Source organism: Rubellimicrobium roseum, assembly GCF_006152145.1.
Lineage (GTDB): Bacteria > Pseudomonadota > Alphaproteobacteria > Rhodobacterales > Rhodobacteraceae > Rubellimicrobium > Rubellimicrobium roseum.
Window position 1 is genome coordinate 1 of sequence record NZ_VDFV01000016.1, and the last position, 55,138, is coordinate 55,138.

Consider the following 55,138-nt stretch of genomic DNA (forward strand, 5'->3'; position numbering starts at 1 on the left):
GGCTGAGCCCCCACCCATGACCCGCGGGGCATACATCTCAGCCACCGGCCACGCACTCCTGCTGAGCTGGCTCCTGATGGGGTGGGGACTCGACAGCGAGCCGCTGCCCTTCGAGGTCACCCCCGTGCGGGCGGTGTCCGGTGAGGACTACGCGGCCCTGGTGGCGCGGACCTCGCCCCAGGCCGCGACGGAGCCACCCCCGGCGCCCGAGCCGCCGGCCGAGGCCGCCCCTGCGGTGCCCGAGGTCCGTCCCGCGCCGCGTCCGCCGGAGCCAGAGCCGGAGCCCGAACCAGCCCCGGCGCCGCCCGCACCCGAGCCCCCGTTGCCAGAGCCCGAACCCGAACCCGAGCCGGCACCGCCGCCTCCGCCGGAGCCGCCCGCGCCACCGCCGTCGAGCGCGGTTCAGGCTGCTTCGCGCCCCGTGCCGCGGCCTGCGCCGCGCGTGGCGCCCGAAGCCGCGCCGCCCCCGCCGCCCGAGGCCGAGGTCGCGCCCGAGCCGCAGGACGCCGCCCAGGCCGAGCCCGCCCCGGAGGCGGAGCCCGTCGAGGAGCCTCAAGACGCCGCCGCCCCCGAGGAGGCCGCGCCCGAGATCGTCACCGAGGCCGAGGAGCCTTCGGGCGCCGTCGAGGTCGCGTCGCGCCCCCGCACCCGCCCGAGCCGGGCCGAGCCGGAGCCGGAACCCGAGGAGACCGAGGTCGCCGAAGCCGAGCCGGCCGAGGAGCCCGCACCGGAGGAGCCGAGCGAGGCCGCCGAAGAGGAGGCGACCGAATCGGAGCCGGAGGACGAGCCGTCCGAGGACACATCGGAGGAGCCGGCCGAGGAGGAGCCCGCCGCCGAGGAAGTAGCCGCCGTCGAGGAACCGGTCGAGGAGCCTGCCGAAGAGGCGGCCGATACGGCGTCGGTCGATGACGCTCTGGCCGCCGCGCTGGCGGAGTCGGCGAGCGCCGGCGAGGAGGCGGCCGATCCCGGCCCGCCCATGACCGGCGCCGAGCGCGACGCCTTCCGCGTGGCCGTCCAGTCCTGCTGGGTCGTGGACCCCGGCAGCCAGGCCGGCCGCGTCTCGGTGACCGTGGCGTTCCAGCTGGGCCGCGACGGCCGGGTGGCCGGGAACATCGACCTCCTGACCCACACAGCCGAAAGCGCCGAGGCCGCCAACAGCGCTTACGAGTCGGCCCGTCGCGCCATTCTGCGCTGCCAGAACGACGGCTTCCCGCTGCCGTCCGAGAAGTACGAGCAATGGAAGATGGTCGAGATGACCTTCGACCCCACGCAGATGGTGATCCGCTGATGCGCCATCCGCTGTCCCTAGGTTCGCGCCCCGCCCGCACGGGCCCGCGCCGCCCCGCCCCCGAGACGAGGACCCCGTCATGAACCGCATCATCCTGGCCCTCTGGGCGGCGCTCGCCGCCGGCCTGGCGCTGGCCCATCCGGTCCACGCCCAGCAGGGACCGCTCTCCATCACCATCACCGAAGGGGTGATCGAGCCCATTCCCTTCGCCATCCCCGCCTTCACAGTGGAGACACCCGGGGCCGAGGGGCTGGCGCGCGACATCGCCGGCGTGATCTCGGCGGATCTCGTGGGGACGGGGCTTTTCCGCGAGATCCCGCCCGCGGCCTTCATCAACCCGAGCCTGCCCTTCAACAGCGCGCCCACCTACACCGACTGGACGGCGATCAACGCCCAGGCGCTGGTCACCGGAGCGGTGGCGGTGCAGGGCGACCAGCTCGTGGTGAAGTTCCGCCTGTACGACATCTTCTCGGGTGCCGAGCTGGGCGAGGGGCTCCAGTTCGCGGGCACCGTCGCCGGGTGGCGGCGGATGGGGCACAAGGTGGCCGACGCCGTCTATTCCCGCATCACCGGCGAGGGCGGCTACTTCGACAGCCGCGTAGTCTTCGTTTCCGAATCGGGGCCCAAGGGCGCGCGCGCCAAGCGGCTTGGCATCATGGACTACGACGGCGCGGGCGTGCAGTACCTGACGCAGTCGGGGCTTCTGTTCGCGCCGCGCTTCTCGCCCGACGGCAGCCGGGTGCTCTACACCTCCTACGAATCGGGCGTGCCGGCGATCTACCTCCTCGACGTGGCCTCCGTCGCTCAGCAGCGCATCCCGACCGAGGCCGGGGAGATGACCTTCTCGCCCCGCTTCTCGCCGGACGGGCGGCAGGTGATCTATTCGCTCACCAATGGCGGCAACACCGACATCTACCTGACGGGTCTGGGCGGCGGCTCGACGCGGCTGACCTCGGCGCCTTCCATCGAGACGGCGCCTTCGTTCAGCCCGGACGGCAGTCAGATCGTCTTCGAATCGGACCGCTCGGGCACCCAGCAGCTTTATGTGATGAGCGCGGGCGGCGGCGAGCCCACGCGCATCTCCTTCGGCGAGGGGCGCTACTCGACCCCCGTTTGGAGCCCGCGCGGCGACCTGATCGCCTTCACCAAGCAGAACGCCGGGCGCTTCCACATCGGGGTCATGCGCACCGACGGCTCGGAGGAGCGGCTGCTGACCGCGAGCTTCCTCGACGAGGGCCCGACCTGGGCCCCGAACGGCCGCGTGCTGATGTTCACCCGCGAGACGCAGGGCGCCGAGGGCGCGCCGTCGGTCTGGTCCGTGGACGTGTCGGGGCGCAACCTGCGGCAGGTGCCCACGGGCGGCATGGCCTCGGACCCGAGCTGGGGGCCGCTCCAGCCCTGAGGCAACGGTGGCGTGAACGACCGGCCCGCGCGCTTTCCAAGGCGCGCGGCATGTGATGAGATGAAGGGAAAGGGGGACAGTCCCATGACGAGATGGATGGTGGCGGCGCTGCTTGTGGCCTCGGTGGGGCTGAGCGCCTGCACGCGGCCGGACCGCTTCGGAGGCGGCGCGGGCGGGCCCGGGGGCGCGGGCGGCTTCGGCGGCGCGGGCGGGGCGGCGGGGCTTCCCGGCGCGGGCCTGCCGGGCGTGGGCACCGGCGGCCTGGGTGGCGCGGGCGGCGCGGGCGATCCGGCCTCGCCCCAGTACTTCAGCCAGGCGATCGGGGACCGGGTCTTCTTCCAGGTGGACCAGTCGACGCTGACGCCCCAGGCAATCCAGACGCTGGACGGACAGGCCCAGTGGCTGCTCTCCAACGCCTCCTACCTCGCCGTGATCGAAGGCCACGCGGACGAGCAGGGGACGCGCGAGTACAACGTGGCGCTGGGCGCGCGGCGCGCCAACGCGGTGCGGGAATACCTGGTTTCGCGCGGGGTGCCGGGCGAGCGGCTGCGGACTATCTCCTACGGCAAGGAACGGCCCGTGGCGGTCTGCTCGGAGGAGAGCTGCTACACGCAGAACCGCCGGGCGGTGACGGTCATCTCCATCGGTAGCCTGAGCTGATGCGGCGCGCGGCCTTTCTCCTGGTGGCGCTCTGGCCGGGCCTCGCCTGGGGGCAGGCCGACCCGCAGACGCTCGCCGACATCCGGGCGCAGATCGCCGCCCTGTCCGGCGAGATCGAGGGGTTGCGCGGGGAGCTGACCGCTTCCGGGCAGCTCACGACCGGCGTGGCGGGGAACACCCCGCTCGAACGGCTCAACGCCATCGAGTCGGAGCTCCAGCGGCTGACCTCCAAGACCGAGGAGCTGGAGTTCCGCATCAACCGCATCACCACGGACGGCACCAACCGACTGGGTGATCTCGAATTCCGGGTCTGCGAGATCGAGGAAGGCTGCGACCTGGGCGCGCTCGGCGACACGCCGTCGCTCGGGGGGGTGGACAACGCCACCGTGGTGCCTGCCCCGGCGCCCTCCGCCCCTGCGGCGCCCTCCACCGGCCCGGACCTGGCCGTCAACGAACAGGCCGATGTCGAGCGGGCGGAGGGGGCGCTCGCCGGAGGTGACTTTCGCGGCGCCGCCGACCAGTTTGCGGCCTTTGTCGCGGCCTACCCGGGCAGTCCCCTCACCGCCCGCGCGCAACTAGGGCGGGGCCGCGCTCTCGATGGCCTGGGCGAGGTGTCAAACGCGGCGCGGGCCTATCTCGACAGCTTCTCGGCCGACCCGGACGGCGAGGTGGCGGCGGACGCTCTGCTGGGGCTCGGGCGCAACCTCGGGAAGCTGGGGCAGGGGCCCGACGCCTGCGTGACCCTGGGCGAGATCGGGACGCGCTTCCCGTCTTCGCCGCTCGTGCTCGAGGCGCAGGCGGAGATGCGGGCGCTCGGCTGCGAGTGAACGCCGCATGATGCCGGAGGCTGCGGTCAGCCGCGTCCTGGCCGCGCTCGGTCCGGATAGGCCCGTCGTCGTGGCGGTGTCGGGCGGCGGCGACAGCATGGCGCTGCTGCACCTCGTGGCGGAACAGGCCGTCGGACGGGTCCGGGCCGTCACCGTGGACCATGGCCTGCGGCCCGAGGCGGCGGCCGAGGCCGAGGCCGTGGCGCTGGCTTGCGCCGCCTTGGACGTGCCCCATGCGGTGCTGCGCTGGGACGGCGCGGGACGGGGCAATCTTCAGGAGCGCGCGCGCGAGGCGCGGCGGCGGCTGATCGGCGCCTGGGCCTGCCGGCAGGGTGCAAGCGCGGTGCTTCTGGGCCATACGGCAGATGACCAGGCCGAGACGGTGCTCTTGCGGCTGGCGCGCGGGTCGGGGGTGGACGGGCTCGCGGGGATGCCCGAGGCCTTTGACGCGGAAGGCGCCGCCTGGCGGCGGCCGCTCCTGGGCATCACGCGCGGGGCTTTGCGGGACTGGCTGCGCGCGCGCGGCATCGGCTGGGCCGAGGACCCGTCGAACGCCGACCCGCGCTTTGACCGGGCGCGGGCGCGGGCGATGATGGAGGCGCTGGAAGGGCTCGGGCTCACGCGCGAGCGGCTCCTGCGGACGGCGGGGCACATGGGCCGCGCGCGCGCAACGCTGGCCGCGCAGGCCCGAACCCTTGCCGCGGAGCGGGTGCGGGAGGAGGGGCGGGACCTGCTGGTGCCGCTCGATCTCCTGGCCCGCATCGATGCCGACGAGACCGCGGGGCGGCTGTTGGCGGCGGCGCTGATGTGGGTGGGCGGAAGTCCCCTTCGCCCGCGCTGGGAGGCGCTGCGGCGGCTGGCGGCCGTCGTGGCGGCCGGGCGCGGGGCGACCCTGGCGGGCTGCCGGGTGCGGCGCGAAAGTGGCTGGGCGCGAGTCTCGCCCGAGGCACGCAACGCCGCAGCGCCCGTGCGCGGACCGGGCGAGAGTTTCGCCGAAGGCGGTGCCCTGGGCTGACGGCGTGGCCCCGCGACATTCCGCCCGCGCGAATCCGCTCGCGCCGGCGTGTCTGCCGGGGCTTTCGCATTGAACCCGCCCCCGCAGCCCTTATCTTTGGGAACAAGCAGCGCGGGTGCATCTTGGCCCGTGCAGAGAGGAGTCCGCACGTGGGCAACGCGCGCAACATCGCCTTCTGGGTCGTCCTGTTCCTTCTGGTTCTGGCGCTCTTCAATCTTTTCAGCGGCGGCCAGACCACCATGGCCTCGAACGCCCGCTCCTATTCCGACTTCGTGGCGGCCGTGGAGAGCGGCCAAGTGGCTCAGGCCACCATCGACGGGGAAGAGGTGCGCTACCGTGGCGCCGACGGGCGGGACTACACCACCGTCCTGCCGCCCGACGCGGAGGTGACGAACCTTCTGCTGAACTCGGGCGTGCCGGTGTCGGCGCGGTCGCAGCAGCAGTCGGGCTTCACCGCCTTCATCCTGTCGCTGCTGCCGTTCCTCCTCCTGATCGGTGTCTGGATCTACTTCATGAACCGGATGCAGGGCGGCGGACGTGGCGGTGCCATGGGCTTTGGCAAGTCGCGCGCCAAGCTCCTCACCGAGAAGCACGGGCGGGTGACCTTCGACGACGTGGCCGGCATTGACGAGGCCAAGGAGGAGCTCGAGGAGATCGTCGAGTTCCTGCGCAACCCGCAGAAGTTCTCGCGCCTGGGCGGCAAGATCCCCAAGGGGGCGCTGCTCGTCGGTCCCCCGGGTACCGGTAAGACGCTGCTTGCGCGCGCCATCGCGGGCGAGGCGGGCGTGCCGTTCTTCACCATCTCGGGCTCGGACTTCGTGGAGATGTTCGTGGGCGTCGGCGCCAGCCGCGTGCGCGACATGTTCGAGCAGGCCAAGAAGAACGCCCCCTGCATCGTGTTCATCGACGAGATCGACGCCGTGGGCCGGTCGCGTGGCGTGGGCTACGGCGGCGGCAACGACGAGCGCGAGCAGACGCTGAACCAGCTTCTGGTCGAGATGGACGGCTTTGAGGCCAACGAAGGGATCATCATCGTCGCGGCGACCAACCGCCCCGACGTGCTCGACCCCGCGTTGCTGCGCCCCGGCCGCTTCGACCGGCAGGTGCAGGTGCCGAACCCCGACATCAAGGGCCGCGAGAAGATCTTGGGCGTCCATGCCCGCAAGGTGCCGCTGGGGCCGGACGTGGACCTGCGCATCATCGCGCGCGGCACGCCGGGCTTCTCGGGCGCGGACCTCGCCAACCTCGTGAACGAGGCGGCGCTGATGGCCGCGCGCGTGGGGCGGCGGTTCGTCACGATGATCGACTTCGAATCGGCCAAGGACAAGGTGATGATGGGCGCCGAGCGCCGCTCCATGGTCATGTCCGAGGACGAGAAGAAGCTCACCGCCTATCACGAGGCCGGTCACGCCATCGTTGGCCTGAACGTCCCGCAGCACGACCCGATCCACAAGGCCACCATCATCCCGCGCGGCCGGGCGCTGGGCCTCGTGCTGTCGCTGCCCGAGCGCGACCAGCTTTCGGTCAGCTACACGAAGTACCGCTCCAAGATCGCCATGGCGATGGGTGGGCGCGTGGCCGAGGAACTGGTCTTCGGGCCGGAGCAGGTGACCTCGGGCGCGACCTCGGACATCCAGCAGGTGTCCAAGATCGCCCGCGCGATGGTGACCCAGTTCGGCATGTCGGACCGCATCGGCTACATCGACTACGCCAACGAGCAGCAGAGCTATCTCGGGTCCTACGGCGGCGGCACGAATCACTCGGCCGAGACGCAGAAGGCCATCGACGAGGAGGTCCGCCGTCTGATCGACGAGGGCTACAACGAGGCCAAGCGCATCCTGACCGAGAAGCGCGACGATCTGGAGCGGCTGGCGCAGGGCCTGCTGGAATACGAGACGCTGACCGGGTCCGAGATCACCCGCGTCATTGGTGGCGAGCCGCTGAACCGCGGTGAGGACGCCTCGCCGCCGCCGTCCTCGGGCGGGGCTTCGGTCACGGCGATCCCCAAGACGCCGCGCCCGCGTCCGCCGCGCGCGGAACCCGAGCCCGAGCCGACGGCCTGAGCGCGTGACGGAACGGCATACCGACTGGGACCCCGGGACCTATCGACGGTTCCGGGGTCTTCGTTTGCGGCCCGCGCTGGACCTTCTCCTGCAGATCGGGGACCCGCCCGAGGGGACGGTCGTGGACCTGGGCTGCGGGGAGGGCGCGGTGGCGGGTCCCCTGCGCGCGCGCTTCCCCGGTCGCAACATCCTGGGCGTCGACTCCTCGCCCGCGATGCTGGCCCATGCGCATGGCTATGACGCGACGCGGCTGTGCGACATCGCCCACTGGCAGCCCGATGCGGCGCCGGCCGTCATCTTCTCCAACGCCGCGCTGCACTGGCTGCCGCATCACGAGGCGCTGTTCCCGCGGCTCGTGGCCGACCTGACCGACGGCGGGGTGCTGGCCGTGCAGATGCCGCGCCAGTTCCATGCGCCGTCGCATCGGTTGCTGCGCGACCTGGCACAGGAGATGTTCCCCGACCGGTTCTTGTTCGACGACTGGATCGCCCCCGTCGCGCCGCCGGGCGCCTATGGGCGGCTGCTCGCGCCGTTGGGCGAGGTCGACCTGTGGGAGACGGAGTATCTCCAGACCCTGGCCCCCGTGGCCGAGGGGCATCCCGTGCGGGCCTTCACGCAATCAACCGCGCTCCGGCCCTTCGCCGCGCGAATGGGGGACGGGGAGTTGCACGAGTTTCTGGAGGCCTATGACGAGGCGCTGACGATCGCCTATCCGGCCGAGGCCGATGGGACGGTGCTGTTCCCGTTCCGCCGCCTGTTCCTGGTGCTGACGAAGGAGGGCCCAGCTTAGAGGAGCACGTCGCCCCGGTCGAGCTGGTCGATGCCGAGCACCCGGAGGGCGAAGTCGACCGCCCGGTCGCCGTCGAAATCGATCAGGACGAGGACGCCGCTGGTCAGGTCGAAGACCCGGGCCTCGTCCCCCGCGCCGGTGAAGGACCGGCTGCCCCGCCAGGACAGATGGAGGGCCGACAGGTCCACGTGATCGCCGTCCGCGAAGTCGCGGATGACGTCCCTCTGATCCGCCACGCCCGAATCCGACCGTCGCGTGAAGACGAACCGGTCCTGCCCTCGGCCGCCCCAAAGGTCGTCCCGGCCGCCGCCGCCGGCCAGCACGTCGTTGCCTGCGCCACCCCTCAGGTCGTTGGAGCGGCCGTTCCCGGCAAGACGGTCGGCGAAGCGGCTGCCCAGCGCGTCCTCGATGATCGTGAAGTCGCCGAGCCAGACCTGCCCCTGCGCCAGGAACGAGGCCGCCTTGGCGCCCATGTGGTTCCAGCGGCCGTCGTCCAGCGACAGGGTGACCGCGGCCGTGGCGCCGCGCGCGTCGATCCGGTCATGTCCTCCGCCGTCCCAGATCACCTTGTCCTGCCCGAAGACGTAGGTGTCGTCGCCGCGACGGAGCCGGGCAGGGCCGTAGATGCTTTGGAGCGCGATCACGTCGTAGACCATCAGGTTCTGCGGGTCGGTGCTCCAGTCATAGGACATGATGGTGTTGGCATGGCGGTCCTCGCTGTCGGGCAGGAGATGGTCGCCCTCGAACGGATGCTTGAGGCCCAGCGTGTGGCACAGTTCGTGCAGGATGACCGACAGGCTGCCCACGCCGGTGTGGATGTCGAGCCAAAGGTCGCCAATGCCGAGGCTGTCCGGGTCGCCCCGGAACGTGAACGGACAGTTGGCGAATCCGGCCGTGTTGCCGGTCATGTCGAAGGAGCCGACGAGGAGATGGGGGGCGGACGTCTCGGACAGTTCCACGTAGCGGACGTTCGCGACCGAGGCGATCAGGTCCATGGCCCGTTCGACATGGCCGCGCTGGTTATCGGTCAGGATTCGGAAGCTGTGATGAGGGTCGCCGTGGCCCGTCCAGGCCGAATCAGGCACCCGATTCATAAAGCATAGGTGATCGTGGCCGGCTCGCCGTCCCGGGAGTTGGCGAAGGGGCGCCAGTCGCCGAGGGAGTTCTCGGAGCGGAGGGCCTCGACGAAGTAGGCGGCCATCGCGATCTCCTGTTGCCGGCTGTCGTCGCGGTTGTGACAGCGGACCGCGCCGCCCGCAACGGGCGCAACCGCTGACGGATGGGTTGAGCACGGCGATGGCGCCTGCCATCACGGCCCCGAAGGAGATCTGCCATGCCCGCCCTTGTTCCCACCGATCACATCGGCACCATCGTCTGGCTCGGCCGCGTCGCGCGCCCGGTGGGGCCCGACCTGCTGATCCATGGCGAGGCCCTGGCCGAGATGCCGCTGACCTTTGCAGGCTTCGCGGGCGAGGTGCACGCCGGGCTCACGCGGCCCTCCTGCTCGCGCGTGACGGCGCAGCATCCCCGGGGGACCGAGATCCGCAACACGCGGCAGGTCAGCCTCGTGAGCGCGGAGGAACTGACGGCCATCGCGGCCGAGCTGGGCCTGGAGGTGGTCGATCCAGCCTGGCTGGGGGCGTCGGTGGTGGTCGAGGGGCTTTCGGACTTCACCCATCTGCCGCCGTCGAGCCGCCTGCAGGCGGAGAGCGGGGCCACGCTGGTCGTGGATATGGAGAACCTGCCCTGCATCGAGCCGGCCAAGACCATCGAGACGGCGCGGCCCGGGCATGGCAAGGCCTTCAAGGCGGCGGCCCGCGGACGTCGCGGGATCACCGCCTGGGTCGAGCGCGAGGGCGTCCTGCGCCTGGGCGAGCGGATGCGGCTGCATGTGCCGGCGCAGCGGCCCTGGGCGCCAAACGGTGCCGTTCGGGAAACCCGATGACGGGAGTTTCCGATGCGAAACCCCTTTTCCTGCGCCCCGACGATTTGACGGGATAACCTGTCGCAATCGCGATTCTGAGAGCATCATTGACGGGCTACGACTGCCTCCGACAGCCAGGGGAACTGCCGTGAGCCACAAGACCGACATCGAGATCGCCCGCGAGGCCAAGAAACGCCCGATCCTGGAGATCGGGGCCAAGCTGGGCATCCCGTCCGAAAGCCTGCTGCCCTATGGGCACGACAAGGCCAAGATCAGCCAGGATTTCATCAACTCCGTGCAGGACCGCCCGGATGGCAAGCTGATCCTGGTGACCGCCATCAACCCGACGCCCGCCGGCGAAGGCAAGACGACGACCACCGTGGGCCTGGGCGACGGGCTCAACCGCATCGGCAAGAAGGCGGTGGTCTGCATCCGCGAGGCGTCTCTTGGCCCGAACTTCGGGATGAAGGGCGGCGCAGCGGGCGGCGGCTACGCCCAGGTCGTGCCGATGGAGGAGATGAATCTCCACTTCACCGGCGACTTCCACGCGATCACCAGCGCCCACAACCTGCTGTCGGCGATGATCGACAACCACATCTACTGGGGCAACAGCCTCGACATCGACCAGCGCCGGATCGTCTGGCGCCGCGTCATGGACATGAACGACCGCGCGCTGCGCGACATGGTGGTGAGCCTTGGCGGGGTGGCTAACGGCTTCCCGCGCCAGACCGGCTTTGACATCACCGTGGCCTCGGAGGTCATGGCCATCCTCTGCCTCGCGAAGGACCTGAAGGACCTTGAAAAGCGCCTGGGCGACATCGTCGTGGCCTACCGCCGCGACAAGACTCCCGTGTACTGCCGCGACCTCAAGGCCGACGGCGCGATGGCCGTGCTGCTCAAGGACGCGATCCAGCCCAACCTCGTGCAGACGCTGGAGAACAACCCGGCCTTCGTGCATGGCGGGCCCTTCGCCAACATCGCCCATGGCTGCAACTCGGTCATCGCGACGACGACCGCGCTGAAGCTGGGCGAGTACGTGGTGACGGAAGCCGGCTTCGGCGCGGACCTGGGCGCCGAAAAGTTCTTCGACATCAAGTGCCGCAAGGCGGGGCTCAAGCCCTCGGCGGCGGTGATCGTGGCGACCGTGCGCGCCATGAAGATGAACGGCGGCGTGGCCAAGGCCGACCTGGGCTCCGAGAACGTGGAGGCGGTGCGCAAGGGCTGCCCGAACCTCGGCCGTCACATCGCCAACGTGAAGGGCTTTGGCGTGCCGGTGGTGGTGGCGATCAACCACTTCTACTCGGACACCGACGCCGAGATCGAGGCGGTGAAGGCCTATGTGGCCGAGCAGGGCGCCGAGGCGATCCTGTGCAAGCACTGGGCGCAGGGCTCGGCCGGGATCGAGGATCTTGCCCGCAAGGTCGTGCAACTGGCCGAGGGCGGCTCCGCGAACTTCGCGCCGCTCTATGCCGACGAGATGCCGCTCTTCCAGAAGGTCGAGACCATCGCCAAGCGCATCTACCACGCCGACGAGGTGATCGCGGACAAGTCGATCCGTGACCAGCTCAAGGCTTGGGAGGCTGCGGGCTACGGGCACCTGCCGATCTGCATGGCCAAGACGCAGTACTCGTTCACGACCGATCCGAACGTCCGCGGCGCACCCACCGGTCACACGGTGCCGGTGCGCGAGGTGCGGCTCTCGGCCGGCGCGGGCTTCATCGTCGTCATCTGCGGGGAGATCATGACCATGCCGGGCCTGCCCAAGGTCCCCTCGGCCGAGGTCATCCGCCTCAACGAGGCCGGGCAGATCGAAGGCCTGTTCTGATTGACCTTTCGGGTCCGGCCCCCGATGTGGTGGGCCGGAACCGGAGGACCCGAGCATGAAGCGACCCCAGGACTGCGAGACGATGGCCGACATCCGGGCCGAGATCGACCGGGTGGACAGGCTGCTCGTGGCGCTCTTCGCCGAGCGGACGGCCTACATCGACCGAGCCGCGGAGATCAAGGGACCGCTCAAGCTGCCCGCGCGGATCACGCCGCGCGTGGAGGAGGTGGTGGCCAACGTGCGGCGCGAAGCGGCCGTCCATGGGCTGCCGCCCGACCTGATCGAGAAGCTCTGGCGGCGCCTGATCGACTGGTCGATCGCCCGGGAGGAAGGGGTTCTGGGCCCCGAATGGGGGCAGGAGGAAGCGAGATGACGACGCAAGCGATGCCGGCGGAGACGACGGCCCGGGTGATCGACGGCAAGGCCTTCGCGGCCAAGATCCGAGGCCGCGTGGCCGAGCACGTGGCGCGACTCAAGGCCGAGCACGGGATCACGCCGGGCCTCGCGGTGGTGCTGGTGGGCGAGGACCCGGCGTCCTCGGTCTATGTCCGCTCCAAGGGCAAGCAGACCCTGGAGGCCGGCATGAACAGCTTCGAGCACAAGCTGCCGCCCGAAACCTCGGAGGAGGAGCTGCTGGCGCTGGTCGCGCGGCTCAACGCCGATCCGGCGGTGCACGGCATCCTCGTGCAGCTTCCGCTGCCCAAGCACCTGAATTCGGACCTCGTCATCAATTCCATCGACCCCGCCAAAGACGTGGACGGGTTCCACATCTCGAACGTGGGGCTGCTGGGGACCGGGCAGAAGGCGATGGTGCCCTGCACGCCGCTGGGATGCCTGCTGCTGCTGCGCGACCTGCACGGGTCGCTGTCGGGGATGAACGCGGTGGTGATCGGGCGGTCGAACATCGTGGGCAAGCCGATGGCGCAGCTTCTGCTCGGCGACAGCGCGACGGTGACCATCGCGCACAGCCGGACGAAGGATCTGCCGGAGGTCGTGCGGCGCGCGGACATCGTTGTGGCGGCCGTGGGCCGGCCCGAGATGATTCAGGGCGACTGGATCAGGCCTGGCGCCACCGTGATCGACGTGGGCATCAACCGGACGGCCGGACCGAATGGCAAGGACGTGCTGGTGGGCGATGTGGATTACGCCAGCGCCGCCCAGGTGGCGGGCGCGATCACGCCGGTGCCGGGCGGGGTGGGGCCCATGACCATCGCCTGCCTCTTGGCCAACACCGTCACGGCCTGTTGCCGGGCCAATGGATTGCCGGAGCCCGAGGGGCTGGCGGCCTGATCCCGATCGGCAGGGACGGCGGTCGGGCGGGGGCAAGCTCCGCCCGTCGGTGTTCGCGGGCTCAGGCTGTCGCGGGCTCCAGCGTGTCGATGCGGGCGTAGGTCGTCTCCATGCCGTCGGTCATGCCGGTGGCGATCATCGCCTCCATGGCCTCGGGCGTGTCCGCCCGCATGACCACCGTGAGGAGCGTGCCATCCCCGTCCGGGGCGAAGGTCGTCTCGATGTGGTTGTCGGGCGTGGGGTCGGGAAGGTGCATCCGCTCCACGTGGACGATGCGGCCGGGGCGGCTGCCCTGCGGGGGCTCCACCACCTCGTAGGTGCCGGTGACGTGGAAGCCCGCACCTTCGTCGTTGGCCCATTCCCAACGCAGCTCCCCGCCGGGCCGGGCGTCGTTGATGCAGACGGGCATCCGCCATCCGTCGAACCCGTAGCACCAGCGCTGGATGAGCGCGGGCTCGACATGCGCCGCGAAGACCCGCTCGGGTGGGGCCCTGAAGCGGCGCGTGATCGTGAGGGTGGTGGGCGAGGTGCGATCGACGGTGAGCGGCATGATCAGTCCTCCTGTGGGGGGGTGGCCTCGGCGAGCAGGTCGTCGAGGCGGGTGTAGTTGCGGTCCAGGTTGGCGCGCAGCTCGGACAGCCAGGCGTCGAGGGGCGCGAGGCCCTGGGGCGCGAGGCGGCAGGGACGTCGCGTGCCCTCCCGCCCGCGGGTGATGAGGCCAGCCTTCTCCAGCACCTTGAGATGGTGGGACACGGCGGGCTGGCTCATGTCGAAGGGGGCGGCCAGTTCCATGACCGTGGCCTCTCCCCGTGAGAGCCGCGCTAGGATGGCCCGACGGGTCGGGTCGGCGAGGGCGAGGAAGGCTTGGTCGAGCGGCGGCATCGCGACTCCCTACATGTGACCATGTTTATATAGAAGGCGTTTTATGTAAAGACCGGACATCACCTTGGCTTGACCGCATGTGGGCGGTCGGCTGGATGCGGCCGGGACCGAGGAGCTGGACGGGTCGGCCTCAGACCCGCTGCCCGACGCGTTGAGCCCCCGGAAGGGGAACAGGGATAGCGCGCGAGCCCGTCAGGATCGCGAGCGCCCGGTCGGCGAGCAGTGACCGGAGGGCCGGGTCGCGGGCGTCGAGGCCGCCCGTGTAGGTGCCGTAGGCGGGCAGGACCAGACGGCTCGCGTCCAGAAGGAAGCAGGGCCGCCGGTCGCCGAAGCCGGGCAGGCCGAACTTGGGATGGTAATGGCCCGAGACCTCGCCCGGCGCGGCGCCGGGCTCGGCGATGTGGCGGAAGGTGAGGCCCGCGACCGTCAGGCTTGCATGGCCCTCGCCATCCTGGGCGTTCGGGCCGGCGTCGTGGTTGCCCTCGATCCAGATCCAGCGGCGGCCGTCCTGCAAGGCGACGAGGCGGGCGCGGTCCTCGGGGTCGAGCGCCTCGCTGGCGGCGAGGTCGTCGAACGAGTCGCCCAAGGCAACGACGCAGGCCGGTTGCGTGGCGTCGAGGTCGAGCGCGAGGCGGTCCAGCGTCGCCCGCGTCTCGTAGGGCGGCAGCATGACTCCCCGGCGGCGAGCCATGCGCTCGGATTTGCCAAGGTGGAGGTCGGAGATGCAGAGGAGGCGCTCGGACGGCAGCAGGAGCGCCCCGGAAGGGAGCGCGACGGCCGCAGTGCCGTTCAGCGTGAAGGAGAAGGCCGTGCCGTTCATGGCCTGTTCTCTGGCCGAGGGCTGGTCGCAGGGCAAGAGCCGTGGCGGGCCCTGGGGCTCACATCTTGGCGGGCCGGGGAGGGGGCGCTGTCACGTCAGGTCCTCCAGTCCCGCCTCTTCCAGAAGCCGTGCGGCCTGCTCGGCCATCAGCCGCTCGCGCCCGCGGCCCTCGACGGGGACCCGGCCGCGTTCGAGGAGGAGCGGTGCGGCGAGGGGCGTGACGTGAGGCGCACGGACATGGTCGAGGCGGCCCTGGATGCGCGACAGCATTTCCTCGATCCGGCCGAAGTCCACGAGGCCGCGCTGCGCCTCCTCGCGCGTCACGCGCAGGAGGAGGTGGCCGGGGTCGTATTTCACCAGCGTGTCGTAAAGGATGTCGGTCGAGAAAGTCGCCTGCCGGCCGGTCTTGCGGCTTCCGGGCAGGTTCTTCTCGATGAGGCCCGCGATGGTGGCCACGCCCCGAAAGGTGCGCTTCATGACGGCGTTGCCCTGGAGCCAGGTCTCGAAGCCCTCACGCAGGTCGCGGGGGTCGAGAAGGCTGCCGGGGTCCTCCACCTCGCGCAGGCCGGTGACGAGCAGGGCGTAGTCGGTGGCGACGAAGCCCAAGGGGTCGAGTCCCTGCGCCTCCATCCGGTGCGTGAGCAGGAGGCCCAGGGTCTGGTGCGCGTTCCAGCCCGCGAAGCCCCAGAAGGCGGCGTGCCAGCGGTCCTCGGCCTCGAAGGTCTCCACCAGCATCCGCTCGGCCCGGGGCAGGCGGGAGACGCGGGCCTGCAGCGCGAGCCAGTCGGCGGTGTGGCGGGGCAGGTCCGGGGAGCTTTGCCGGATCAGGTCAAGGATGCGGCGGGTCAGCGCGACGGAGGTCGGGAACTTGCCGCCGCCGAAGCGGCCGACTCGGGGTGTGGCGTCGGGGCGGCGCGTGACCTCGACGGTCATCTCCTTCAGGCCCTCGAAGCGGACGACCTGCCCGCCGATCAGGAAGGTGTCGCCGGGCGTGAGCGTCGACGCGAAGTATTCCTCGACCTCGCCCAGATGCGTGCCCGAGCGAAGGCGGACGCTGAGCGTGCCGGTGTCCTCGATGGTGCCGATGTTCATGCGGATGCGTTTGGCGGCGCGGGGGTCGCGCAACTGCCAGAATCCGTCGCGCAGGAGCAGCCGGCGCCAGCGGTCGTAGGCCTTGAGCGCGTAGCCCCCTGTCGCGCAGAAATCGAGGCAGGCCTCGAAATCGGCGCGCGCGAGGTCGGCGTAGGGACCGGCGGTGCGAATCTCGGCGTAGAGGTCATCGGCGGCGAAGGGTCCGGCGCAGGCGCGGATCAGGATGTGCTGGCAGAGCACGTCGAGAGGGCCGGGTCCGCGCGGCGTGCCGTCGAGGTCGCCCGCGAGCGCCGCGTCGATGGCGGCCACGCATTCGAGGACTTCGAAGCGATTGGCGGGGACGAGGATCGCCTTGGAGGGAACGCCCGCGCGGTGGTTGGCGCGGCCGATGCGCTGGACGAGGCGCTTGACGTATTTCGGCCCGCCCATCTGGATCACGAGGTCCACGTTGCCCCAGTCGATCCCGAGGTCGAGCGTGCCGGTGCAGACGATGGCGCGCAGGTCGCCCCGCAGCATCGCGGCCTCGACGTTCGTGCGCTGCTCGCGCGAGAGCGAGCCGTGGTGGATGGCGATGGGGAGCGCGTCGTCGTTCTGGAGCCAGAGATTGTGGAAGAATATCTCGGCCTGAGCGCGGGTGTTGTGGAAGATGAGTGTCGTGCGGTGGCGCCGGACCTCCTCCAACACCGCCGGGATGGCATGGAGCGCGGCGCCGCCGGCCCAGGGCGGCGCGCGTCCCGCGTCGAGCATCGACAGGTCGGGCCGTTCGCCGGGGTCGGCGTGCAGGATGGCGCAAGGATCGGGGCTGCGGGCGAGAAGGTGCGCGATCTCGGCGGGGTCGTCCACGGTGGCCGAGAGGCCCACGCGGCGCAGGTCGGGAGCGAGGGCCTGGAGGCGCGAGAGGGCGAGGAAGAGCTGGTCGCCGCGCTTGGACTCGGCCAGCGCGTGGATCTCGTCCACGACGACGCGGCTCAGCCCCTCGAAGATGCGGGGGGCGTCCTCGTAACTGAGGAGCAGGGCGAGCGATTCGGGCGTGGTGAGCAGGATATGCGGCGGGTCGGCGCGCTGGCGGCGGCGGGCGGCCTGGGATGTGTCGCCGGTCCGGTCCTCGATGCGGATGGGAAGGCCCAACTCCTCGACGGGGGTCAGGAGATTGCGACGGATGTCGGCAGCGAGCGCCTTGAGCGGTGAGACGTAAAGGGTATGAAGACCGGGGCGCGGGTTCTCGGCCAGTTCGGCCAGGGTGGGCAGGAAGCCCGACAGCGTCTTGCCCGCGCCGGTGGGTGCGATGAGAAGGAGGGCAGGCTCCTCGGCCCGCTCCAGCATCTCGGCCTGATGACGGTGCAAGGACCAGCCCCGGCGGGCGAAGAAGGGAGCGAGACGGGCGGGAAGGTCCATGGGGCGCGAGATAGCCCGACGACGCCGCGCGGGCTAGTCGGGGGCGCCTGCGTCTCGTGGGGCGGTGGGCGACATTGACCGGGGGTGGCCGCAGGAGAGCCTGAGCCGCACCGTCAAAGAAGCCGGTTCCAGCGATGTCGGCCAGCGGCTAGGCTCGGCGTCGAAAGGGGGCGAGCATGAAGCTGATCGTGGGGATCATCACGGCAAAGCCGGGGAAGCGCGATGCCTTCCTGGCTGCGGCGCGCCAGCACGCCGAGGCCACGCGCCGGGAGCCGGGCTGCTTCTACTTCGAGCTCGCGCCCATCCCCGAGCATCCCGACAAGATCCTCCTGGCGGAAGGATTCGTGGATGAGGCGGCGCACCGCGCGCACGAGGACACCGACCACATGCGCGCGCTCTGGGCGGCGATGCCCGACCTGCTGGATCGCTTCGAGATCGACAACATGGTGGGCGAGGCCGAGCATATCGACGAGGTGTTTGGACAGGGAGAGACGGTCGGCCGCCGGTGACGAGCGGGCGCTGTGGCGCGCTGTCAGGGCCGGGACGGCCCGCCGCCTGGGCCGGGCCGTGGCCTACTTCACGATCACCTCGTCCTTGACGAACATGTTGGCCCAGGCGCGGTCGATGAGCTCGGGGGTCATCTGCGGCGGGATGCCCTCGAAGCGGCAGATCGCCAGCATCTGGTCGATCAGGTAGACCGGCTGGTAATTCGCATAGACGTTGTTGATGGACGGATACTTGTACTTGAGAAGGTAAAGGAGCGTCTGCTGGTCGAGCGGCAGGCCTTTCTTCTTGGCCACGAGCGCGAAGATCCGCAGGAAGTCCTCCTGGCCCGGCCCATCGATCTTGATCTTGAAGAAGATCCGGCGGAGCGCCGCCTTGTCGAAGATCTCGTTGGGGTGGAAGTTCGTAGAGAAGATCACGAGCGTGTCGAAGGGCACCTCGAATTTCTCGCCCGACTGGAGCGCGAGGATGTCGCGGCCTTCCTCGAGCGGCACGATCCAGCGGTTGACGATCTTCTGCGGCGGCTCGGCCTGGCGGCCGAGGTCGTCGATGATGAAGATGCCGCCGGTGGCCTTCAGTTGCAGCGGCGCCTGGTAGGTCCGGGCGACCGGGTTGTAGACGAGGTCGAGCATGTCGAGCGACAGCTCGCCCCCGGTGACGACAGTGGGACGCTCGCAGCGGACGTAGCGGGTGTCGTAGCGCCCGGAGGTGCGCCGCAGCGAGGTGGGATCGTCATGGTCCTCCTCGGCGGCGGAGTGGATGATCGGGTCATAGACGGTGATGACCTGACCCGAATACTCGATGGCGCGGGGCACGTAGACCTTGTCGCCGATGGCGTTGCGGATGCCGTTCGAGATCGAGGACTTGCCGTTGCCCGGGGGACCGTACATCAGGATCGAGCGCCCGGCGCCCACCGCGGGGCCGAGGTGGTCGAGCAGCGCGGGCGGCAGGATCAGATGGCCCATCGCCGCCTCGAGCTGGGCGCGGGAGATGGCGACGTTGCGGATCGACTGGCGGGCAACCTGCTCGCGATAGACGGCGAGCGGGACGGGCATGGCGCCGTAGTATTCGGACTGGGCCAGCGCATCGAGGGCGCGCGCCTTGCCGGCGTCGGTGAGCTGGTAGCCCATCTCGGGGCCCGAGTTGGCGTTGAGCGTCCCCGTGGCCTCGCAGAGGCGCTGCGACCGGGCGAGGTCCACCAGCTCCTGCGTGACGTTGAGCGGCAGGCAGATGGCGCGGCTGATCTCGGTCACCAGCGTGACGTTCATGCGGAACATCGTCTTGAGAAGGATGTCGCGCATCATGACGAGCGAGATCTGCATCCCGTCCAGGGTCTTGGGGGCGGGGGGCGGGGTGACGCCCTGGGGCGCCGCGTTGACCGCGATGTTCATGGGATAGGCTCCTTCGGAGGCGGCCTGTTAACACTGAGGGCGCATCGTGACGGAAATGAGGAGGAATCGCGGAGCCCTGCGGGCCTAGCCCAGGGCGGCGAGGGCGAGGTAGGCCACGAGGCTGAGGCCCAGCCCGACGCCCATGGGGAAGCGCTTGCCTGAGGTCCAGCTCACCCAGTCCGGGGCGAGGCGGGGGCCGATGGTCCACTTGAAGAGCCGGTGCACCAGCCAGCCGGACAGCAGGCTCAGGAGGAAGATGACGGCGAAGGTGCCGAGGTCGGCGAAGGCGATGAAGGGGGCGGCGGCGGCGGCGAACTTCGCGTCGCCCGCGCCCATCAGGTAGATGGCGTTGAGTCCCATGCCGATCAGCAGCACCACCACGAGATGCAGGAGCCGCCAGGCCCAGTCCGCGAAGGTCCACGATCCGAGCGGCAGGAGCAGGAGCCCCCCCAGGACGAAGATCGCCAGAAGAGCCAGGACGGCCTTGTTGGGGATCTTCATGCGGCTCAGGTCCACGTAGCCAGCCCAGATCGAGACCGGGACGGCCCCCAGGAGGAAGGCGAGCGCCACGTCGGGAGGGGTGCCCACGGGTGTCGTCAGCTCAGGGCCTCGAGGGCGCGCGAGGCTTCCTCGAAGTAGGTGGGGCTGGTTTCGACGGCGTCCTCGAGAAGGCCACGGCCGATGGTGACATCGTTCTGCTTGATGGCCGCGAGCCCCAGCGTGTAGAGGAGCTGCGCCCGCTCGGCCTGCGTCATGGGGACGACCGGCAGGTTGTAGTTGCGCTGGGCCCCGCGCGCGAGGACGAGGTTGTTCTTGGCGGTGAACAGGTCGGGTTCGTGGCGCAGCGCCTCGGTGAAGAGCCGCTCGGCCGCGTCGTAGTCGCCGCGGGTGAGCTTGGAGTAGCCCCAGTTGTTCAGGACCCCCGCGGGCGTGGTCGTGAGACCGGTGGCGATCTCGTAGAAGCTGTCGGCCCGACCCCAGTCGGAGGCGGCGTCGGCGACCATGGCCTCGTAGCGGTAACGCTCGAAGGTTTCGTGGGTGGGGGGGATAGCGTCGAGCGCGCCGCGCGCGCGCTCCCACTGGTTGGTGCGGATATAGGCCCCTGCCAGCTCGGTCCGGTCGTCGTTCGTGGCTTCGGGGTGGGTGGTCACGGCCTCCCAGGCCGAGACGGCCTCGGTCGCGCGACCGGCGCGGATGAGCGAGGCCGCGAGCCCGCGCCTGAGATCGATGCGGTCAGGCGCCTCGCGCGTGGCGCGGGTGAAGTAGGCCACGGCCTCCTGGGGATCGGCCACGGACATCATGACGTCGTTGAGGCCGGACTCGTCGATGACGTTGATGTCCTCCAGGGCGTCCTGCACCGCCCTGTCGCCCGAAGGCGCGCAGGCTGACAGGAGCGCAAGCGCCAGGATCGCGCCGGTCATGGAGTGGTGGTTCATTCTGCCCCCTCGCCTCAGAGCGGCTCGATGGCAAGAAGGGCGTCCTCGGGACGGAGCGCGCCCTCGTCGCCCACGCCGATGAGCTGGACCTGCCCGCCAAGGTCGCCGGTCGGGGCCTGATCGCCCTCTAGGACGCCAGTGTAGAACGGGTCCTGCATCCGGGCGAGGGCAAGGCGGAGATTGTTTCGGATCGTGTCACTGTTGCCGCTGTCTGCGGCATAGGCCCGGCGAAAGACTTCGGAGGCCTCTCCGTATTTCTCCTGCTCCATGAGGAGCACGCCCAGGTTGTTCCACGCGGGGACGAAGCGGGGGTCCTCCTCGACGGCCTCGCGCAGCAGGCGCTCGGCCTGCCCAAGCCGGCCCAGGCGAAGGTTGGCGCTGCCCATGCCTGCCAGCGTGTCGGGCGTGAGCCCGTCTTCCGCCGCCGCCCGCATGTAGGCGTCGAGAGCGAGCTGGTGCTGGCCCGCGGCCATGAGGCGATGACCGGTCTCTAAGGGGTCGGCGCCGCCGCCGGGCGCCACGCCCGGCGCATAGACCCCGTCCGCCGCGCGGTTGATGCCCGGCACGCCACAGGCGGCCAGCCCGGCCAAGGCCGCGAGGCAAAGGAGCGTGCGTCCCATAGGGCCCGTCAGTTCTTGTCCTCGATGCCGGTGGCTTCCTGCACGCCGCCGCCCATGACGTCGGAAATCTCGTAAACGGACGGCCCGAGCAGGATGATGAGAAGCGGCGGCACCGTCAACATCATGGTCGCGAGCGTCATCTTTGTGGGCAGCGTATTGGCCTTCTCCTCGGCGCGCATCACGCGCTTGTCGCGCATCTCGCCCGCGTAGACCCGCAGGGCGTCGGCGATCGAGGTCCCGAACTGCTGGCTCTGGATCAGCACCGTCACGAAGGAGGAGATGTCCATGACGCCGCAGCGCTCGGCCAGGTCGCGCAGCACCTGCACCTTGTCCTTGCCGGCCTTGAGCTCGTTCGAGACGATGTCGAACTCGTCGGCGAGATCGGGGAAGCCCGAGCGAAGCTCCTTGGCGACGCGCACGATGGACTGGTCCATCGACTGGCCCGCCTCGACGCAGACGAGCATCATATCGAGGCTGTCGGGGAAGGCGTTGGTGATGTTCTCCTTGCGCGTGGCCTGACGCCGCGTGACCCAGTACTTGGGCGTCATGTAGCCCACGACCCCCGGCAGGAGGATCTGGATCGCCATGTCGGTGGTGTCCGGGTCGATCCCGGTCGTCGCGGCGTTGTAGAGCGAGTAGACCACCCCGAGCGTGAGGCCCCCGAGCCCCAGCGCGAACTGGGAGAAGTGGTACATCCGCACCGCGTTCTTGGACGGATAGCCCGCCTGCAGCAGCTTAAGCCGGACCGCCGAGTATTCCTTTTCGTCCTGCGGCTCGAGGAAGTTTGAGTATTTCTCGAGCTTGTCCGTGCCGTTGGCGCGGCGCAGCCGCTCGGCCTTCTCGCGGGCGGCCTGATCGGCGGCGGTCCGTTCCTTGAGCCGCTCGAAGCCGTCCTTGGGCCGGAACAGGAAGGCGGGCAGGGCGATCAGGATCATGACAATCCCGACCAGACCCACCGCCATGACCGGGCCCGAGGGGCCCAGCGTCGCGATGAGCCAGTCGTTGAAGGACGCGAGAACGGACATGGGAATCCCTCAGACCTTGATGTTCACGAGGGCCCGCATCACAAAGACGTTGGCCACCAGGAAGGCGCCCACGACCAAGCAGGCGGGGGTAAAATAGATCGTCTCGCGGACCTTGTCGTAGTAGTTGGGCTGGGCGACGTTGATCCCCACCAGCGCCACGAGCGGGAAGCCCGACAGGAAGTTCGAGGACCACTTGGCTTCGGCGGTGATGGCCTTGACGCGGCGGAAGAGCTTGAACCGCGCGCGGATCACCTTGGCCAGGCCGTCGAGGATCTCGGCCAGGTTGCCGCCCGCCTGCTGCTGGATCGAGACCGCCACCGCAAGGAAGCGGAGGTCCTGCATGCCGATCCGCTCGGCCATGTGCTTGAGCGCCTCGCCCATGTCGCGGCCGTAGGCGGCCTCGTCGGCGATCATGCCGATCTCGCTGCCCAGCGGATCGGGGATCTCCTGGGCCACGATGCCGATGGAGGAGGAGAAGGGATGGCCCACGCGCAGGGACCGGACCATGAGCTCCACCGCCTCGGGGAGCTGCTCCTCGATCATAGAGAGGCGCTTCTTGGCCTTGTGGCCGACCCAGACATAGACGCCGCCCACGCCCATGGCGACCGCGACGGCGGCGCGCACGGGGGTGGAGGCGCCTGTGCCGAAGGTCATGCCCACGAAGGCCAGGCCCGAGAGCACGATCATGATAAGGATGAGTTGGATGGGCGTGAAGGCGATGTTGGCCTTCTGCGCCTTCTCCGCGAGAAGCGAGTAGAAGGGGATCGACTGCGACTTGATGTGCTGGGTCATCTCCTTGCGGAGCTGGTCCATCACCTTTTCGCGGCCCGCGCCCTTTTCCAGGAGGTCGAGGCGGCGGTTCACGCGGCTGTTGAGGCTGATCGACTTGCCGAAGGCCGTGAGGTAGATGCCTTCGACCAGCGCGAGCACCGCGATGAAGATCAGTCCGTAGATGATCGGCTCGGCCGAGATTTCCATGGCGTCACCCCTTGGTCGGTTCGAAGATGGACGGCGGCAGGTCGTAGCCCCAGAGCCGGAACCGCTCGCTGAAGTGCGAGCGCACGCCCGTGGCGGTGAAGTGCCCGAGGATCTTGTTCTCGGGCGTCAGGCCCGTGCGCTGGAAGCGGAACACCTCCTGCATGGAGATGACCTCGCCTTCCATGCCGGTGATCTCGGTGATCGAGGTCATGCGGCGCGAGCCGTCCTGCAGGCGCGAGGCCTGCACGATCAGGTTCACGGCCGAGGCGATCTGGGCGCGCACGGCCTTGAGCGGCATCTCGATCCCGGCCATCGCGACCATGTTCTCGAGGCGGCTCACGCCGTCGCGGGCGGAGTTGGCGTGGATCGTGGTCATCGAGCCATCGTGGCCGGTGTTCATGGCCTGGAGCATGTCGATGACCTCCTCGCCGCGGGTTTCCCCCACGATGATGCGGTCGGGACGCATCCGGAGCGCGTTGCGCAGGCAGTCGCGCTGGGTCACGGCGCCCTTGCCCTCGACGTTGGGGGGGCGGCTCTCCATGCGGCCCACATGGGTCTGCTGGAGCTGGAGTTCGGCGGTGTCCTCGATGGTGAGGACGCGTTCCTCGTTGCCGATGAAAGACGAGAGCGCGTTGAGGGTGGTCGTCTTACCCGAGCCCGTGCCGCCCGACACGATGATGTTGAGGCGGGTCGACACGGCGGCCTGGAGATAGGCGGCCATCTCCTCGGAGAAGGCGCCGAAGCGAACGAGGTCGTCGATCGACAGCTTGTCCTTCTTGAACTTCCGAATGGAGACGAGCGAGCCGTCCACCGCCACGGGTGGCACCATGGCGTTGAAGCGCGAGCCGTCGGCAAGACGGGCGTCGACATAAGGGTTCGATTCGTCCACGCGCCGGCCCACGGCCGAGACGATCTTGTCGATGATTCGGAGGAGGTGCTTCTCGTCCTTGAAGGTGATGTCGGTGATCTGGAGCTTGCCCGCCCGTTCCACGAAGATCTGGTGCGGGCCGTTCACTAGGATGTCGTTGACGGTGTCGTCCTTCAGCAGCGCTTCGAGGGGGCCGAGGCCGCGGACCTCGTCGTAAAGGTCTTGGTAGAGTTGGGCGCGCTCGTCGCGGTTGATGGGCATGCCCATGTCGTCGATGGACTCGCCGGCGATGTTCTGGATCTCCTGCCGGAGGTCCTGCTCGGAAGCCTTGTCGAGAGCGGCGAGGTTGAGGTTGTCGAGCAGCACCTTGTGCAGCTCGAGCTTGACCTCCTGGAGCTTCTCCTTGCGCTTGCGCGCCTGGTCGGCGCCCTGCGCCTCGGCGGGGCGGACCTGGCCCGGGCGCATCAGGGCGCGTGCGGGATCGGCAGGGGCGGGGCCGGGCGCGGCGGTCGGCGCGGCGGCGGGGGCCAGACCGGCGGTGACGGGCTCGGGTTTTGTGACGTCAGACTTGCGGAACTTCGAGAACATCGGGGAACCAGGTTCGAAGGGTCAGGCGCGGGCGCGGACCTTCTGGGGCGCCGCCTCCGCGAGGTTGATCTCGTGGATCGACTTGGCGAGCTTGGCGATCTCCCGGCGCAGCGCATTCTTGGGCGCAGCCTCGGCCAAGGGAAGGCCTTGGTCGGCGGCCTCGGCCGCCACGCGTCCCCCATCGGGGAACTGCAGCTCGATCGAGATGCCGAGCGATTCGGCCATCCGCTTGACGCGTGACCGCCCCGACAGGTCGGCGAAGCCCGGCGCGCGGTTGAGCGCGAAGCGGAACTTGTGGAAGGGCAGCCCTTCGGCGGCGAGCGCCCGTTTGATGCGCAACGTGTTCTGCGCCGATCGCATGTCGAGACCGATCACGGCGAAGCAGATGTGAGCCGCGTTCAGGACGGCCTCGCTCCAGTCCGCCATCACGGGGGGCGTGTCGATCACCACGTAGTCGAAGTTCACCCGAGCCGTCTCGATGAGCCGCGCGACGTCGGCCGGGCTCACGAGGTCCATGGGTACGAGGTCGAGGGGTGCGGTGAGGACGTGAAGGCGATCGTTGTAGGTCTGCAGCGCCCCATCCAGCACGTCGCCGTCGAGGGCGCCCGTGTCGGCCAGCATCTCCTGCACGGCCTCGCGCCGGGGCAAGTCGAGGAAGGTTGCCACCGAGCCGAACTGGAGCCCGAGATCGATGAGGCAGACCTTGGGGGAGAGGTCCTTGTCGAGAGTCGCGAGTTCCCAGGCCAGGTTGACGGCCAGCGTCGTCCCGCCGGCGCCGCCGGCCATGGCGTAGACGGGAATCACCACGCCGGAATGGCCGCCGCCCGCCGGCGCCTCGGCCGGGGTGTCGGCGGCGGCGCTGGGCTTGGAGCCCCGGCCCCGCTTGGGGCTGCTGACGGCCCGCAGAAGCTCGCCCTCGGGAAGGGGATAGGGAATGAACTCGTCTGCGCCCTCGCGGAGGAGTTGGTGGAGCGCCGCCGGCGACACGTCCTCGGCCACGAGGATCACCCGGACACCCTTGGCGCGGGCGGCGGCGATGATCGCTACAACGGGTTCGAGGTCGCCTTCATCGCTTTCGTCGATGGCCACGACCACGAAATCCAGATGCTCGGCATCGGGCTGGTCGAGGAAGGTCAGCGCTTCGTTGAAGCCGAGATCACCCCAGCGATCGGCCGCGACGTTCTGCATGTCCTCGATCAGAAGGTCGAACTTCTGCACGTCGCGGCTGATCGTGCAGGCCGCGATGGATGGGGCCTCGCTCAGCAACCCGACGTTCCTGCTCATGGCACCTACCTCCTGGGCCGGATCGGGCCCGGCCTCGTTCCTGGGGCCTGACCCGCGCCGAAGCGCGGCAGGTCAGGCGCTGATGTGCAGGATTGCGCGGAATGGTGACAAGATTGGGGCCGGAACCGTGTGTTTATGGGGTTGATCGAAACAACTGCGTGGTTGGAGGGTGGATTATCAACCGCCTGCCGCACCGCCCTCACCGCCGCCTTCGCCACCTGCGGCCTCACCTCCACCACCGCCGCTGGCGGCGAAGCCGGTCGGGGTCGTGGCCGAGAGGACATATTCGCGGAAGACGATCGCCGCGTACTTGCCGTTGAGCACGTCGGGATTGTCCTCGACGAAGCCGCGCACGTCCGTCACGGTGCGGCGGTTCGCCCGCTCGGGCGACTGAGTCGCGACGAGGGGCTGCGTTTCGCCCTGCGAGACCAGCGCCTCGAGCCGGCCGCGATCGATGCCCTGCGACACGAGGAAGCTGACCGCAGCCTGGGCACGGCGCAGGCCCAAGCCTTCGTTGTAGGCGGCCGAGCCCACGAGGTCGGTATGCCCGTAGACCGCGAAACGCACTTCGGGGAACTGGCGGATGAAGGCGGCCTGCTGCGCGAGCGCAGTCCGCGCCTCGGCGTCGAGCTCGGCCGAGTCGAAGGCGAAGTTGATGGTGGTGGGCACGGCGTCGGCGAAGCGGTTCGACAGGGAGACCGCATAGGACATCTGACCCGACTGGATCAGGACGTTGTTCATGGTCGCGTTGCCGAAGCCCCTGTTCGACAGCTCGCCGCCCAGCTCGGGGGCGCAGCCCGCGAGGAGGAGGGCCGCCGGGATCGTGCCGAGAATTAGCCGCCGCATCACGTCCCTCAATCCATCACATAGCCGTAGGAGCCGGAAAAGTCTTGGCGCGCCACTTCGCCTGCGCCGCCCGACCGGGGCGCCTGGGCGGCCTCGACCCGCCCGAACAGGAACAGGTCCCGCTCGGAGGGCGGCCGCACGCGGTCAGTGGGAAGCGCCAGCGCCTCGCCGCGGGTGGGCGTGACCAGATGCGGCGTGATGATGATCACGAGCTCGGTCTGGGCACGCTGATATTCGGCCGAGCGGAACAGGGCCCCCAGGACCGGAATGTCGCCCAGGAAGGGCACCTGCCCGTTCAGGTCGCGGAAGTCGTCCGACAGGAGGCCCGCGATCGCAAAGCTCTCGCCGTCGCGCATCTCCACGGTCGTCGAGGTCTCGCGCCGGCGGAACGCGTCAATGGTGAAGCCGCCACCGAGGTTCACGCCATTGGCCGGGTCGATCGAGGACACGGCCGCCTGCATCTCGATGTTGATGAGGTCGCCGTCGACGACGCGGGGAACGAAACCCAGCTCGACGCCGAAGGGCTTGTACTCGACCGAGATCGTGTTCTCGTCCTGTGCCACGGGCACGGGATATTCCCCGCCTGCGAGGAAGCGCGCTTCCTGGCCGGAAAGGGCCGTGAGGTTGGGCTCGGCCAGTGTGCGGACCACGCCCCGGCTTTCCAGCGCCTCGAGCAGGAGGCCGACTTCGAGCCCGCCGGCGTTGAAGCCGAAAAGGATCGCGCCGTTGTTGGTGTTGGCCGTCGGGATGTTGCCCCCAAACGCGTTGTTCACGCCGCCCGAGGTGTTGAGCGAGCCTGTCCCGGCCGAGATTCCCAGGTCGTCGCCGAAGCCTGTGCCCTGCAGGGCCAGAGACGAGGACAGCGACTTGGAAACCGAGCGGTTCATCTCGGCGAATCGGACCTGGAGCATGACCTGCTGGGTTCCGCCCACCGTGAGCAGGTTCGAGACCCGGTCGGGCGCGTAGCGGTTGGCCAGTTCGATCGCGCGGTCGAGATCCTGGATGCTGTCCACGGTGCCCGACAGCACGATGCCGTCGTTGGCGGTCCGCACCTCGATGCCTTGGCCAGGAAGGATCTGCTCGAGCCGTTCCTTGAATTCGGCGATGTCGGGGGTGACGCGCACCTCGACGTTGGCGATGAGCTGGCCGTCGGCGCCCAGAAGGGTCAGCGTCGTGCGGCCCGGCGCCTTGCCCAGCACATAGATGGTGCGGTCCGACAGCGACGAGATGTCGGCGATGCCGGGGTTCGCGATGCTGAGTTCGGTGAAGGGGACGTCCGACTCGACCACGACGGCGCGGTTGAGCGGAACGTCCAGCGGCTCGCTCACGCTGCCGGTCAGCACGGTCAGCGTCTGGGCCGGCACGCCGGAAGGAAGGCCCGCCACTGCCAAGGTCAGGCCCGCCAAGGCGGCCTGCAGGAAACGGTGTGTGGTCATCACTCCTGCCTCTCGGTCCCGGATGCGGACGTTGCTATAGCCCGAAGGCGGTCCGTCCTTTTCAGAGAGCCTGTCGCCCCCGCGTCCGTCTGGCAAGCGATCCGACGACCTCTCACGTCCTCGCGAGCCAGTCGTGCCCCAGCCGCCACAGAGCCGCCATCCTCCGGCCTGTTGCAAGACGAAGCGGCGCGCCCCTGGACAGGAGCGCGCCGCGTGTCGTGGGTCGATCGATTGGGGGCGCCGTCAGCCGGCCGGGCAGTCAACCGGCGTCTCGAAGACCTCGGCGCCCTTGCGGGTGCGCACGGTGCAGATGCGCGGGGGGGGAGGCGGGGGCTCGGGCGCCATCACCACCGGCGCGGGCGCGGGAGCGGGGGCGTCCTCAAGGCCCAGCAGGGCCTTCTGGTCCACCTCGATGGCGGAAGCCACCGTATCATCTGTCTGTCCGACCAGCGACAGCGACAGCGAGCCCGAGGCCTGCGCCTGGGCGAGGTTGGCCACCTGCTGGGGGGTGACCTCCACGGTCACGTTGCTGGCGATATCGATGTCCATCGCCGTGTCGTCGGTCGACTGGTCGATGGCCACGAGCCTGAGGCCGGACTCGATGAGTTGGGTGACCTGACGCGCTTCCTGACCGCCTTCCTCGACCGTGCCGGTCCAGTAGACATCCACCCGGTCGCCAGGCCGCAGGAAGCCCGACACCCCGGAGGTTGCGTCCACCCCGATGGCGAAGGCCCGCAGTCCCGGGGTCAGGCGCTGCGTGATTCCCACGTCGCCGCCGGGCTCCGTCACCTTGACGACCAGCAGGGGCTCGTTGAGCTCCATCGGGCGCAGGGCCACGCGCGGCACGTCAGGACCTTCGGGGAAAAGTTCTTCCTCGGTGCGGAACACGCCCTCGGGCAGGAAGGGCTCGGCGTAGCGAATGAGCTGCACGTCAGACGGAGTGATCGACTCGCCGTAGCTAATCCGGCGGTTGACGGCGTAGACCTCGACGGTCGGGGTCGCGGCCTGCAGGGCCTGTTCGTATTGCGAAAGCATCACGGCCTGCGTTTCGAATTGGCCGCGCACCATATAGACGGCCGTCCCGGCCAGCCCGAGCCCGGCGACCAGAACCAGTCCGAACACGTTCTTCATCAGGATATCTCCCGTTCTGGAAGTCACAAAGGATCGAGTGTCGGCATCTCGATCTTGGCTAGGGCGGCCCCGGTGTCGGCGCCGAGCTGCGTTGTTTCGTCTGACATGATCGCCACGATTCCGGCGCCGATCAGGGCGATGGCGGCAGTCAGCACGACCCAATCGACGGTGACGGCCCCGGATTCATCCCGCGCGAACCGCTCGACGATAAACTTCATGACGACCTCCACGCGCATATCAGATCCGGGCGCGCCCCGATCTTCGCGCCAGAGACTGCCGCCGAATTGTGGCCGGGGTGGGGCGGGTCGCGTGCGGGTCCGCGGCCGGTACCTAAAAAGCGATAGGGCCGCGCCTTCAAGGAGCGGCCCAACGCCTGCTTTCCTGCGGCCGATAGCCTTGAGAGCTGACGATCCGGTGCTGGATGATGCCCGCGGCATCGCCGCTTAGGTAGGCTGGGCCTTTGGTTTGGCCCGACGCAGCGCCTGGGATAGCGATGACCAGGCTGGCGGCGAAGGTGAGCCCTACCCCGACTGCGATCAGTCGTTGCCGGCGGTCGAGCTCTGGATGTTCGTGCCGGCTTCGCCGACGGCCGTGGCGATGTTGTCGGCCGTGCCCTTGGCGTTCTCGGAGATCGAGTTCAGGACAACGATGCCCAGGCCGACGACGGCAGCGGTGAGCACCACCCAGTCGACGGTCACGGCGCCGTCTTCGTCGGCGCGGAAGTTCTTGATGAAGTTCAGCATGTCTGGCTCCTCAGGGGTTCTTGAGCTTCACACCGCGCCGGGTCGCTTGGGGCGTCTCATGGTCCTCGCACCCCCGTCGTCGATGACCGGATATGGCTCTTGGAATCTGGCGAGAGTTGGACGGGTTTCGTGCATTTGGCTGTCCTTTCGTTCGGCGCGGCTCCATGATTGGTCGCTCCGGCGACCGTTACGGGCTCTCGAAAGCCGGACACCGTGGCCGTGCTTCCTCAGCGGCAAAGCGAAATCACGGGTACTTGAGGGTGCCGCTCGCCGCTGCCCGCAAGGGCGGGCATTGTTCGCGCGTGGCGCGGGCAGGGTCGGCGACGGAGGAGCGAGCATGCGGCGACAGGTGGAGGCGGTGTTAATGAAGCGGGCAGGATCGTGGCAAACTGCCGCGGCGGCCGGCCTGATTCTTGGGGCGCTGACGGGGCCGGTGGAGGCCGAGGATTTCACCTTCAAGCGGATCGGCGTGCCGATTGCGGGCAGCACCGACCGCATCACCGTGCAGATCGACCCCAACATTCCGATGTTCGTGTCGAACCGGGCCGAGACTCCTTTCGTTCCGCTCGCTCCTGCCGCGGAGGCGCCGCACGGCGGCGGGGGGGCGGCTCAGCCGGCCGGCGTGGAGTGGTTCTGGAGCGGGGTGTCACCCCTTATGGCTGATTCGCAGCCGGGCCGACTCGACCAGGCGTTGCTCGTGATGGCGGCCTCGCCCGAAGGGGCGATCGTGCCGCCCCGGCTCCAGACGCTCCAAGACATCGCGCGGCTCTATGGCACCGACATCCTGCGCGAGACGGTGGGCACCCGCGTCTCGCCTGCGCTGGTGCTGTCGGTTATCGCCGTCGAAAGCGCAGGGCAGGCGGATGCCTTGTCGCACGCGGGCGCGGCCGGCCTCATGCAGCTCATGCCCGGAACGGCGGCGCGCTTCAACGTCGCGGACCGGCTCCAGCCGGCCGAGAGCATCCGGGGCGGCGTGGCCTATCTCGACTGGCTCCTGAACCATTTCGGCGGCGATCCGATCCTGGCCCTCGCGGCCTACAACGCGGGCGAAGGATCCGTCCGCGACAACGGCGGCGTGCCGCCCTATCCCGAGACGCGGGCCTATGTGCCCAAGGTGCTGGCCGCCTGGAGCGTGGCGAAGGGCCTGTGCCAGACGCCGCCCGAGCTGGTGTCGGACGGCTGCGTCTTCGTGGGCGAGGCGCTCTAGCGGGAGAAGAGCGGCGCCCATTCCGGGTGCCGCCGGGCCTGCCCGGCCACGAAAGGGCAGAGCGGCACGATGGTGAAGCCCTGTGCGCGGGCGTCCGCGAGAAGCGCGTCGAGGAGCGCCTCGGCGAGGCCCTGTCCGCGCAGGGCGCCGGGCACGTAGGTGTGGTCTGCGATGACCTGGTCTGGCGAGAGGACCGACAGCGTCAGCTCCGCCTCGCCCTCGGGTCGTCGGATCACGTAGCGGCGCTTGGAGCCGAGGTCCTCGCGCTCGACCTCAGGCAAGGGTGGCCTCGGTCTCGACGATCTTCGCGTCCGTCGCCCGTCGGATCTCCTCCTCGGTCACGCCGGGCGCGCACTCCACGAGGCGCAGTCCGCCCTCGACCACATCGAGGACTCCGAGATTGGTGATGATGCGGTCCACGACGCCCTGGCCCGTGAGCGGCAGGGTGCAGGCCTTGAGCACCTTCGACTCGCCCGCCTTGTTGGTGTGGTCCATCACCACCACCACGCGGCCCACGCCCGCCACAAGGTCCATGGCCCCGCCCATGCCCTTCACGAGCTTGCCGGGGATCATCCAGTTGGCGAGGTCCCCTTCCTCGGAGACCTCCATCGCGCCCAGGATGGCCATGGCGATCTTGCCGCCCCGGATCATCGCGAAGCTCGTGGCCGAGTCGAAGTAGGCCGAATGCGGCAGCTCCGTGATGGTCTGCTTGCCGGCGTTGATGAGGTCGGGGTCCTCCTCTCCCTCATAGGGGAAGGGACCCATCCCGAGCATCCCGTTCTCGCTCTGGAGCGTGACGTTCACGCCCTCGGGGATGTAGTTGGCCACCAGCGTCGGAATGCCGATGCCGAGGTTGACGTACATGCCGTCGCGGAGTTCCTGCGCCGCGCGCGCGGCCATCTGGTTGCGGTCCCAGGGCATGGGCGATCTCCTCAGGCGGGGATGGGGGTGGAGCCGGCGGCCTCGCGCTTGCGCGTGGTGCGCTGCTCGATGCGCTTCTCGTGCGGGCCCGCGATCAGGCGGTGGACGTAGATGCCGGGCAGGTGGATGGCGTCGGGGTCGAGGCTGCCCGCGGGGACGATCTCCTCCACCTCGGCCACGCAGATCTTGCCGCAGGTCGCGGCGGGCACGTTGAAGTTGCGCGAGGTCTTGCGGAAGACGAGGTTGCCTGTGGGATCCGCCTTCCAGGCCTTCACGATGGACAGGTCGGCAAAGATGCCCTTTTCCAAGATGTAGGTCTGACCGTCGAAGTCCTTGTGCTCCTTGCCCTCGGCCACGACGGTGCCCACGCCGGTCTTGGTGTAGAAGCCGGGGATCCCGGCGCCGCCAGCCCGCATCCGTTCCGCGAGCGTGCCTTGCGGGTTGAACTCCAGCTCCAGTTCGCCCGACAGGTACTGGCGCATGAACTCGGCGTTCTCGCCCACGTAGGACGACATCATCTTGCGGACCTGCCGGGTTTCCAGCAGCACACCCAGCCCGAAGCCGTCCACGCCGGCGTTGTTGGAGGCCACCGTCAACTCGCGCACCCCCGCCTCGCGGATGGCCGCGATCAGAAGCTCGGGTATGCCGCAAAGGCCGAAGCCCCCCGCCGCGATCAGCATGCCGTCGCGGAGCAGACCATCGAGCGCCGCCTTCGCGTCCGGATAGACCTTGTTCATGCCGCCGCTCTCCCCTCCGCCTCGGTTGCGGAAAGCCTAGCGCCGCGATGCAGCGGAGGGAAGGGGCGTGTCAGGTCCCGCTTGCGGCGGCCTTGCTGCGGGTGGCGGGCTTCTTCGGGGCGGCCTTCGGCTTCGCCTCCTTGGGCTCGGCCTTCGCTTTCGGCTTGGGCTTCGCCTCCTTGGGCTCGGCCTTCGGCTTCGGGGCAGCCTTGGCTTTCTTCGCGGGCTTGGAGCCCGCCTTGGCGTCCACGAGGGCCACGGCCTCGTCCAGGGTGATCGCCTCGGGCTCGACGTCCTTGGGCAGGGTGGCGTTGACCTTGCCCCACTTCACGTAGGGTCCGAAGCGACCGGGCATGACGGAGATCTCGCCGCCCCCCGGATGCTCGCCCAACGCGCGCAGCGGCTGCGCGGCGGCCCGGCCCCGTCCGGCTCCGCGCCCGGCCAGCTTCTGCGCCAGCACCTCGACGGCCCGGTTCATGCCGATTTCGAAGACCTCCGAGGCATCGGGAAGGTTGGCGTAGGTGCTGCCGTGCTTGACGTAAGGGCCGAAGCGGCCAATGGCTGCCTCGATCGGCTGGCCGTCCTCGGGGTGGGGCCCGATGACGCGGGGCAGGCTCAGGAGGCGCAGCGCCTTCTCCAGGTCCATGTCCTGCGCCGACCAGCCCTTGGGCAGCGAGGCGCGGGGCGGCTTCGGGTTCTCTGTCGTCGCCTCGCCGCGCTGCACGTAAGGCCCGAAGCGGCCGTCCTTGAGATGGATCGGGTCGCCGTTGTCGTGGCCCAGCAGCCGCTCGCCCGTCTGGACCTCGCCGTCCTCGGACGGGGGGCCGAAGGGGCGCGTGTAGCGGCACTCGGGGTAGTTGGAGCAGCCGATGAAGGCGCCGCCGGTGCGGGCGGTGCGCATCGACAGCCGCCCCGTGTCGCAGGTGGGGCAGAGGCGCGGGTCGCCGCCGTCGGCGCGGGGCGGGTAAAGATGGGGCGCCAGCACCTCGTCGATCTTGTCGAGCACCTCGCCGATGCGCAGGTCCGCCGTCTCGGCGATGGCGGCCGAGAAGTCCCGCCAGAACCGGGCGAGCACCTCCTTGTAGTCGGCGTCGCCGGCGCTGATCTCGTCGAGCTGGTTCTCGAGGCCCGCGGTGAAGTCGTATTCGACGTAGCGACGGAAGTAGTTGGTCAGGAAGACGGTGACGAGCCGGCCCTTGTCCTCGGGGACGAGACGGCCGTTCTCCTTGCGGACGTATTCGCGGTCCTGGATCGTGGTGACGATCGAGGCGTAGGTGGAGGGGCGGCCGATCCCCAGCTCCTCCATGCGCTTCACGAGCGTGGCCTCGGTGTAGCGGGGCGGCGGCTGGGTGAAGTGCTGCTCGGGCGTCACCGCCACCTTGTCCGCCGGCTCGCCCTTGGCCATCTGCGGGAGCCGCGCGTCGTCCTCGCCCTCGGCGTCTGCCCCGGCCGGGGCCACGTCGTCGCGCCCCTCGGTGTAGACCCGCATGAAGCCGTCGAACAGCACGACCTGCCCCGAGGCGCGCAGGCCCACCTGGCCGTCGGCGCTGCCGATCTCGACGGTGGTGCGCTCCAGCCGCGCCTCGGCCATCTGAGAGGCCAGCGTGCGTTTCCAGATCAGGTCATAGAGCTTGCGCTGGTCGGGGTCGGTGATTCGCAAGGCGCTCGCGTCGCGGCTCATGTCCGTGGGCCGGATGCACTCGTGCGCCTCCTGGGCGTTCTTGGCCTTGTTCTTGTACATGCGCGGGGACTTCGGGACGTAGTCCGCGCCGAAGCGATCCTTGATGGCGTCGCGGGCGGCCATGACCGCCTCGGGCGCCATGTCGATGCCGTCGGTCCGCATGTAGGTGATGTGGCCGGCCTCGTAGAGCCGCTGGGCCGCCGACATCGTGGCCTTGGCGCCCATGCCGAACTTGCGCGACGCCTCCTGCTGGAGGGTCGAAGTCATGAAGGGAGCGGACGGGTGGCGCGAGCCGGGCTTGGCCTCGACGCTCGTCACGGTGAGGTCGCGGTGCTGGACGGCCGCCACGGCGAGGTCGGCGTCGGCCGCCGTCTTCAGGTCGAACTTGTCGAGCTTGCGACCTCCGAGCGAGACGAGGCGCGCGGCGAACTCCCGGCCGCGCGGCGTCTTCAGGACGGCTTCGACGGTCCAGTACTCCTGGGCGCGGAAGGCCTCGATCTCCATCTCGCGCTCGACGATGAGCCGCAGGCAGACGGACTGCACGCGCCCCGCCGACTTGGCGCCCGGCAGCTTGCGCCACAGCACGGGGGACAGGTTGAAGCCCACTAGATAGTCGAGCGCACGTCGGGCCAGATAGGCGTCCACGAGCGGCGCGTCGACCTGCCGCGGTTGGCGCATCGCCTCGGCGACGGCCGTCTTGGTGATGGCGTTGAAGGTGACGCGGCTCACCTCGGTGGTCGCCTTGATCGCCTTGCGCTCGCGCAGCGCCTCGGTGAGGTGCCACGAGATCGCCTCGCCCTCGCGGTCGGGGTCGGTGGCCAGGATGAGGCGCGGGTCCGCCTTGAGCGCGTCGGCGATGGCTTTGAGGTGCTTCTTCGACTCGGGAGCGACTTCCCATTCCATGGCGAAGTCGTGCTCGGGGTCGACCGAGCCGTCCTTGGCGGGAAGGTCACGCACGTGCCCGAAGCTCGCCAGCACCGTGTAGTCGCTGCCGAGATAGGCGTTGATCGTCTTGGCCTTGGCCGGGGATTCGACAACGACGACGGGCATCAGGCAAGCTCCGGCAGGCGGACGAGGGGCGGGGGCGGTATGTGGGCGCGGGCCCCCGAATGTCAATGCGGCCGGGGGCGCAGGGGCCCGGCGTCCCGCTGCCCCGATGGCCGGAGCGTCTTGGGGTCCTCCCGTTCCGGTTGCGGCCCGCGCCATCTTGGCCGGGCGACTTCGGGATACGCATTGTTGACTTATTGGATACAGATATTGCGATGGCCCTGCGGCTCGCCGGATTCCAGCAAAGATATGTTGGTTGCCATTTTATCGGCCTTGGAAATCTGGGCCTTCCCACGTCCAACGAGGAAACCGGGCGGGGCATCCTCTGAAATGGCACAATGTTGTGTAAACCGACCAATTTCGGACACTTAGGTGCCACGATTGATTTGTTGACGCAGAGCCTGCGACTCTCCTACTGAAAGAGCGCACAAGCAAGGATTGTCCCACGCGAGACGTGCGGCCGGTCCCTAACAAGTTCACGCTTGCCTAAAAGGGGAATTGCAATGCCGTCCGTTGCATCCGGAAGTTCCGTTACCGCTCTCGAGGGATTCACCACGATCCTCGACACCCTGAAATCGGCCACGGGAATGAGAAGCCTGTCCTCGGACAGCGTGACCTATGTCTCGGGTGGAAAGACTTACCTGATCTCCGGCGCGGACCTCGTGGTGACGGGCGGCGCCCTGGCTTCGGGCACGATCACCGGCATCCGGTCGAACAACAGCTTCAGCTACACGGTCACAAATATCAATCTGACCGTGAGTGAGATCAAAACGGCGATCACGAGCGAGAGGAGCGGTGTTTCGACGGCGCTCGACAACCTCCTCATCAACCACGAAGGCGGATGGACGGTCCGGGGCAACGGGCTTGTGAACACCGCGACCGGGTCCAAGCTGAAGGGGACCACGACCTGGAACCTCCAGTCCGGCAATGACCGCATGACCGGCGGGATCGGCGGTGACACCATCAACGGCGGCGATGGCAACGACTCCCTCAGCGGGGGCAAGGGGGCCGATACCCTCAATGGCGGCAATGGCGCCGACATTCTCGACGGCGGGCTCAACACCTCGAGCACCAATGTCAATGTGGACAAGCTGAACGGCGGCGCGGGCAACGACACCTTCCGCATCAGCCAAGCCAAGGGCCTTGATGTCGTCGATGGTGGCGCCGACAGCGACACGGTTTTTGTGCAAGGGTCCAGGCTGACCATCAGCGACTACAGCCTGAGCAATGTCGAGATCGTGGCCGCGGCCTCTGTCGGTGCGACTCTGCTGGGTGGGACAGGCAACGACAGCATCGGCGTCGACTACACCATCGGCGGCGCCAATCTGAAGAGCTTCAAGGTGATCGACGGCAAGGCCGGCGACGACACCATCAAGGGTAGCGCCAAGGCCGAGACGATCCTGGGCGGCGGCGGCGCGGACAGCATCGAAGGCGGTTCGGGCAACGACGTGCTGAACGGCGGCGCGAGCGATGGCGCCATCGATACGCTCAAAGGAGGGGACGACAACGACCTTTTCCTGCTGTCGGGCAACACGGGCGCTGACACGATCGTTGGCGGCGAGGGAATCGATACGATCCGTGTCACCGGCATGACCGTCAATGGCGTCACAAGCTTCTCCATGGAGGATCTCGCGAACACGAGCGAGGTTGAGAACCTGATCACGACGAGCGGGTCCGTGAGGCTCAACGGCAGGACGACGGCCGACCTCATCAACGTGACTGGTGGCTATGCGGTCTCGGGCTTCGTGACCATCGACGGCAAGGCCGGCAACGACCACATCAAGGGCACCGCAGGCATCAACACACTGTTCGGGGACGATGGGGTGGACAGCCTGATCGGCGCCGGCGGCTCGGACAAGCTGTATGGCGGCGCGGGCGACGACACGATCTGGGGTGACGCCGGAGACAATACTACTTCTCTGGGGGCTGGACGCGACGAGATCGATGGTGGCGCCGGGCAGGACACCCTCAATGGTGAGTTCGGCAACGACAAACTCAACGGCGGCGCGAACGACGCCGCGGTCGACACGATCAACGGCGGCGAGGGCAACGACACCTTCACGTTGGGCGGGGGTTCGGGCGCGGATATCATCACCGGCGGCAACGGGACCGACACCGTCGAGGCGATCGGAACGTTGAACTCTCTCACGAAGAAGACCGTATTCGACTTTGCCCTGCTGGCCGGCATGAGTGGAATCGAAGTTCTGCACTCCACCAGCAGTTCGGCTGTGCTGCAGGGCACGGACAACGGCAACAGCATCGGCAGCACCACGACGAACGGCGTCACGACCTTCGGTTACGAGATCACCAACTTCGCCACGATCGACGGCGGCAAGGGTGACGACACGATCTCGGGCAGCCTCGACGGCGAAGACATCGCGGGCGGCGAAGGGAACGACGTCCTGCTTGGCCGCGGCAACCGGGACACGATCGATGGCGGCGTTGGCAACGACATCATCCATGGCGACTTCGCCACTGGCACGGTGATCGACGTAGCCGGCAACGACGTTTTGGACGGCGGCGACGGCGCGGACCAGATCTACGGCGAGGACGGCACCGACGAGTTGAACGGCGGGGCAGACGACGGCGCTGCGGACTCGCTCTACGGCGGCGCAGGCGACGATACCATCTGGCTGAGCAGCGCTGGCGGAAGCGACGTGGTCAGGGGTGGCGATGGCTACGACGTGATCAAGACGACGGGCACGGTCTTCCTGGCCAGCAATCTGAGCAGCATGCTGGTGAGCGGCGTGGAAGAGGTCAGCACCATCACCACCAAGACCCTTCAGGGTAGCTCAGGCGACGACACGCTTGGGGTCGACTACAAGCTCACAGGCTTCGGCGTGGTCGATGGGGGGGACGGCAACGACCTGATTGTCTCGAGCAGCAGCTCCAGCAAGGCTGAAACCTTCTCGGGTGGCACGGGCAATGACGAGATCCGGGGCTTCAACGGGTCCGATGATCTGATCGGCAACGCCGGCAATGACATCCTGAAGGGCGATGCCGGTCAAACTGATGTGGCACAGAGTGCCCCGGGCAACGACGAACTCTACGGCGGAGCAGGGGACGACCAACTGTTTGGTGAGGCGGGTGACGACCTGCTGCAGGGCGGCGCAGGCAACGATACGCTCAATGGCGGTGACGGAGCGGATACGTTCCTCTTCATGGACTTTACGGACATGGGGGCGGACAGCGCCACAACCGATACGATCACCAAGTTCGAGGCTGGTATCGACAAGATCGACCTTCTATGGCTGGGCAGCCTGACCTGGGTGGACGCGCTCTCTGAGGGCGACGTCGATCAGGTCACCTTTGCGGACGGGATGATCCAGATCGACAATGATGACGATTTGGATGCCGAGTACGTCATCAACATCGCGATCGGCACGGTCAGCGAGCTCGATCTGGCCTGATCTAAGCGCCCGACCACGACATGCGGCCTGCCCCTGACCCGGGGCAGGCCGTTCCAATTCGAGACCCCTGTTCGGCCTGTCTGATCCGGTGGTGGACCATAAGTCGGGACATCGCGGGTGTGCGGCCACGGGTTATGGGGCAGTTCCTGCAACCGGGCATAAGCCCTGGGCCGAGCGCGCGAGGTCGTAGTCTGTTCAAGACAGCGTGCAACGGGATCGGGCCATCGGGAGGCGGCAATGTCCGATCCCGCATCGGGACTGCGGAAACCTTCAACCCGAGAGGTGGGGCTGGACGATTGCTCCAGATCCGCATGCCGATGATCCTGGATCAGCGGCAACACCGGGCCGTTCGTGCCGGGACCCTGAGCCTGCGCGACACCTTGTATCTAGGACCATCCTGCAGACGTCCGCCGTTCCTCCACTTGACCCAGTTGCCAACGCCGATGTCGAGAGGGCGAGCAAGCGAAGGGGGGCGAGGAGCGCAAGGGGACCGGCTGCTTAACATAATCGGACAACTCGAATCCTGTGCCGTCCGATCCCGGTGCCTGTTTTCTCGCATCGCGATCCCGCCGGCTGGGCAACGAGGTGGCGTGCGCAGGGCATTAGGAGTGATCCTGGGTCTTAGCAGAAGGATCGACCCATCCTACGAATGTTCTTGTCCGCTTCGAGGCGTATGGATCGAGCCCAGCTACAACGCAACATCCGCGAACTACGTGGCGCTCTACAGATAGTCGCAATCCGTTCGAAAAGACCTCGCCCGCCGGCCTGCCGAGCTGTCACGGTTCCTTCCGGTGCCGCAGCTTCATGAAACGAACCGCGGGTCCTGTGGCAACCGAACCGAAAGGTGCCTGCGGGCTGTTCGTGTGCTAGGGTCTAGTTTCGGCCGGTCTGGCGAAATTGTCGCGACCGTTCATCGCCATTCAGGCCGCCCGCGACAATAAACCACCCGGCTGCCGCACGATCATCCCTTCGATCTCGAGATCGGTGAGCACGGAGGCCAAGGCAGCGGCCCCGCGCCCGAGGTCGCGGATAAGTTGGTCCTCGGCGAGAGGAGTCGGGCCGAGGAGGTCGAGGACCCTGTCCCGCAGGGTGCCGGACGGTTGCAGGCCGGGAAGCCGGTTCCGCTGGCTCTGTCTGTCATGTCCGGGCCGATCGACGCGCGCTCCCTGGTTCAGCCTGGGCGCAAACTTCGCCGGAAGGACGTCTGCGTTCTCGGGCACGGTCGGCCGGGCCAGCGGATCTTGCGACGCTGCTGCGGCGAGCCCAGTGGGAAGGCGAGCCAGAGCGGGCGCCAGCGCCTCAAGGACGTCGTCGGCGGAGCGGACCAGCGTGGCCCCATCGCGCAGAAGAAGGTTGCAGCCGGCGGCGCGGGGGTCGAGCGGATGGCCGGGGACGGCCAGGACCTCGCGCCCCTGGTCGGCGGCAGCGCGGGCGGTGATGAGGCTGCCCGACCGCTCGGCCGCCTCGACCACGATCACGCCAAGCGCGAGGCCCGAGACGATACGGTTGCGTGCTGGAAAGTGCCGGGCCTGGGGATCGAGTCCCATCGGCTGTTCGGACAGGCGCAGGCCACGTCGCCCGATCTCGGCGGCGAGGTCGGCGTTCTCGGGCGGGTAGATCTGGTCTACCCCGCCTGCCATCACGGCGACCGTGCCGATGGGCAGGGCCGCGCGGTGGGCGGCCGTGTCGATCCCGCGCGCCAGTCCCGAGACGACCACGAGGCCGGAATCGCCCAATCCTTCGATCAGGGAACGGGTCATGCGCAATCCGAGCGAAGAGGCGTTCCGCGCGCCGACGAGAGCCACCATGGACCGTTGGAGGAGCGAGGCGTCGCCAAAGGCCCAGAGGAGCGGCGGAGCATCGGGCAGGAGGGCCAGCGCTGCGGGATAAGCGGGATCGTTCCGGAGGAGGAGGCGGGCGCCTTGGGCCAGACCTGCCCGATATTCGGCCAGCGCGACACCTTCGGGACAGGGGGCGTAGTCCGAGACTCCGGCGGCCCGGGCTATGGCCGGAAGTGCGCGGAGCGCGGCGCGCGCCGAGCCGTGTTCGGCCAAGAGACGAGTGAAGGTGGCCACGCCGACACGGCGCGAGCGCAGCAGACGAAGCCAGTCCAGCCGTTCGTCTTCCTGGGTGGGTGGGAGTTGGGGGTGAGCGGAAGTGGGTCCGACCATCCTGATCCTCGCCTGCTGCTGGAATCACCATATCCTCTACAGAGTTAACATCTGGTAAACCGACTGGCCCCGCCGGGCCCTCCAAGACGAAAAAAGCTGCGTGGATGCTTCGCGCGGCCGGCAGCCCGAATGGTGGCCCCGGGAGCGTGCAAGGGGTCCAAACCTCCTCTGGCCTTCCGGCAAGCGATCCCGGTGTTGCCCATCGGCGGCTGGACTCGTTCGGCGCTCAGGCCCTTTGCAGTCATGAGCATGCCGCGTCGGGGCCCATTTTGCCGGGTCCGAGGGGCGCGGACACCGACCCTGACAAGGCCGACAGGAGGACCCCACGGGAACGGCCCATTGTTGCCCTTGGGAGTGCCGCCGCCCTCGGTCGGGGCGGCGTCCGGCTTGCCCCTGGCGGGAGCCTCGCCGCGAGCGGCCTGGGGCTCATAGTTGCGCGGCCGAAGCGCCGGGGACCGATCCGGCGGCGGGGCGCGACGGACGGGCTCGGCCGAGGTCAGCCCTCCTTGCGCGCCTCCTGCGTCAGGAAAGCCGCCGAGTCGTAGACGGTCTCGAAGCGATGGACCTTGTCCCCGTCGAACTCGATGACGCTGACGCCCCGATAATTGATCGGATGGCCGTCCTTCAGGATGCCCTTCGAGGTCCAGACGAGGGCGGCCTGGCCCTCGGCCTCGATCAGATGGCTGAACTCGGACCGGATGGTCTCGAACTGGGCGAGGTAGGTCTCCCAAAAGCGGCGGGCTCCATCGAGCCCATGGTGGGCGATGGCGAGGTTGTGGAGTTCGGAGTCCTCGGCGAAGAGCCGGACGAGGTGATCGGGGTCGCCCGTCTCCTCCGTGCGCTGAAGGGAATCCGCAAAGGTCTGCGCCATGCCGGGCATCGGGGGTCTCCTGCTGCTTGCTGTCCGCAGAAGGCGCGGGGTGCGGGTCGGGTTCCCGCCTACGGCCCGCCGCGCTCGGGCTCGATGTCGCCCCGGCGCGACAGCCAGCGCGCGGCGAGCAGGCAGAGGAGCGCCCAGGCCGCCCCCAGTGTCCAGCCCGCCAGCACGTCCGAGGGCCAGTGGACGCCCAGGTAGACGCGGCTGACGCCCACCGCCACGGCGACGAGGGCCGCGAGCGCGATCCAGTAGACCTTCATGCGGCGCCGCGGCTCGGCGCGGGCGAGCATGACGGCAAGGGTGAGCCAGGTCACCGCGGCCATCATGGAATGGCCCGAGGGGAAGGAGGTCGATACGAACTCGGTCCCGTGGGGCACGAGATCGGGGCGGGGGCGGTCGAAGAAGGTCTTCGAGAAGTGCGAGAGGGCCTGCCCCCCAGCAACGGCCACGCCCAGGAACAGCGCGGAGCGGCCGTGGCGGCGGATGGCGAGGGCGCCCATCACCGAGAGCGTCACGAAGGTGAGGACGGTGACCCCGCCCAGGGCGGTGACGTCGCGGACGGCGGTCTCGATGGCCGGAGACCCGAGGGGGTCGGAGATGTCCGTGGGAGAGCGCAGCGCCAGGAGGAGGGATTCGTCGAAGGCATGGGTGTCGCCCTCGGCCACCTCGTCGGCAAGGCCCACGAAGGTCCAGAGCGCGGCGGCCGTCAGGAGCACGGCGAGAAGGGTCTTGGCTTCGACGCGGGCGAGGAAGGGGCGGAGTGGGGCCATGAGGCGATCCTGGTCTTGCCTCCCGCCGAGGTGGGACGGAATTGTGCAGGCGCAAGGGGGTGGAGCACTGACGGTCCTTCAGCTACGCCGGTTCTCAGGACCTCCGACCTGGGCCGTCACGGGTCGCCGGTGCTTGTCATGAAAGGGCCCATCATGGCTCTCGTCGCGAGTTACGTCGTGGCCGTCAACCTCTTGGCCTTCGGCCTGTTCGGGATCGACAAGCAGCGGGCGGTCGCGGGTCTCTGGCGCGTCAGTGAGGCCACCCTGATCGGGGTCGCCTTGGCTGGCGGCTGGATCGGGGCGAAGACGGGACAGCGCCACTTCCGCCACAAGACGCGGAAGCAGCCCTTTGCGAGGACGCTGAACGCGGTCGGGCTGCTGCACCTTGGCCTTTTGGTCGCGCTGGCTGCCTTGGTTCTGTCACCGCAGGCAGAAGTCGACGCCCTCATCGATAGGCTGGCAGAGTCTCTGGATCGCATTCTTCCCGTCTTGGCTGGCGAATCCGGAGAAAGCGACGCAGCCCTGACGGCTGGCCCGCTGCCCCGGCGTTTCGGCCCGGGCAGCGGGGATGACATGTAGCCGGCACCGGTCGCCCGGCCAGTTCTCCCACGGTTCAGGCCGCCGCGCCCCCGACCGTCAGGCCGCCGATCAGCAGCGAGGGCTGGCCCACGCCCACGGGGACCCACTGGCCCGCCTTGCCGCAGTTCCCGATCCCCGGATCGAGCGCTATGTCGTTGCCGATGGCGCGGATCTGCCGGAGCGCCGTCGCGCCGTCGCCGATCAGCGTCGCGCCCTTCACGGGCTCCTGCACCTGTCCGTTGCGGACCCGGTAAGCCTCGGTGCAGGAGAAGACGAACTTGCCGCTGGTGATGTCCACCTGACCGCCACCGAAGCCCACGGCGTAGATGCCGTCCCGGAGGTCCGCGACCATGGAGCCGGGTTCGGCGTCGCCCGACAGCATGTAGGTGTTGGTCATGCGCGGCATGGGGATGTGGGCGAAGCTCTGGCGGCGGCCGTTGCCCGTGGCGGCGACGCCCATCAGGCGGGCATTCTGGCGATCCTGCATGTAGCCCACGAGGATGCCGTCCTCAATCAAGACCGTGCGGTTCGAGGGCGTGCCCTCGTCGTCCACGCTGATCGAGCCGCGCCGGTCGGGGATCGTGCCGTCGTCGAGCACGGTCACGCCCTTGGCCGCCACCTGCTGCCCCATGAGGCCCGCGAAGGCCGAGGTGCCCTTGCGGTTGAAGTCGCCCTCGAGCCCATGGCCCACGGCCTCATGCAACAGGATGCCGGGCCAGCCCGGACCAAGGACCACGTCCATAACCCCCGCGGGCGCGGCCTGCGCCCCGAGGTTCACCAGCGCGATCCGCAGCGCCTCGCGCGTGGTCGACTCCCAGGTCTCGCGGTTGATCAGCCCGAGAAGGCCATGCCGCCCGCCCGAGCCGTGGCCGCCCGCCTCGCGCCGGCCGTTCTCCTCGACGATGACGCTGATGTTGAGCCGCGACATCGGGCGGATGTCGGTCACGAGGTCGCCCTCGGGCCGCAGGATCGCGACCTCCTGATGGGAGGCGGCGAGCGAGGCCGAGACCTGCACCACGCGGGGGTCGAGCGCGCGGGCGAAGGCGTCGATCTCGCGCAGCGTATCGACCTTGAGCGCGAAGGCCGCGTCGTCGATGGGATCGGCGTCGCCGTAGAGCTTGCGGTTCGTGCGCGGCGGTGGCGGGGCCATCGTGCCGCCGCCGGTGCCCACGGCGAGGCGCGCCGTCGCCACCGCGCGGGCGAGCGCGGGTTCGTCGATGGTGGTCGAATGGGCGTAACCGGCCGTCTCGCCGCGCACGGCGCGCAGGCCAAAGCCCTCGGAGGCGTCGAAGCTCGCCGTCCGCAGGCGGCCGTCGTCGTAGCCCAGGACTTCGGAGCGGCGGCGTTCGAGGAACAGCTCGCCGTCGTCGGCGCCCGCCACCGCCTCGCGCAGGAGGCGCAGCGCGGCGTTGCGGTCGAGGAGGTCCTCGAAGGGGCGGAAGGGGGCGGAGGACATGGGAAAACTCCTCGTGAGACCGGGCCGAGCGAGCCGAGGTGCGACAACGCGCGGCTTGTGATGCCAGGCAGGATATGGGATGAGGCGCGGAACCGACAGGGGCCCCTCACGCCCCCGTCACCTCGTTCGTGCCTCGCCCAAGGACCCGCCCATGCGCCTTCAGACTTTCCGAACGTTCGCAGCCGCTTCCGGGGCGGCCCTTCTCGGCACCGCCGCCTGGGCGCAGGAGGCCGCGGACAACGGAGTGGAAGCGGTCGTGGACGGGCTGCCGATCATCGGCCAGCCCCGCCCGAACGGCGTGAACTTCCAGCCGTCGGCCACCAGCATCGCCGAGAACACCCACTGGCTGGGCAACATGGTGGACTGGATCATCCTGTTCATCGTGGTCTTCGTCACGGGCCTGCTGCTGTGGGTGATCTACCGCTACAACGAGCGGCGCAACCCCAAGCCCGCGCAGTTCACCCACAACTCGCCGCTCGAGATCGCCTGGACGGTGATCCCGATCGTGGTTCTGGTCTTCATCGGCGCCTTCTCGCTGCCCGTGCTATTCAATCAGCAGGAGATCCCCGAGGGCGACGTCCACATCAAGGTCACGGGCTACCAGTGGTACTGGAACTACGAGTACCCCGATGAAGGCATCGCCTTCGACAGCTATATGATCGGCTACAACGAGGGCAACCTGAACCCCGAGATCAGCGCCCATCTCCAGGAAGCAGGCTACAAGGACGCCCACTTCAAGCTCGCGGTCGACAATCCCGTGGTGGTCCCGGTCGGCGCGACGGTGGTCATGACGGTGACGGGCGGCGACGTGATCCATTCCTGGACCATCCCCGCCTTCGGCGTGAAGCAGGACGCCGTGCCGGGCCGCCTGGCGCAGCTCTGGTTCAACGCCGAGACCGAGGGCGTCTACTTCGGCCAGTGCTCGGAACTGTGCGGCAAGGACCACGCCTTCATGCCGATCACCGTGCGCGTCGTCTCGCCCGAGGCCTATCAAGCCTGGGTCGCGGAGAACCGTCCCGCCGAGGCCCCGGCGAGCTGAGGCCCGCCAAGGCAGCGGCACCAGGTCGCGGCGCCCGGGGCTGTCCCCAGGGCGCCGTTTCTCTTATGTAGAGCCCCGATTTCCCGAGGATGACCTCATGAGCGATGCGAGCCTTTCCGCCCCCCTGAGCGCGCCCGGCGAAGCCCAGATGGGCGACTACTGGGAACTGCTGAAGCCCCGCGTCATGTCGCTGGTGGTCTTCACGGCGCTGGTGGGCCTGGCCGCGGCGCCGGGCGAGGTGCACCCGTTCCTCGCCTTCGTGTCGGTGCTCTGCATCGCCGTGGGCGGCGGCGCCTCGGGCGCGCTCAACATGTGGTGGGATGCCGATATCGACGCCGTCATGAAGCGCACCAAGGGCCGTCCCGTGCCCTCGGGCCGCGTGACGGGGGACGAGGCGCTGGCCATCGGGCTCGCGCTCGCGGGCTTCTCGGTGATGATCCTGGGGCTCGCGGCCAACTGGCTGGCGGCGGGGCTCCTCGCCTTCACGATCTTCTTCTACGCGGTCGTCTACACGATGTGGCTCAAGCGGCGCACGCCGCAGAACATCGTGATCGGCGGCCTCGCAGGCGCGCTGCCGCCGCTGGTGGGCTGGGTCGCCGCCACGGGTTCGTTCGCGCTCGCGCCGGTGCTGATGGTGCTGCTCGTCTTCATGTGGACGCCGCCGCACTTCTGGGCGCTCGCGCTGTTCGTGCGGGGCGACTACGGGCTCGCGCAGGTGCCGATGCTGACCGAGACCCACGGCGACCGCGTCACGCGCAACCACATCCTGGGCTATGCGATCCTTCTCGTGCCGGTGTCGCTGGCGCTGGGACTCACGCCGGTGGCCGGGCCTGTCTATCTGGCGGCCAGCGTCGTGCTGAACCTTCTCTTTGTCGGCGCCTGCTGGCGGGTCTGGCGGCGCGACCGCGCCGCGGCCGAAGCCGACCGCTTCGCGGCGGAGCGGCGGGTGTTCAAGCTCTCGCTTCTCTACCTTTTCCTGCATTTCGGGGCTCTTCTGGCCGAAGCCAGCCTCGGCACCTTCCTGGGGGCCTGACATGGCGATCAAGGTCGAGCACGAACTTCACGAACGCCGCCGGGGGCGCAACCTGGGCGTGGCGCTGATCCTAACGGCGCTGATCGCCATCGTCTTCGGGCTGACGGTGGTCAAGGTCCTGCAACTGGACGACATCCGCCAGTTCGAGAGCTTCGACCACGTGGCGAACCCCTACGCGGACCAGGAGGAGGGAGGGACGGAATGACACCGCAGGCACGCACCGCCCTGGGGGCGGTGGGACTGGTGGTCGCCATGGGCTCGCTGAGCTTCGCGGCCGTGCCCTTCTATGACTGGTTCTGCCGGGTCACGGGCTTCGGCGGCGCCACGGCGGTGTCGGATGGGGGCGGGATCGCGCCGGTCGAGGAATTCGTGACGGTGCGCTTCCAAGCTTCGCTCGACCGCGACATGCCCTGGACCTTCCGCCCCGTGCAGACCGAGATGCGCGTGCGGATCGGCGAATCGAACCTCGCCTTCTACGAGGCCTCGAACCCGACGGACCGGCCGGTGGCGGGGCAGGCCACCTTCAACGTCGTGCCCTACGCCGCAGGCGGCTATTTCGCGAAGGTGCAGTGCTTCTGTTTCACCGAGCAGGTGCTCCAGCCGGGGCAGACCGTGCAGATGCCGGTGAGCTTCTACGTCGATCCCGCGATCTTGGACGATCCTGAGGGAAAGTACGTCCACGAGATCACGTTGGGCTACACCTTCTACGAGATCGAGTTGCCCCAGGAGGTCGAGCAGGCCGCTCTCGACCCTGAGACCGCGGGGGCTTTGACAGCGGCGCCGCAAGCGTCCATAGACTGACCGCCGCGACCGACAGGGGGAACCGCCACCGATGGCTCATGTGAAGAACCACGACTACCACGTCCTGCCACCCTCCATCTGGCCGTTCATCGGCGCGGTCGGCGCCTTCGTCATGCTCTTCGGGGCGACGATCTGGATGCACGGCTCCGGTCCCTACCTGTTCCTGATCGGACTCGTGGCGGTGCTCTACACCATGTATGGCTGGTGGGCCGACGTGATCGCGGAAAGCCGCGTGGGCGATCACACCCCCGTGGTCCGCATCGGCCTGCGCTACGGCTTCATCCTCTTCATCATGTCCGAGATCATGTTCTTCGCGGCATGGTTCTGGTCGTTCTTCAAGCACGCCCTGTACCCGATGGGGCCCGAATCGCCGGCCGTCGACGGCGTCTGGCCGCCTCCCGGCATCGAGACCTTCGACCCCTGGCATCTGCCGCTCATCAACACGCTGATCTTGCTCTGCTCGGGCGCCGCCGCGACTTGGGCGCACCACGCGCTCGTCCACGAGAACAACAAGCAGGACATGAAGTGGGGCCTGTGGCTCGCGATCGGGCTGGGCGTCCTGTTCACCTTCTTCCAGGCCTACGAGTACAGCCATGCGGCGTTCGGCTTCGCGGGCAATATCTACGGCGCGAACTTCTTCATGGCGACGGGCTTCCACGGCGCGCACGTCATCATCGGGACGGTCTTCCTCGCCGTCTGCCTGTTCCGCCTCTACAAGGGCGACTTCACGCCCGAGAAGCACGTGGGCTTCGAGGCGGCGGCCTGGTACTGGCACTTCGTCGACGTGGTCTGGCTGTTCCTGTTCGCTTCGATCTACATCTGGGGCCAGTGATCCGACCGGACCCGGACCGCAACCGTCGCGCGCGGGGGATCTCCCCGCGCGTTTCGCTTTGAGAGGATGGCCGTGAGGCGTCTCTGGTTTCCCTTGCTCCTGGGCCTCGTGGGGGTTGCGATCCTCTGCGCCTTGGGGCTGTGGCAACTCGACCGCATGGGACAGAAGGAGGCGCTCCTCGACCGCATCGAGGCACGCATCGGCGCGGCTCCGGTGCCTTTGCCCGCCGCGCCCGATCCGGCCACGGAACAGTACCTGCCCGTGACGGTGACGGGCGCCCTGCGCGGTGGGGAGGCCCCGGTCCTCACCTCGCTCCAGGGAGAGGGGACGGGCTATCGGGTGGTCGCGGCCCTCGACACGGGCGAGCGGCGCCTCCTGGTGGACCTGGGCTTCGCGCCCGAGGCCGATAAGGACCGCGCCAGGCTGGCCGAGGACGTGACGGTGACGGGCAACCTGCTCTGGCCCAACGACGTCGATTCCTGGACGCCCGCCCCGGATCTGGCGCGCAACCTGTGGTTCGCCCGCGACCTGCCCGCGATGGCCGAGGCCCTGGGCACCGAGCCCCTCCTGGTCGTCGCGCGCCGCATCGAGGGCGCGGACCTCGGCACGATCCCGGTCGCGGTGGACATGGCCGGCATTCCCAACAACCATTACGAATATGCGATCACCTGGTTCGGGCTGGCCATGGTCTGGGTAGTGATGAGCCTTGTCCTCATCCAGCGCGTGCGGCGGGGCACGGCATGAATCGTCTCGTTTCCCCGGACTGCCTCCTCGCGGACCGCGCCGCCCACCTGCCCCGAGCCACGCTCACGCCGTTCCGGGTCGCGCGGCTTGACCGCCTGCCGGAGGAGCGGCGCGTCGGCCCGGCCGTCTCCACCCTGCGGGGCCATATCGACCTGCCCGACTGAGGACCACGAATGCGCTACATCTCCACCCGGGGGCAGGCCCCCGCCCTCGACTTCGAGCGGGCCATGATGACGGGCCTCGCCTCCGACGGCGGGCTTTACGTCCCCGAGGTCGTGCCGGTCATGAACCCCGACGAGATTGCCGCGCTCGCGGGCCTGCCCTTCGAGGAGGCGGCCTTCCGCATCATGCGGCCCTTCGTGGGCGATAGTTTCGCGCCCGAGGAGTTCCGGGGCCTGATCCACGCCGCCTACGGGTGCTTTGGCCATGCCGCGCGGACGCCGCTCGTGCAGCTCGGGCCCAATCACTTCCTGCTAGAGCTGTTCCACGGGCCCACGCTCGCCTTCAAGGACGTGGCGATGCAGCTCATCGGGCAGCTCTTTCAGGCGGCGCTGGGGCGCACGCAGGGGCGCATCACCATCGTGGGGGCGACATCGGGCGACACCGGCTCGGCCGCCATCGAGGCGTTCCGGGGGCTGTCCAGCGTCGACGTCTTCATCCTCTACCCGCATGGGCGCGTGTCGGAGGTGCAGCGGCGGCAGATGACCACGCCGTCCGAAAGCAACGTCCACGCGCTGGCGCTGGACGGGGACTTCGACGACTGCCAGGCGGCGCTGAAGGCCATGTTCGCGGACCGCGACTTCGCGGACGATGTTCGGCTTGCGGGCGTCAACTCGATCAACTGGGCGCGGGTGCTGGCGCAGGTGGTCTATTACTTCACCGCCGCCGTGAGCCTTGGCGCGCCGCACCGGGCGGTCAGCTTCACCGTTCCCACCGGCAACTTCGGGGACATCTACGCCGGGCTCATCGCCAAGCGGATGGGACTGCCCATCGAGCGGCTGGTGATCGCCACCAACCAGAATGACATCCTGCACCGCACGCTCCTCACGGGCGAGCACCGCAAGGAGGGGGTTGTCCCGTCGATGAGCCCGTCGATGGACATCCAGGTCTCCTCGAACTTCGAGCGGGCGCTCTTCGATGCCTACGGGCGCGACGCCCATGCCGTCGCCGCCGACATGGCCAGCCTGCGGACCGAAGGCGGCTTCGCGGTGGGGCAGGGGGCCATCGAGCAACTGCGCGAGTGGTTCTCCTCGGGCCGCGCCTCGGAGGAGGAGACGGCGGCCACGATCACCCGCACGCTGGCGCAGACGGGCGAGCTTCTTTGCCCCCACAGCGCCGTGGGCGTCCACGTGGCCGAGAGCTACCTAGGCGAGACGCCCATGGTGACGCTCGCCACCGCCCATCCCGCCAAGTTCCCCGACGCGGTCGAGGCCGCGACCGGGATCCGTCCGCCCCTTCCCCCGCGCATGGCCGACCTGTATGACCGGACCGAGCGGGTGACGCGGGTGCCCAACGACCTTCCCACCCTTCAGGCCCTCATCCGGGAGCGCATCCGCACGTGACCGTCCGCCTCCATACCCTGCCCAACGGCTTCCGCGTCGCCACCGAGGCCATGCCTGGCCTCAAGTCCGCCGCCATCGGCATCTGGGTCCTCGCGGGGGGGCGCCACGAACGGGCCGAGCAGAACGGCATCGCCCATTTCCTCGAACACATGGCGTTCAAGGGCACGGCGACGCGCACCGCGCTCCAGATCGCCGAAGCGATCGAGGACGTGGGCGGCTACATCAATGCCTACACCTCGCGCGAGATGACGGCCTATTACGCGCGAGTCCTGGAGGACGACGTGGGGCTCGCGCTCGACGTCATCTCGGACATCCTGCTGAACCCGGTCTTTTCGGACGAGGAGATCGAGGTCGAGCGGGGCGTGATCCTGCAGGAGATCGGGCAAACGCTCGACACGCCGGACGACATCGTCTTCGACTGGCTGCAGGAGGCCGCCTATCCGGACCAGCCGCTGGGCCGGACCATCCTGGGCGAGGCCGAGCGGGTGGGGTCGTTCGGCAAGGCCGACCTGCGCCGCTTCGTGGGCGAGCATTACGGGCCGGGGCAGATGATCCTCTGCGCGTCGGGGGCCGTGGACCACGACGCGATCTGCCGCGCGGCCGAGGCGCTGTTCGGGCACCTGAGCCCGCTGCCCCGGCCCGCGCTGATCCAGCCCGCCGCCTGGCGCGGCGGCGAGCGGCGCGAGATCAAGGCGCTGGAGCAGGTGCACTTCGCCCTGGCGCTGGAAGGGCCCGACTACCGTGACCCGGCCATCCACACCGCGCAGATCTGGGCCACGGCGATGGGGGGCGGCATGTCCTCGCGCCTCTTCCAGGAGGTGCGCGAGAATCGGGGACTCTGCTACACGATCTTCGCGCAGGCCGGGGCCTACGAGGACACCGGCCTGTCCACGATCTACGCCGGCACGAGCGCCGAGGACATCGTGGAGCTGGTGGGCCTCACCATCGACGAGCTGAAGCGCGCGGCCGACGACATGACCGAGGCCGAGGTGGCGCGCGCGCGGGCGCAGATGAAGGCCGGGATGCTGATGGGGCTGGAGTCCCCGTCGAACCGGGCCGAGCGGCTGGCGCGAATGCTGTCGATCTGGGGCCGCGTGCCGACGGTCGAGGAGCAGATCGCCCGCATCGAGGCGGTGACGACACAGGACGTGCGCGAGTTCGCCGGCCGGATGGCCGGAGACACGGGGACGGCTCTCGCGGTCTACGGGCCGGCCGAGGCCGCGCCGACGCTCGACGCCCTGCGGGAGCGGCTCGCGGCCTGACCCGAGGGGGAGTGATTGATCTTCCGCCGGCGGGAGCTTCGCATCGAAACCGAGCGCTTGGTGCTGCGCCCACCCCAGATGCCCGACTGGGGTGCCTGGGCGGCGCTGCGTCGCGACTCGGCCGAGTTCCTCAAGCCGTGGGAGCCGCTCTGGGCGGTCGATCACCTGAGCCGCCGGGCCTTCACCAGCCGCGTGGCTTGGTCGCGTCATTCCATCGCCAACGGGACGGCGGTGCCGCTGTTCCTGATCCGGCGGGAGGACGGGATGCTTCTGGGCGCGATCACGCTGGACAACATCCGGCGCGGGCCCGCGCAGTCGGGGACCACCGGATACTGGGTCGGCCAGCCCTTCGCCCGTCAAGGCTACATGCGCGAGGCGGTGCTGGCGCTGGTGACCTACGCCTTCGATACGCTGGACCTGAGCCGCATCGAGGCCGGGTGCCTGCCCGAGAACACGCCCTCGCGCCGGCTGCTCGAAGGCTGCGGCTACAAGTACGAAGGCGTGGCGCAGGCCTATCTCCAGATCAACGGGCGCTGGCGCAATCATGTGCTCTACGCCAATCTTCGCAACGACCGGCGTGGGCGGACGGACGCCGGCTGAGGCGACCTCGCGGATTCGTGGGCTGACGCGGCGTCACGGCTCGCTAGTCTGGCGCTCATGCGGACCGTTTCCATCGCCCTTCTCCTGTCGGGACTTGCCGCCCTGCCCGTCGCGGCGCAGGAGCGCATCCCGAGCCACTGCGTCGCACTGGCCCAAGGGCCCGAGCGGGTCGTCCCCGCGAGCTTCCGCGAGCCGCTCGCGATAGACTCGGTGCGGGTCAGCTACATCGACCACGCGATGTTCCTGATCCAGACGCCGTCGCTGTCGGCGGTGACGGACTTCGTGGGCTTCATCGGCAACGTCGACCTGATCCCTGACGTGGTGACGATGAACAACGCCCACAGCACCCATTGGACCGCGAACCCCGACCCGGCCATCCCGCACGCCCTGCGCGGCTGGGCCGAGGAGGGCACGGCGCCGCGCCACAACCTCGACCTGGGCGAGATGCTGGTCCGGAACGTGTCGACCGACATCCGCGGCCGGTTCGGCGGCACGGCAGAGCCCGACGGCAATTCGATCTTCGTCTTCGAGGCCGGCGGGATGTGCATCGCGCATCTGGGGCATCTCCATCATGAGCCCACGCCCGAGGACTATGCGCTGCTGGGGCGCGCCGACATCGTGATGGTGCCGGTGGACGGGGGCCTGACTCTGGACCACGAGACGCTGGTGCGCGTGCTCGACCGGTTGCGGTCGCGGGTGGTGATCCCGATGCACTGGTTCGGGCGCGGCACGCTGGACGCCTTCCTGTCGGAGCTGTCGGCGTCCACGGGCTACGCGGTCGACCGTCGGGAGGCGAGCGACATGGTCCTGCGGCTCGCGGACCTGCCCGACCGGCCGACCGTGGTGGTGCTGGAGCCGCGACTCCTCAGCGACGACTGACTTGCCCCTTGGGGCCTGTGGTGCCACTTGGGCACCATGACGCTCCAGCCCGTGACTCCCGCCTTCCTCGACTCGCTCCGCGGCCGCCTGCCGCCCGCCACCTTCCGGGAGGCCGAGGAGCATCACCTGACCGAGCCGCGCGGGCGGTTCCGGGGGACGGGCCTGCTGCTCGCGCCCGGCTCCACCGAGGAGGTGGCCACGATCCTGCGCGCCTGCGCCGAGGCCCGGGTGCCCGTGGTGCCCCATTCGGGCGGCACGGGGCTGGTGGGCGGACAGCTTCTGTCCGAGGGCGTCGCGCCGGTGATCCTGAGCCTTTCGCGGATGGACCGCGTGCGGGCGGTGTTTCCCGAGGAGAACGTCCTTGTCGCCGAGGCGGGGGTGATCCTCGCCGACGCGCAGGCGGCGGCGGAACGGGCAGGGCGCATGTTCCCGCTGTCGCTGGCATCCGAAGGCTCGGCGCGGATCGGGGGACTTCTGGCGACCAATGCCGGAGGCACGCAGGTGATCCGCTACGGCAACGCCCGCGCGCTCTGCCTTGGCGTCGAGGCGGTGACGGCGCGGGGCGAGGTCTGGCACGGGCTTTCGCGGCTGCGCAAGGACAACGCGGGCTACGACCTCCGGGATCTGCTGATCGGGTCGGAGGGGACGCTGGCCGTCATCACAGCGGCCGCGCTGCAGCTGGTGCCCCGTCCGGCCGGGGTAGGCGTGGCACTGCTCGCGGTGCCGTCGCCCCGGGCGGCGCTGGAGTTGCTGGCGGTTGCACAGGCGCGCTTCGCCGATGCCGTGCAGGGCTTCGAGCTGATCGGGCGGATGGGCTTCGATTTCCTGGAGGAGACGGGACTGGGCGCCTCGCCGCTGACGTCGCGGCCGGACTGGTCGGTCCTGGTGGAACTGGGGCTGCCTGAAGGTCTGGAACCGGGACCGGCGCTGGAGCGGCTGTTCGAGGAGGGGGAAGCGCGAGGCCTCGTGACGGACGGGGTGCTCGCGGCATCCGAGGCACAGGGCGCGGCCCTATGGGAGCTGCGCGAGCGCATCCCCGAGGCGAACCGGCGCATCGGCTCGGTGTCGTCGCACGACATCTCGCTGCCCCTGTCCGAAATCCCGGGCTTCATCCCCGAGGCGGAGGCCGCGTTGATGGCGCTCGGCCCGTTCCGGGTGAACTGCTTCGGGCATTTGGGCGACGGGAACCTGCACTTCAACGTCTTTGCCCAGAAGGGCGAGGCGCGGGGGACGCATGACGCGCTGCGAAGGCGGATCAAGGAGCTGGTCCATGATCTCGTCCATGCGCGGGGCGGGTCGGTTGCGGCCGAGCACGGAGTCGGGCGGCTCAAGGTCGCGGACCTCGAGCGCTACGGCGACCCCGTGAAGCTGTCGATGATGCGGGCGGTAAAGCAGGCGCTGGACCCC

53 protein-coding genes (1 of these 53 cut by a window edge) are annotated in these 55,138 nt (G+C 69.1%); 27 read left to right on the plus strand and 26 right to left on the minus strand.

The window, feature by feature from the left end; translation table 11 throughout:
- The first annotated feature begins 16 nt into the window (after positions 1-16).
- The 7 genes from FHG71_RS12265 to FHG71_RS12295 all read left to right on the plus strand — a co-directional run bounded on the left by FHG71_RS12265 (position 17) and on the right by FHG71_RS12295 (position 8,045).
- On the plus strand, positions 17-1,288 hold the full coding sequence (locus FHG71_RS12265) for a hypothetical protein (RefSeq protein WP_139081979.1): 1,272 nt from the start codon (positions 17-19) through the stop codon (positions 1,286-1,288).
- 79 nt (positions 1,289-1,367) lie between these two features.
- Positions 1,368-2,690: a Tol-Pal system beta propeller repeat protein TolB gene (tolB, locus tag FHG71_RS12270; RefSeq protein WP_139081980.1), complete on the plus strand. Its 1,323-nt coding sequence runs from the start codon at positions 1,368-1,370 to the stop codon at positions 2,688-2,690.
- Positions 2,691-2,774: 84 nt separating this feature from the next.
- On the plus strand, positions 2,775-3,350 hold the full coding sequence (gene pal / locus FHG71_RS12275) for a peptidoglycan-associated lipoprotein Pal (protein WP_139081981.1): 576 nt from the start codon (positions 2,775-2,777) through the stop codon (positions 3,348-3,350).
- Positions 3,350-4,177: a tetratricopeptide repeat protein gene (locus tag FHG71_RS12280; RefSeq protein ID WP_139081982.1), complete on the plus strand. Its 828-nt coding sequence runs from the start codon at positions 3,350-3,352 to the stop codon at positions 4,175-4,177. Before pal ends, FHG71_RS12280 begins: the two co-directional genes overlap by 1 nt.
- 10 nt (positions 4,178-4,187) lie before the next feature.
- Positions 4,188-5,192 (plus strand): tRNA lysidine(34) synthetase TilS, encoded by a 1,005-nt coding sequence (gene tilS / locus FHG71_RS12285; RefSeq protein ID WP_139081983.1) that lies wholly within the window; start codon positions 4,188-4,190, stop codon positions 5,190-5,192.
- A 149-nt stretch (positions 5,193-5,341) separates the two neighbouring features.
- Complete coding sequence (gene ftsH, locus FHG71_RS12290) at positions 5,342-7,255, plus strand: ATP-dependent zinc metalloprotease FtsH (RefSeq protein WP_139081984.1); 1,914 nt, start codon at positions 5,342-5,344, stop codon at positions 7,253-7,255.
- 4 nt (positions 7,256-7,259) lie between these two features.
- Positions 7,260-8,045: a methyltransferase domain-containing protein gene (locus FHG71_RS12295; RefSeq protein WP_139081985.1), complete on the plus strand. Its 786-nt coding sequence runs from the start codon at positions 7,260-7,262 to the stop codon at positions 8,043-8,045.
- Here FHG71_RS12295 and FHG71_RS12300 read toward each other — a convergent pair.
- A complete protein-coding gene (locus FHG71_RS12300; RefSeq protein WP_218014086.1) occupies positions 8,042-9,139 on the minus strand; it encodes a M10 family metallopeptidase C-terminal domain-containing protein in 1,098 nt (365 codons plus the stop codon). The genes FHG71_RS12295 and FHG71_RS12300 overlap by 4 nt on opposite strands.
- 239 nt (positions 9,140-9,378) lie before the next feature.
- Here FHG71_RS12300 and FHG71_RS12305 point away from each other — a divergent pair, with 239 nt between their 5' ends.
- From FHG71_RS12305 to folD, 4 genes are all read left to right on the plus strand, one after another.
- Positions 9,379-9,990 carry an MOSC domain-containing protein gene (locus FHG71_RS12305; RefSeq protein ID WP_139081987.1) on the plus strand — a complete coding sequence of 204 codons (612 nt, stop codon included), beginning with the start codon at positions 9,379-9,381 and terminating at the stop codon, positions 9,988-9,990.
- 127 nt (positions 9,991-10,117) lie between these two features.
- Complete coding sequence (locus tag FHG71_RS12310) at positions 10,118-11,794, plus strand: formate--tetrahydrofolate ligase (protein WP_139081988.1); 1,677 nt, start codon at positions 10,118-10,120, stop codon at positions 11,792-11,794.
- 55 nt (positions 11,795-11,849) lie between these two features.
- Positions 11,850-12,167 (plus strand): chorismate mutase, encoded by a 318-nt coding sequence (locus FHG71_RS12315; RefSeq protein ID WP_139081989.1) that lies wholly within the window; start codon positions 11,850-11,852, stop codon positions 12,165-12,167.
- Positions 12,164-13,084: a bifunctional methylenetetrahydrofolate dehydrogenase/methenyltetrahydrofolate cyclohydrolase FolD gene (gene folD / locus FHG71_RS12320; protein WP_246045436.1), complete on the plus strand. Its 921-nt coding sequence runs from the start codon at positions 12,164-12,166 to the stop codon at positions 13,082-13,084. Before FHG71_RS12315 ends, folD begins: the two co-directional genes overlap by 4 nt.
- 61 nt (positions 13,085-13,145) lie before the next feature.
- Here the strand turns inward: folD and FHG71_RS12325 are convergent, their stop codons facing one another.
- The 4 genes from FHG71_RS12325 to FHG71_RS12340 form a co-directional block, all read right to left on the minus strand.
- The gene (locus FHG71_RS12325; protein WP_139081990.1) at positions 13,146-13,634 is read right to left on the minus strand and encodes an SRPBCC domain-containing protein; all 489 of its coding nucleotides are present in this window, start codon (positions 13,632-13,634) and stop codon (positions 13,146-13,148) included.
- 2 nt (positions 13,635-13,636) lie between these two features.
- A complete protein-coding gene (locus tag FHG71_RS12330) occupies positions 13,637-13,966 on the minus strand; it encodes an ArsR/SmtB family transcription factor (protein WP_139081991.1) in 330 nt (109 codons plus the stop codon).
- Between the two features lie 130 nt (positions 13,967-14,096).
- Complete coding sequence (gene pdeM / locus FHG71_RS12335) at positions 14,097-14,786, minus strand: ligase-associated DNA damage response endonuclease PdeM (protein ID WP_139081992.1); 690 nt, start codon at positions 14,784-14,786, stop codon at positions 14,097-14,099.
- 90 nt (positions 14,787-14,876) lie between these two features.
- Positions 14,877-17,273 (minus strand): ligase-associated DNA damage response DEXH box helicase, encoded by a 2,397-nt coding sequence (locus FHG71_RS12340; RefSeq protein WP_139081993.1) that lies wholly within the window; start codon positions 17,271-17,273, stop codon positions 14,877-14,879.
- Positions 17,274-17,449: 176 nt separating this feature from the next.
- On the opposite strand from FHG71_RS12340, the gene FHG71_RS12345 reads away from it, so the two are divergent.
- Entirely contained in the window at positions 17,450-17,782 is a 333-nt protein-coding gene (locus FHG71_RS12345) for a putative quinol monooxygenase (protein ID WP_139081994.1), read from the plus strand.
- Positions 17,783-17,845: 63 nt separating this feature from the next.
- Here the strand turns inward: FHG71_RS12345 and FHG71_RS12350 are convergent, their stop codons facing one another.
- The 13 genes from FHG71_RS12350 to FHG71_RS12410 all read right to left on the minus strand — a co-directional run bounded on the left by FHG71_RS12350 (position 17,846) and on the right by FHG71_RS12410 (position 30,123).
- Complete coding sequence (locus tag FHG71_RS12350; protein WP_139081995.1) at positions 17,846-19,168, minus strand: P-loop NTPase family protein; 1,323 nt, start codon at positions 19,166-19,168, stop codon at positions 17,846-17,848.
- Positions 19,169-19,252: 84 nt separating this feature from the next.
- Positions 19,253-19,756, minus strand: a complete 504-nt coding sequence (locus FHG71_RS12355) for a prepilin peptidase (RefSeq protein WP_139081996.1) — start codon at positions 19,754-19,756, stop codon at positions 19,253-19,255.
- Between the two features lie 8 nt (positions 19,757-19,764).
- Positions 19,765-20,604 carry a tetratricopeptide repeat protein gene (locus tag FHG71_RS12360; protein ID WP_139081997.1) on the minus strand — a complete coding sequence of 280 codons (840 nt, stop codon included), beginning with the start codon at positions 20,602-20,604 and terminating at the stop codon, positions 19,765-19,767.
- A gap of 14 nt (positions 20,605-20,618) precedes the next feature.
- On the minus strand, positions 20,619-21,224 hold the full coding sequence (locus FHG71_RS12365) for a tetratricopeptide repeat protein (protein WP_139081998.1): 606 nt from the start codon (positions 21,222-21,224) through the stop codon (positions 20,619-20,621).
- 8 nt (positions 21,225-21,232) lie between these two features.
- On the minus strand, positions 21,233-22,249 hold the full coding sequence (locus FHG71_RS12370; RefSeq protein WP_139081999.1) for a type II secretion system F family protein: 1,017 nt from the start codon (positions 22,247-22,249) through the stop codon (positions 21,233-21,235).
- A gap of 9 nt (positions 22,250-22,258) precedes the next feature.
- Positions 22,259-23,227 carry a type II secretion system F family protein gene (locus FHG71_RS12375; RefSeq protein WP_139082000.1) on the minus strand — a complete coding sequence of 323 codons (969 nt, stop codon included), beginning with the start codon at positions 23,225-23,227 and terminating at the stop codon, positions 22,259-22,261.
- A gap of 4 nt (positions 23,228-23,231) precedes the next feature.
- Entirely contained in the window at positions 23,232-24,683 is a 1,452-nt protein-coding gene (locus FHG71_RS12380) for a TadA family conjugal transfer-associated ATPase (RefSeq protein WP_139082001.1), read from the minus strand.
- A gap of 21 nt (positions 24,684-24,704) precedes the next feature.
- Positions 24,705-25,967, minus strand: a complete 1,263-nt coding sequence (locus FHG71_RS12385; protein WP_139082002.1) for a CpaE/TadZ family protein — start codon at positions 25,965-25,967, stop codon at positions 24,705-24,707.
- A 177-nt stretch (positions 25,968-26,144) separates the two neighbouring features.
- On the minus strand, positions 26,145-26,813 hold the full coding sequence (locus FHG71_RS12390; RefSeq protein WP_139082003.1) for an OmpA family protein: 669 nt from the start codon (positions 26,811-26,813) through the stop codon (positions 26,145-26,147).
- Positions 26,814-26,821: 8 nt separating this feature from the next.
- On the minus strand, positions 26,822-28,249 hold the full coding sequence (locus FHG71_RS12395; protein WP_139082004.1) for a type II and III secretion system protein family protein: 1,428 nt from the start codon (positions 28,247-28,249) through the stop codon (positions 26,822-26,824).
- Positions 28,250-28,492: 243 nt separating this feature from the next.
- On the minus strand, positions 28,493-29,380 hold the full coding sequence (gene cpaB / locus FHG71_RS12400) for a Flp pilus assembly protein CpaB (protein ID WP_139082005.1): 888 nt from the start codon (positions 29,378-29,380) through the stop codon (positions 28,493-28,495).
- A gap of 23 nt (positions 29,381-29,403) precedes the next feature.
- Positions 29,404-29,616, minus strand: coding sequence for a hypothetical protein (locus tag FHG71_RS12405; RefSeq protein ID WP_246045437.1), 213 nt, complete (start codon positions 29,614-29,616; stop codon positions 29,404-29,406).
- A gap of 300 nt (positions 29,617-29,916) precedes the next feature.
- The gene (locus FHG71_RS12410) at positions 29,917-30,123 is read right to left on the minus strand and encodes a Flp family type IVb pilin (RefSeq protein ID WP_139082006.1); all 207 of its coding nucleotides are present in this window, start codon (positions 30,121-30,123) and stop codon (positions 29,917-29,919) included.
- Between the two features lie 337 nt (positions 30,124-30,460).
- On the opposite strand from FHG71_RS12410, the gene FHG71_RS12415 reads away from it, so the two are divergent.
- On the plus strand, positions 30,461-31,330 hold the full coding sequence (locus tag FHG71_RS12415; RefSeq protein WP_246045438.1) for a lytic transglycosylase domain-containing protein: 870 nt from the start codon (positions 30,461-30,463) through the stop codon (positions 31,328-31,330).
- Here FHG71_RS12415 and FHG71_RS12420 read toward each other — a convergent pair.
- The 4 genes from FHG71_RS12420 to topA all read right to left on the minus strand — a co-directional run bounded on the left by FHG71_RS12420 (position 31,327) and on the right by topA (position 35,719).
- Positions 31,327-31,611 (minus strand): GNAT family N-acetyltransferase, encoded by a 285-nt coding sequence (locus FHG71_RS12420; RefSeq protein WP_139082007.1) that lies wholly within the window; start codon positions 31,609-31,611, stop codon positions 31,327-31,329. The genes FHG71_RS12415 and FHG71_RS12420 overlap by 4 nt on opposite strands.
- Complete coding sequence (locus FHG71_RS12425; RefSeq protein ID WP_139082008.1) at positions 31,604-32,251, minus strand: CoA transferase subunit B; 648 nt, start codon at positions 32,249-32,251, stop codon at positions 31,604-31,606. The genes FHG71_RS12420 and FHG71_RS12425 overlap by 8 nt, the downstream gene beginning before the upstream one ends.
- An 11-nt stretch (positions 32,252-32,262) precedes the next feature.
- Positions 32,263-32,988: a CoA transferase subunit A gene (locus FHG71_RS12430; protein WP_139082009.1), complete on the minus strand. Its 726-nt coding sequence runs from the start codon at positions 32,986-32,988 to the stop codon at positions 32,263-32,265.
- A gap of 70 nt (positions 32,989-33,058) precedes the next feature.
- Positions 33,059-35,719 carry a type I DNA topoisomerase gene (gene topA / locus FHG71_RS12435; protein ID WP_139082010.1) on the minus strand — a complete coding sequence of 887 codons (2,661 nt, stop codon included), beginning with the start codon at positions 35,717-35,719 and terminating at the stop codon, positions 33,059-33,061.
- 500 nt (positions 35,720-36,219) lie between these two features.
- Between topA and FHG71_RS12440 the strand changes: the two genes are divergently transcribed.
- On the plus strand, positions 36,220-39,126 hold the full coding sequence (locus FHG71_RS12440; protein ID WP_139082011.1) for a beta strand repeat-containing protein: 2,907 nt from the start codon (positions 36,220-36,222) through the stop codon (positions 39,124-39,126).
- 920 nt (positions 39,127-40,046) lie between these two features.
- Here FHG71_RS12440 and dprA read toward each other — a convergent pair.
- The 3 genes from dprA to FHG71_RS12455 all read right to left on the minus strand — a co-directional run bounded on the left by dprA (position 40,047) and on the right by FHG71_RS12455 (position 42,944).
- On the minus strand, positions 40,047-41,297 hold the full coding sequence (dprA, locus tag FHG71_RS12445; RefSeq protein WP_139082012.1) for a DNA-processing protein DprA: 1,251 nt from the start codon (positions 41,295-41,297) through the stop codon (positions 40,047-40,049).
- Between the two features lie 496 nt (positions 41,298-41,793).
- Entirely contained in the window at positions 41,794-42,177 is a 384-nt protein-coding gene (locus tag FHG71_RS12450; protein WP_139082013.1) for a nuclear transport factor 2 family protein, read from the minus strand.
- A gap of 59 nt (positions 42,178-42,236) precedes the next feature.
- Positions 42,237-42,944: a phosphatase PAP2 family protein gene (locus FHG71_RS12455; protein WP_139082014.1), complete on the minus strand. Its 708-nt coding sequence runs from the start codon at positions 42,942-42,944 to the stop codon at positions 42,237-42,239.
- A 153-nt stretch (positions 42,945-43,097) separates the two neighbouring features.
- Between FHG71_RS12455 and FHG71_RS12460 the strand changes: the two genes are divergently transcribed.
- Positions 43,098-43,523 carry a DUF1294 domain-containing protein gene (locus FHG71_RS12460; RefSeq protein WP_139082015.1) on the plus strand — a complete coding sequence of 142 codons (426 nt, stop codon included), beginning with the start codon at positions 43,098-43,100 and terminating at the stop codon, positions 43,521-43,523.
- Between the two features lie 34 nt (positions 43,524-43,557).
- Here the strand turns inward: FHG71_RS12460 and tldD are convergent, their stop codons facing one another.
- The gene (gene tldD, locus FHG71_RS12465; protein ID WP_139082016.1) at positions 43,558-44,979 is read right to left on the minus strand and encodes a metalloprotease TldD; all 1,422 of its coding nucleotides are present in this window, start codon (positions 44,977-44,979) and stop codon (positions 43,558-43,560) included.
- Positions 44,980-45,130: 151 nt separating this feature from the next.
- Here tldD and coxB point away from each other — a divergent pair, with 151 nt between their 5' ends.
- The 12 genes from coxB to FHG71_RS12520 form a co-directional block, all read left to right on the plus strand.
- Complete coding sequence (gene coxB / locus FHG71_RS12470) at positions 45,131-46,018, plus strand: cytochrome c oxidase subunit II (RefSeq protein WP_139082017.1); 888 nt, start codon at positions 45,131-45,133, stop codon at positions 46,016-46,018.
- Positions 46,019-46,115: 97 nt separating this feature from the next.
- Positions 46,116-47,051 (plus strand): heme o synthase, encoded by a 936-nt coding sequence (gene cyoE, locus FHG71_RS12475; RefSeq protein ID WP_139082018.1) that lies wholly within the window; start codon positions 46,116-46,118, stop codon positions 47,049-47,051.
- A gap of 1 nt (position 47,052) precedes the next feature.
- A complete protein-coding gene (locus FHG71_RS12480; protein WP_139082019.1) occupies positions 47,053-47,256 on the plus strand; it encodes a hypothetical protein in 204 nt (67 codons plus the stop codon).
- Entirely contained in the window at positions 47,253-47,852 is a 600-nt protein-coding gene (locus tag FHG71_RS12485) for a cytochrome c oxidase assembly protein (protein WP_139082020.1), read from the plus strand. Before FHG71_RS12480 ends, FHG71_RS12485 begins: the two co-directional genes overlap by 4 nt.
- Positions 47,853-47,883: 31 nt before the next feature.
- Positions 47,884-48,684 carry a cytochrome c oxidase subunit 3 gene (locus FHG71_RS12490; protein ID WP_139082021.1) on the plus strand — a complete coding sequence of 267 codons (801 nt, stop codon included), beginning with the start codon at positions 47,884-47,886 and terminating at the stop codon, positions 48,682-48,684.
- 66 nt (positions 48,685-48,750) lie between these two features.
- A complete protein-coding gene (locus FHG71_RS12495; protein WP_139082022.1) occupies positions 48,751-49,428 on the plus strand; it encodes an SURF1 family protein in 678 nt (225 codons plus the stop codon).
- Positions 49,425-49,592, plus strand: coding sequence for a hypothetical protein (locus tag FHG71_RS23555; RefSeq protein WP_176559406.1), 168 nt, complete (start codon positions 49,425-49,427; stop codon positions 49,590-49,592). The genes FHG71_RS12495 and FHG71_RS23555 overlap by 4 nt, the downstream gene beginning before the upstream one ends.
- 9 nt (positions 49,593-49,601) lie before the next feature.
- Entirely contained in the window at positions 49,602-50,990 is a 1,389-nt protein-coding gene (gene thrC, locus FHG71_RS12500; protein ID WP_139082023.1) for a threonine synthase, read from the plus strand.
- Positions 50,987-52,252 carry a M16 family metallopeptidase gene (locus FHG71_RS12505; protein ID WP_139082024.1) on the plus strand — a complete coding sequence of 422 codons (1,266 nt, stop codon included), beginning with the start codon at positions 50,987-50,989 and terminating at the stop codon, positions 52,250-52,252. Before thrC ends, FHG71_RS12505 begins: the two co-directional genes overlap by 4 nt.
- Before the next feature lie 15 nt (positions 52,253-52,267).
- Complete coding sequence (locus FHG71_RS12510) at positions 52,268-52,852, plus strand: GNAT family N-acetyltransferase (protein WP_139082025.1); 585 nt, start codon at positions 52,268-52,270, stop codon at positions 52,850-52,852.
- A gap of 57 nt (positions 52,853-52,909) precedes the next feature.
- Positions 52,910-53,731, plus strand: a complete 822-nt coding sequence (locus FHG71_RS12515; RefSeq protein WP_139082026.1) for an MBL fold metallo-hydrolase — start codon at positions 52,910-52,912, stop codon at positions 53,729-53,731.
- Between the two features lie 36 nt (positions 53,732-53,767).
- Positions 53,768-55,138: the 5' portion of an FAD-binding oxidoreductase gene (locus tag FHG71_RS12520; protein ID WP_139082027.1), read on the plus strand. The gene runs 57 nt beyond the window's last position; only the first 1,371 of its 1,428 coding nucleotides appear in the window; it begins with the start codon at positions 53,768-53,770; its stop codon lies off the right edge, out of view.

What these genes read in the sequence shown, in the direction of transcription:
- FHG71_RS12265 (WP_139081979.1), top strand. Translation starts at nt 17, where the DNA reads ATGACCCGCGGGGCATACATCTCAGCCACCGGCCACGCACTCCTGCTG.
- tolB (WP_139081980.1), top strand. Translation starts at nt 1,368, where the DNA reads ATGAACCGCATCATCCTGGCCCTCTGGGCGGCGCTCGCCGCCGGCCTG.
- pal (WP_139081981.1), top strand. Translation starts at nt 2,775, where the DNA reads ATGACGAGATGGATGGTGGCGGCGCTGCTTGTGGCCTCGGTGGGGCTG.
- FHG71_RS12280 (WP_139081982.1), top strand. Translation starts at nt 3,350, where the DNA reads ATGCGGCGCGCGGCCTTTCTCCTGGTGGCGCTCTGGCCGGGCCTCGCC.
- tilS (WP_139081983.1), top strand. Translation starts at nt 4,188, where the DNA reads ATGCCGGAGGCTGCGGTCAGCCGCGTCCTGGCCGCGCTCGGTCCGGAT.
- FHG71_RS12300 (WP_218014086.1), bottom strand. Translation starts at nt 9,139, where the DNA reads ATGAATCGGGTGCCTGATTCGGCCTGGACGGGCCACGGCGACCCTCAT.
- FHG71_RS12305 (WP_139081987.1), top strand. Translation starts at nt 9,379, where the DNA reads ATGCCCGCCCTTGTTCCCACCGATCACATCGGCACCATCGTCTGGCTC.
- FHG71_RS12315 (WP_139081989.1), top strand. Translation starts at nt 11,850, where the DNA reads ATGAAGCGACCCCAGGACTGCGAGACGATGGCCGACATCCGGGCCGAG.
- folD (WP_246045436.1), top strand. Translation starts at nt 12,164, where the DNA reads ATGACGACGCAAGCGATGCCGGCGGAGACGACGGCCCGGGTGATCGAC.
- FHG71_RS12325 (WP_139081990.1), bottom strand. Translation starts at nt 13,634, where the DNA reads ATGCCGCTCACCGTCGATCGCACCTCGCCCACCACCCTCACGATCACG.
- FHG71_RS12330 (WP_139081991.1), bottom strand. Translation starts at nt 13,966, where the DNA reads ATGCCGCCGCTCGACCAAGCCTTCCTCGCCCTCGCCGACCCGACCCGT.
- pdeM (WP_139081992.1), bottom strand. Translation starts at nt 14,786, where the DNA reads ATGAACGGCACGGCCTTCTCCTTCACGCTGAACGGCACTGCGGCCGTC.
- FHG71_RS12340 (WP_139081993.1), bottom strand. Translation starts at nt 17,273, where the DNA reads ATGGACCTTCCCGCCCGTCTCGCTCCCTTCTTCGCCCGCCGGGGCTGG.
- FHG71_RS12345 (WP_139081994.1), top strand. Translation starts at nt 17,450, where the DNA reads ATGAAGCTGATCGTGGGGATCATCACGGCAAAGCCGGGGAAGCGCGAT.
- FHG71_RS12350 (WP_139081995.1), bottom strand. Translation starts at nt 19,168, where the DNA reads ATGAACATCGCGGTCAACGCGGCGCCCCAGGGCGTCACCCCGCCCCCC.
- FHG71_RS12360 (WP_139081997.1), bottom strand. Translation starts at nt 20,604, where the DNA reads ATGAACCACCACTCCATGACCGGCGCGATCCTGGCGCTTGCGCTCCTG.
- FHG71_RS12365 (WP_139081998.1), bottom strand. Translation starts at nt 21,224, where the DNA reads ATGGGACGCACGCTCCTTTGCCTCGCGGCCTTGGCCGGGCTGGCCGCC.
- FHG71_RS12370 (WP_139081999.1), bottom strand. Translation starts at nt 22,249, where the DNA reads ATGTCCGTTCTCGCGTCCTTCAACGACTGGCTCATCGCGACGCTGGGC.
- FHG71_RS12375 (WP_139082000.1), bottom strand. Translation starts at nt 23,227, where the DNA reads ATGGAAATCTCGGCCGAGCCGATCATCTACGGACTGATCTTCATCGCG.
- FHG71_RS12380 (WP_139082001.1), bottom strand. Translation starts at nt 24,683, where the DNA reads ATGTTCTCGAAGTTCCGCAAGTCTGACGTCACAAAACCCGAGCCCGTC.
- FHG71_RS12385 (WP_139082002.1), bottom strand. Translation starts at nt 25,967, where the DNA reads ATGAGCAGGAACGTCGGGTTGCTGAGCGAGGCCCCATCCATCGCGGCC.
- FHG71_RS12390 (WP_139082003.1), bottom strand. Translation starts at nt 26,813, where the DNA reads ATGCGGCGGCTAATTCTCGGCACGATCCCGGCGGCCCTCCTCCTCGCG.
- FHG71_RS12395 (WP_139082004.1), bottom strand. Translation starts at nt 28,249, where the DNA reads ATGACCACACACCGTTTCCTGCAGGCCGCCTTGGCGGGCCTGACCTTG.
- cpaB (WP_139082005.1), bottom strand. Translation starts at nt 29,380, where the DNA reads ATGAAGAACGTGTTCGGACTGGTTCTGGTCGCCGGGCTCGGGCTGGCC.
- FHG71_RS12405 (WP_246045437.1), bottom strand. Translation starts at nt 29,616, where the DNA reads ATGCGCGTGGAGGTCGTCATGAAGTTTATCGTCGAGCGGTTCGCGCGG.
- FHG71_RS12410 (WP_139082006.1), bottom strand. Translation starts at nt 30,123, where the DNA reads ATGCTGAACTTCATCAAGAACTTCCGCGCCGACGAAGACGGCGCCGTG.
- FHG71_RS12415 (WP_246045438.1), top strand. Translation starts at nt 30,461, where the DNA reads ATGCGGCGACAGGTGGAGGCGGTGTTAATGAAGCGGGCAGGATCGTGG.
- FHG71_RS12425 (WP_139082008.1), bottom strand. Translation starts at nt 32,251, where the DNA reads ATGCCCTGGGACCGCAACCAGATGGCCGCGCGCGCGGCGCAGGAACTC.
- FHG71_RS12430 (WP_139082009.1), bottom strand. Translation starts at nt 32,988, where the DNA reads ATGAACAAGGTCTATCCGGACGCGAAGGCGGCGCTCGATGGTCTGCTC.
- topA (WP_139082010.1), bottom strand. Translation starts at nt 35,719, where the DNA reads ATGCCCGTCGTCGTTGTCGAATCCCCGGCCAAGGCCAAGACGATCAAC.
- FHG71_RS12440 (WP_139082011.1), top strand. Translation starts at nt 36,220, where the DNA reads ATGCCGTCCGTTGCATCCGGAAGTTCCGTTACCGCTCTCGAGGGATTC.
- dprA (WP_139082012.1), bottom strand. Translation starts at nt 41,297, where the DNA reads ATGGTCGGACCCACTTCCGCTCACCCCCAACTCCCACCCACCCAGGAA.
- FHG71_RS12450 (WP_139082013.1), bottom strand. Translation starts at nt 42,177, where the DNA reads ATGCCCGGCATGGCGCAGACCTTTGCGGATTCCCTTCAGCGCACGGAG.
- FHG71_RS12455 (WP_139082014.1), bottom strand. Translation starts at nt 42,944, where the DNA reads ATGGCCCCACTCCGCCCCTTCCTCGCCCGCGTCGAAGCCAAGACCCTT.
- FHG71_RS12460 (WP_139082015.1), top strand. Translation starts at nt 43,098, where the DNA reads ATGGCTCTCGTCGCGAGTTACGTCGTGGCCGTCAACCTCTTGGCCTTC.
- tldD (WP_139082016.1), bottom strand. Translation starts at nt 44,979, where the DNA reads ATGTCCTCCGCCCCCTTCCGCCCCTTCGAGGACCTCCTCGACCGCAAC.
- coxB (WP_139082017.1), top strand. Translation starts at nt 45,131, where the DNA reads ATGCGCCTTCAGACTTTCCGAACGTTCGCAGCCGCTTCCGGGGCGGCC.
- cyoE (WP_139082018.1), top strand. Translation starts at nt 46,116, where the DNA reads ATGAGCGATGCGAGCCTTTCCGCCCCCCTGAGCGCGCCCGGCGAAGCC.
- FHG71_RS12480 (WP_139082019.1), top strand. Translation starts at nt 47,053, where the DNA reads ATGGCGATCAAGGTCGAGCACGAACTTCACGAACGCCGCCGGGGGCGC.
- FHG71_RS12485 (WP_139082020.1), top strand. Translation starts at nt 47,253, where the DNA reads ATGACACCGCAGGCACGCACCGCCCTGGGGGCGGTGGGACTGGTGGTC.
- FHG71_RS12490 (WP_139082021.1), top strand. Translation starts at nt 47,884, where the DNA reads ATGGCTCATGTGAAGAACCACGACTACCACGTCCTGCCACCCTCCATC.
- FHG71_RS12495 (WP_139082022.1), top strand. Translation starts at nt 48,751, where the DNA reads ATGGCCGTGAGGCGTCTCTGGTTTCCCTTGCTCCTGGGCCTCGTGGGG.
- FHG71_RS23555 (WP_176559406.1), top strand. Translation starts at nt 49,425, where the DNA reads ATGAATCGTCTCGTTTCCCCGGACTGCCTCCTCGCGGACCGCGCCGCC.
- thrC (WP_139082023.1), top strand. Translation starts at nt 49,602, where the DNA reads ATGCGCTACATCTCCACCCGGGGGCAGGCCCCCGCCCTCGACTTCGAG.
- FHG71_RS12515 (WP_139082026.1), top strand. Translation starts at nt 52,910, where the DNA reads ATGCGGACCGTTTCCATCGCCCTTCTCCTGTCGGGACTTGCCGCCCTG.